General features: G+C 43.8%; 77 protein-coding genes and 1 pseudogene (2 of these 78 running past the window's edge). 13 read left to right on the forward strand and 65 right to left on the reverse strand.

The window, feature by feature from the left end:
* Together FC07_RS00860 and FC07_RS00865 are read right to left on the reverse strand one after the other, a co-directional pair.
* On the reverse strand, positions 1-832 hold the 5' portion of the coding sequence (locus FC07_RS00860) for a PBSX family phage terminase large subunit (RefSeq protein WP_057903244.1). 401 nt of this gene lie to the left of the window's left edge; only the first 832 of its 1,233 coding nucleotides appear in the window; it begins with the start codon at positions 830-832; its stop codon lies off the left edge, out of view.
* Positions 819-1,505, reverse strand: coding sequence for a helix-turn-helix domain-containing protein (locus tag FC07_RS00865; protein ID WP_057903245.1), 687 nt, complete (start codon positions 1,503-1,505; stop codon positions 819-821). Before FC07_RS00865 ends, FC07_RS00860 begins: the two co-directional genes overlap by 14 nt.
* A 93-nt stretch (positions 1,506-1,598) precedes the next feature.
* On the opposite strand from FC07_RS00865, the gene FC07_RS00870 reads away from it, so the two are divergent.
* Together FC07_RS00870 and FC07_RS00875 are read left to right on the forward strand one after the other, a co-directional pair.
* The gene (locus FC07_RS00870; RefSeq protein ID WP_057903246.1) at positions 1,599-1,781 is read left to right on the forward strand and encodes a type II toxin-antitoxin system HicA family toxin; all 183 of its coding nucleotides are present in this window, start codon (positions 1,599-1,601) and stop codon (positions 1,779-1,781) included.
* A 34-nt stretch (positions 1,782-1,815) separates the two neighbouring features.
* The gene (locus FC07_RS00875) at positions 1,816-2,211 is read left to right on the forward strand and encodes a type II toxin-antitoxin system HicB family antitoxin (RefSeq protein WP_057903247.1); all 396 of its coding nucleotides are present in this window, start codon (positions 1,816-1,818) and stop codon (positions 2,209-2,211) included.
* Positions 2,212-2,229: 18 nt separating this feature from the next.
* Here the strand turns inward: FC07_RS00875 and FC07_RS00880 are convergent, their stop codons facing one another.
* From FC07_RS00880 to FC07_RS01065, 35 genes and pseudogenes are all read right to left on the reverse strand, one after another.
* On the reverse strand, positions 2,230-2,430 hold the full coding sequence (locus tag FC07_RS00880; RefSeq protein ID WP_057903248.1) for a hypothetical protein: 201 nt from the start codon (positions 2,428-2,430) through the stop codon (positions 2,230-2,232).
* A gap of 381 nt (positions 2,431-2,811) precedes the next feature.
* Positions 2,812-3,249 carry an ArpU family phage packaging/lysis transcriptional regulator gene (locus FC07_RS00885; protein WP_057903249.1) on the reverse strand — a complete coding sequence of 146 codons (438 nt, stop codon included), beginning with the start codon at positions 3,247-3,249 and terminating at the stop codon, positions 2,812-2,814.
* A gap of 405 nt (positions 3,250-3,654) precedes the next feature.
* Positions 3,655-4,104 carry a DUF3310 domain-containing protein gene (locus tag FC07_RS15490; protein ID WP_083483148.1) on the reverse strand — a complete coding sequence of 150 codons (450 nt, stop codon included), beginning with the start codon at positions 4,102-4,104 and terminating at the stop codon, positions 3,655-3,657.
* Positions 4,101-4,433, reverse strand: a complete 333-nt coding sequence (locus tag FC07_RS00895; RefSeq protein WP_057903250.1) for a hypothetical protein — start codon at positions 4,431-4,433, stop codon at positions 4,101-4,103. The genes FC07_RS15490 and FC07_RS00895 overlap by 4 nt, the downstream gene beginning before the upstream one ends.
* A complete protein-coding gene (locus FC07_RS00900) occupies positions 4,430-4,627 on the reverse strand; it encodes a hypothetical protein (RefSeq protein ID WP_057903251.1) in 198 nt (65 codons plus the stop codon). Before FC07_RS00900 ends, FC07_RS00895 begins: the two co-directional genes overlap by 4 nt.
* On the reverse strand, positions 4,614-4,838 hold the full coding sequence (locus FC07_RS00905; protein ID WP_057903252.1) for a hypothetical protein: 225 nt from the start codon (positions 4,836-4,838) through the stop codon (positions 4,614-4,616). The genes FC07_RS00900 and FC07_RS00905 overlap by 14 nt, the downstream gene beginning before the upstream one ends.
* Positions 4,835-5,308, reverse strand: coding sequence for a hypothetical protein (locus FC07_RS00910; RefSeq protein ID WP_057903253.1), 474 nt, complete (start codon positions 5,306-5,308; stop codon positions 4,835-4,837). Before FC07_RS00910 ends, FC07_RS00905 begins: the two co-directional genes overlap by 4 nt.
* Before the next feature lie 2 nt (positions 5,309-5,310).
* A complete protein-coding gene (locus tag FC07_RS00915; RefSeq protein WP_057903254.1) occupies positions 5,311-6,012 on the reverse strand; it encodes a hypothetical protein in 702 nt (233 codons plus the stop codon).
* Between the two features lie 4 nt (positions 6,013-6,016).
* Positions 6,017-6,507: pseudogene (locus tag FC07_RS15495) on the reverse strand (SAM-dependent methyltransferase).
* On the reverse strand, positions 6,504-6,683 hold the full coding sequence (locus FC07_RS00930) for a hypothetical protein (protein ID WP_057903257.1): 180 nt from the start codon (positions 6,681-6,683) through the stop codon (positions 6,504-6,506). Before FC07_RS00930 ends, FC07_RS15495 begins: the two are co-directional and overlap by 4 nt.
* A gap of 371 nt (positions 6,684-7,054) precedes the next feature.
* Positions 7,055-7,522 carry a DUF2829 domain-containing protein gene (locus FC07_RS15500; protein WP_083483149.1) on the reverse strand — a complete coding sequence of 156 codons (468 nt, stop codon included), beginning with the start codon at positions 7,520-7,522 and terminating at the stop codon, positions 7,055-7,057.
* Positions 7,523-7,680: 158 nt separating this feature from the next.
* A complete protein-coding gene (locus tag FC07_RS00950) occupies positions 7,681-7,971 on the reverse strand; it encodes a hypothetical protein (protein ID WP_057903260.1) in 291 nt (96 codons plus the stop codon).
* Positions 7,964-8,452, reverse strand: coding sequence for a hypothetical protein (locus tag FC07_RS00955; RefSeq protein WP_057903261.1), 489 nt, complete (start codon positions 8,450-8,452; stop codon positions 7,964-7,966). Before FC07_RS00955 ends, FC07_RS00950 begins: the two co-directional genes overlap by 8 nt.
* An 11-nt stretch (positions 8,453-8,463) precedes the next feature.
* Positions 8,464-8,766 (reverse strand): hypothetical protein, encoded by a 303-nt coding sequence (locus FC07_RS00960; RefSeq protein WP_057903262.1) that lies wholly within the window; start codon positions 8,764-8,766, stop codon positions 8,464-8,466.
* Entirely contained in the window at positions 8,763-9,149 is a 387-nt protein-coding gene (locus FC07_RS00965) for a helix-turn-helix domain-containing protein (protein WP_057903263.1), read from the reverse strand. The genes FC07_RS00960 and FC07_RS00965 overlap by 4 nt, the downstream gene beginning before the upstream one ends.
* Positions 9,150-9,161: 12 nt before the next feature.
* Positions 9,162-9,602: a DUF1642 domain-containing protein gene (locus tag FC07_RS00970; protein WP_057903264.1), complete on the reverse strand. Its 441-nt coding sequence runs from the start codon at positions 9,600-9,602 to the stop codon at positions 9,162-9,164.
* Positions 9,603-9,883: 281 nt separating this feature from the next.
* Positions 9,884-10,345 carry a MazG-like family protein gene (locus FC07_RS00980; protein WP_057903266.1) on the reverse strand — a complete coding sequence of 154 codons (462 nt, stop codon included), beginning with the start codon at positions 10,343-10,345 and terminating at the stop codon, positions 9,884-9,886.
* Positions 10,342-10,944, reverse strand: coding sequence for a hypothetical protein (locus tag FC07_RS00985; protein WP_235807419.1), 603 nt, complete (start codon positions 10,942-10,944; stop codon positions 10,342-10,344). Before FC07_RS00985 ends, FC07_RS00980 begins: the two co-directional genes overlap by 4 nt.
* 61 nt (positions 10,945-11,005) lie before the next feature.
* Positions 11,006-11,749, reverse strand: coding sequence for a phage antirepressor KilAC domain-containing protein (locus FC07_RS00990; protein WP_057903267.1), 744 nt, complete (start codon positions 11,747-11,749; stop codon positions 11,006-11,008).
* Positions 11,750-11,764: 15 nt separating this feature from the next.
* Positions 11,765-12,508 (reverse strand): hypothetical protein, encoded by a 744-nt coding sequence (locus FC07_RS00995; RefSeq protein ID WP_057903268.1) that lies wholly within the window; start codon positions 12,506-12,508, stop codon positions 11,765-11,767.
* 12 nt (positions 12,509-12,520) lie between these two features.
* Positions 12,521-12,952, reverse strand: coding sequence for a hypothetical protein (locus FC07_RS01000; protein WP_057903269.1), 432 nt, complete (start codon positions 12,950-12,952; stop codon positions 12,521-12,523).
* Between the two features lie 300 nt (positions 12,953-13,252).
* Positions 13,253-13,927: a hypothetical protein gene (locus tag FC07_RS01005; RefSeq protein WP_057903270.1), complete on the reverse strand. Its 675-nt coding sequence runs from the start codon at positions 13,925-13,927 to the stop codon at positions 13,253-13,255.
* Positions 13,920-14,339 carry a RusA family crossover junction endodeoxyribonuclease gene (locus FC07_RS01010; protein ID WP_057903271.1) on the reverse strand — a complete coding sequence of 140 codons (420 nt, stop codon included), beginning with the start codon at positions 14,337-14,339 and terminating at the stop codon, positions 13,920-13,922. The genes FC07_RS01005 and FC07_RS01010 overlap by 8 nt, the downstream gene beginning before the upstream one ends.
* Complete coding sequence (locus FC07_RS16115; protein ID WP_057903272.1) at positions 14,329-15,222, reverse strand: helix-turn-helix domain-containing protein; 894 nt, start codon at positions 15,220-15,222, stop codon at positions 14,329-14,331. Before FC07_RS16115 ends, FC07_RS01010 begins: the two co-directional genes overlap by 11 nt.
* Before the next feature lie 49 nt (positions 15,223-15,271).
* On the reverse strand, positions 15,272-15,757 hold the full coding sequence (gene ssb, locus FC07_RS01020) for a single-stranded DNA-binding protein (RefSeq protein ID WP_057903273.1): 486 nt from the start codon (positions 15,755-15,757) through the stop codon (positions 15,272-15,274).
* Complete coding sequence (locus FC07_RS01025) at positions 15,711-16,418, reverse strand: putative HNHc nuclease (RefSeq protein ID WP_191981076.1); 708 nt, start codon at positions 16,416-16,418, stop codon at positions 15,711-15,713. Before FC07_RS01025 ends, ssb begins: the two co-directional genes overlap by 47 nt.
* Positions 16,418-17,119, reverse strand: a complete 702-nt coding sequence (locus FC07_RS01030) for a Sak single strand annealing protein (RefSeq protein WP_057903274.1) — start codon at positions 17,117-17,119, stop codon at positions 16,418-16,420. Before FC07_RS01030 ends, FC07_RS01025 begins: the two co-directional genes overlap by 1 nt.
* Positions 17,112-17,492 carry a hypothetical protein gene (locus FC07_RS01035; protein ID WP_057903275.1) on the reverse strand — a complete coding sequence of 127 codons (381 nt, stop codon included), beginning with the start codon at positions 17,490-17,492 and terminating at the stop codon, positions 17,112-17,114. Before FC07_RS01035 ends, FC07_RS01030 begins: the two co-directional genes overlap by 8 nt.
* A complete protein-coding gene (locus FC07_RS01040) occupies positions 17,479-17,700 on the reverse strand; it encodes a hypothetical protein (protein WP_057903276.1) in 222 nt (73 codons plus the stop codon). The genes FC07_RS01035 and FC07_RS01040 overlap by 14 nt, the downstream gene beginning before the upstream one ends.
* A gap of 92 nt (positions 17,701-17,792) precedes the next feature.
* Positions 17,793-17,987, reverse strand: a complete 195-nt coding sequence (locus tag FC07_RS01045; RefSeq protein ID WP_057903277.1) for a hypothetical protein — start codon at positions 17,985-17,987, stop codon at positions 17,793-17,795.
* Positions 17,988-18,038: 51 nt separating this feature from the next.
* Positions 18,039-18,392 carry a hypothetical protein gene (locus FC07_RS01050; RefSeq protein WP_057903278.1) on the reverse strand — a complete coding sequence of 118 codons (354 nt, stop codon included), beginning with the start codon at positions 18,390-18,392 and terminating at the stop codon, positions 18,039-18,041.
* Positions 18,393-18,404: 12 nt separating this feature from the next.
* A complete protein-coding gene (locus FC07_RS01055; RefSeq protein ID WP_057903279.1) occupies positions 18,405-18,914 on the reverse strand; it encodes a hypothetical protein in 510 nt (169 codons plus the stop codon).
* Between the two features lie 377 nt (positions 18,915-19,291).
* Positions 19,292-19,498, reverse strand: a complete 207-nt coding sequence (locus FC07_RS01060; RefSeq protein WP_057903280.1) for a helix-turn-helix domain-containing protein — start codon at positions 19,496-19,498, stop codon at positions 19,292-19,294.
* A 63-nt stretch (positions 19,499-19,561) separates the two neighbouring features.
* The gene (locus tag FC07_RS15760) at positions 19,562-19,726 is read right to left on the reverse strand and encodes a hypothetical protein (RefSeq protein WP_155797736.1); all 165 of its coding nucleotides are present in this window, start codon (positions 19,724-19,726) and stop codon (positions 19,562-19,564) included.
* The gene (locus FC07_RS01065) at positions 19,723-19,947 is read right to left on the reverse strand and encodes a hypothetical protein (RefSeq protein WP_057903281.1); all 225 of its coding nucleotides are present in this window, start codon (positions 19,945-19,947) and stop codon (positions 19,723-19,725) included. The genes FC07_RS15760 and FC07_RS01065 overlap by 4 nt, the downstream gene beginning before the upstream one ends.
* A 65-nt stretch (positions 19,948-20,012) precedes the next feature.
* Here FC07_RS01065 and FC07_RS01070 point away from each other — a divergent pair, with 65 nt between their 5' ends.
* Positions 20,013-20,192: a hypothetical protein gene (locus tag FC07_RS01070; RefSeq protein WP_057903282.1), complete on the forward strand. Its 180-nt coding sequence runs from the start codon at positions 20,013-20,015 to the stop codon at positions 20,190-20,192.
* 135 nt (positions 20,193-20,327) lie between these two features.
* On the opposite strand, the gene FC07_RS01075 is transcribed toward FC07_RS01070, so the two are convergent.
* Complete coding sequence (locus tag FC07_RS01075; protein WP_057903283.1) at positions 20,328-20,531, reverse strand: hypothetical protein; 204 nt, start codon at positions 20,529-20,531, stop codon at positions 20,328-20,330.
* Entirely contained in the window at positions 20,532-20,768 is a 237-nt protein-coding gene (locus FC07_RS01080) for a helix-turn-helix transcriptional regulator (RefSeq protein WP_057903284.1), read from the reverse strand.
* Positions 20,769-20,929: 161 nt separating this feature from the next.
* Between FC07_RS01080 and FC07_RS01085 the strand changes: the two genes are divergently transcribed.
* The 9 genes from FC07_RS01085 to FC07_RS01120 all read left to right on the forward strand — a co-directional run bounded on the left by FC07_RS01085 (position 20,930) and on the right by FC07_RS01120 (position 28,263).
* Positions 20,930-21,319 carry a helix-turn-helix domain-containing protein gene (locus FC07_RS01085; protein WP_057903285.1) on the forward strand — a complete coding sequence of 130 codons (390 nt, stop codon included), beginning with the start codon at positions 20,930-20,932 and terminating at the stop codon, positions 21,317-21,319.
* A gap of 5 nt (positions 21,320-21,324) precedes the next feature.
* Positions 21,325-21,759, forward strand: a complete 435-nt coding sequence (locus tag FC07_RS01090) for an ImmA/IrrE family metallo-endopeptidase (RefSeq protein ID WP_057903286.1) — start codon at positions 21,325-21,327, stop codon at positions 21,757-21,759.
* A gap of 100 nt (positions 21,760-21,859) precedes the next feature.
* Positions 21,860-22,678, forward strand: coding sequence for a hypothetical protein (locus tag FC07_RS01095; protein ID WP_057903287.1), 819 nt, complete (start codon positions 21,860-21,862; stop codon positions 22,676-22,678).
* Positions 22,679-22,701: 23 nt separating this feature from the next.
* Positions 22,702-23,091: a zinc-ribbon domain-containing protein gene (locus FC07_RS15505; protein WP_083483150.1), complete on the forward strand. Its 390-nt coding sequence runs from the start codon at positions 22,702-22,704 to the stop codon at positions 23,089-23,091.
* Positions 23,092-23,199: 108 nt separating this feature from the next.
* A complete protein-coding gene (locus FC07_RS01105; protein WP_057903288.1) occupies positions 23,200-23,469 on the forward strand; it encodes a hypothetical protein in 270 nt (89 codons plus the stop codon).
* Between the two features lie 52 nt (positions 23,470-23,521).
* Complete coding sequence (locus tag FC07_RS01110) at positions 23,522-23,833, forward strand: hypothetical protein (protein ID WP_057903289.1); 312 nt, start codon at positions 23,522-23,524, stop codon at positions 23,831-23,833.
* Between the two features lie 167 nt (positions 23,834-24,000).
* Positions 24,001-25,071, forward strand: coding sequence for a tyrosine-type recombinase/integrase (locus FC07_RS01115; RefSeq protein ID WP_162255856.1), 1,071 nt, complete (start codon positions 24,001-24,003; stop codon positions 25,069-25,071).
* Between the two features lie 451 nt (positions 25,072-25,522).
* On the forward strand, positions 25,523-25,681 hold the full coding sequence (locus FC07_RS15765) for a hypothetical protein (RefSeq protein WP_155797737.1): 159 nt from the start codon (positions 25,523-25,525) through the stop codon (positions 25,679-25,681).
* Positions 25,682-25,881: 200 nt separating this feature from the next.
* The gene (locus FC07_RS01120; RefSeq protein WP_057903291.1) at positions 25,882-28,263 is read left to right on the forward strand and encodes a Xaa-Pro dipeptidyl-peptidase; all 2,382 of its coding nucleotides are present in this window, start codon (positions 25,882-25,884) and stop codon (positions 28,261-28,263) included.
* 58 nt (positions 28,264-28,321) lie between these two features.
* Here FC07_RS01120 and FC07_RS01125 read toward each other — a convergent pair whose 3' ends face one another.
* The 20 genes from FC07_RS01125 to FC07_RS01215 all read right to left on the reverse strand — a co-directional run bounded on the left by FC07_RS01125 (position 28,322) and on the right by FC07_RS01215 (position 46,508).
* Entirely contained in the window at positions 28,322-28,531 is a 210-nt protein-coding gene (locus tag FC07_RS01125; protein ID WP_057903292.1) for a helix-turn-helix domain-containing protein, read from the reverse strand.
* A gap of 22 nt (positions 28,532-28,553) precedes the next feature.
* The gene (locus FC07_RS01130) at positions 28,554-28,883 is read right to left on the reverse strand and encodes a DUF2975 domain-containing protein (protein WP_057903293.1); all 330 of its coding nucleotides are present in this window, start codon (positions 28,881-28,883) and stop codon (positions 28,554-28,556) included.
* Position 28,884: 1 nt separating this feature from the next.
* Positions 28,885-29,097, reverse strand: a complete 213-nt coding sequence (locus FC07_RS01135) for a hypothetical protein (protein WP_057903294.1) — start codon at positions 29,095-29,097, stop codon at positions 28,885-28,887.
* Positions 29,098-29,233: 136 nt separating this feature from the next.
* Entirely contained in the window at positions 29,234-30,574 is a 1,341-nt protein-coding gene (gene glnA / locus FC07_RS01140; RefSeq protein WP_057903295.1) for a type I glutamate--ammonia ligase, read from the reverse strand.
* 78 nt (positions 30,575-30,652) lie between these two features.
* Complete coding sequence (locus FC07_RS01145; RefSeq protein WP_057903296.1) at positions 30,653-31,048, reverse strand: MerR family transcriptional regulator; 396 nt, start codon at positions 31,046-31,048, stop codon at positions 30,653-30,655.
* Between the two features lie 108 nt (positions 31,049-31,156).
* Complete coding sequence (locus FC07_RS01150; protein ID WP_057903297.1) at positions 31,157-32,413, reverse strand: methionine gamma-lyase family protein; 1,257 nt, start codon at positions 32,411-32,413, stop codon at positions 31,157-31,159.
* The gene (miaA, locus tag FC07_RS01155) at positions 32,397-33,344 is read right to left on the reverse strand and encodes a tRNA (adenosine(37)-N6)-dimethylallyltransferase MiaA (protein ID WP_057903298.1); all 948 of its coding nucleotides are present in this window, start codon (positions 33,342-33,344) and stop codon (positions 32,397-32,399) included. The genes FC07_RS01150 and miaA overlap by 17 nt, the downstream gene beginning before the upstream one ends.
* A gap of 4 nt (positions 33,345-33,348) precedes the next feature.
* Entirely contained in the window at positions 33,349-34,092 is a 744-nt protein-coding gene (locus tag FC07_RS01160; protein ID WP_057903347.1) for a glycerophosphodiester phosphodiesterase, read from the reverse strand.
* 78 nt (positions 34,093-34,170) lie between these two features.
* A complete protein-coding gene (locus tag FC07_RS01165; protein ID WP_057903299.1) occupies positions 34,171-34,590 on the reverse strand; it encodes a rhodanese-like domain-containing protein in 420 nt (139 codons plus the stop codon).
* An 84-nt stretch (positions 34,591-34,674) separates the two neighbouring features.
* Positions 34,675-35,637 (reverse strand): ROK family glucokinase, encoded by a 963-nt coding sequence (locus tag FC07_RS01170; RefSeq protein ID WP_057903300.1) that lies wholly within the window; start codon positions 35,635-35,637, stop codon positions 34,675-34,677.
* A gap of 19 nt (positions 35,638-35,656) precedes the next feature.
* Complete coding sequence (locus tag FC07_RS01175; RefSeq protein ID WP_057903301.1) at positions 35,657-35,878, reverse strand: YqgQ family protein; 222 nt, start codon at positions 35,876-35,878, stop codon at positions 35,657-35,659.
* A 12-nt stretch (positions 35,879-35,890) separates the two neighbouring features.
* The gene (locus tag FC07_RS01180) at positions 35,891-36,562 is read right to left on the reverse strand and encodes a rhomboid family intramembrane serine protease (protein WP_057903302.1); all 672 of its coding nucleotides are present in this window, start codon (positions 36,560-36,562) and stop codon (positions 35,891-35,893) included.
* Between the two features lie 4 nt (positions 36,563-36,566).
* Positions 36,567-37,121, reverse strand: a complete 555-nt coding sequence (locus FC07_RS01185; protein ID WP_057903303.1) for a 5-formyltetrahydrofolate cyclo-ligase — start codon at positions 37,119-37,121, stop codon at positions 36,567-36,569.
* Positions 37,122-37,179: 58 nt separating this feature from the next.
* The gene (gene rpmG / locus FC07_RS15510) at positions 37,180-37,329 is read right to left on the reverse strand and encodes a 50S ribosomal protein L33 (protein ID WP_083483151.1); all 150 of its coding nucleotides are present in this window, start codon (positions 37,327-37,329) and stop codon (positions 37,180-37,182) included.
* 118 nt (positions 37,330-37,447) lie between these two features.
* Positions 37,448-37,948, reverse strand: a complete 501-nt coding sequence (locus tag FC07_RS01190; protein WP_170206661.1) for a L,D-transpeptidase — start codon at positions 37,946-37,948, stop codon at positions 37,448-37,450.
* Between the two features lie 124 nt (positions 37,949-38,072).
* Positions 38,073-41,219, reverse strand: coding sequence for an AAA family ATPase (locus FC07_RS01195; protein WP_057903305.1), 3,147 nt, complete (start codon positions 41,217-41,219; stop codon positions 38,073-38,075).
* Positions 41,219-42,337 carry an exonuclease SbcCD subunit D gene (locus FC07_RS01200; RefSeq protein WP_057903306.1) on the reverse strand — a complete coding sequence of 373 codons (1,119 nt, stop codon included), beginning with the start codon at positions 42,335-42,337 and terminating at the stop codon, positions 41,219-41,221. Before FC07_RS01200 ends, FC07_RS01195 begins: the two co-directional genes overlap by 1 nt.
* Before the next feature lie 87 nt (positions 42,338-42,424).
* Positions 42,425-43,225: a bifunctional hydroxymethylpyrimidine kinase/phosphomethylpyrimidine kinase gene (gene thiD / locus FC07_RS01205; RefSeq protein WP_057903307.1), complete on the reverse strand. Its 801-nt coding sequence runs from the start codon at positions 43,223-43,225 to the stop codon at positions 42,425-42,427.
* Positions 43,226-43,293: 68 nt separating this feature from the next.
* Complete coding sequence (locus FC07_RS01210) at positions 43,294-44,280, reverse strand: nucleoid-associated protein (protein WP_057903308.1); 987 nt, start codon at positions 44,278-44,280, stop codon at positions 43,294-43,296.
* Positions 44,281-44,342: 62 nt separating this feature from the next.
* Positions 44,343-46,508, reverse strand: coding sequence for a peptidoglycan D,D-transpeptidase FtsI family protein (locus tag FC07_RS01215; RefSeq protein ID WP_057903309.1), 2,166 nt, complete (start codon positions 46,506-46,508; stop codon positions 44,343-44,345).
* A gap of 246 nt (positions 46,509-46,754) precedes the next feature.
* Between FC07_RS01215 and FC07_RS01220 the strand changes: the two genes are divergently transcribed.
* Positions 46,755-49,388, forward strand: coding sequence for a YfhO family protein (locus FC07_RS01220; protein WP_235807420.1), 2,634 nt, complete (start codon positions 46,755-46,757; stop codon positions 49,386-49,388).
* A gap of 48 nt (positions 49,389-49,436) precedes the next feature.
* Here FC07_RS01220 and FC07_RS01225 read toward each other — a convergent pair whose 3' ends face one another.
* From FC07_RS01225 to mltG, 6 genes are all read right to left on the reverse strand, one after another.
* Positions 49,437-50,111, reverse strand: coding sequence for an HAD family hydrolase (locus FC07_RS01225; protein WP_057903310.1), 675 nt, complete (start codon positions 50,109-50,111; stop codon positions 49,437-49,439).
* 41 nt (positions 50,112-50,152) lie between these two features.
* On the reverse strand, positions 50,153-50,785 hold the full coding sequence (locus FC07_RS01230) for a response regulator transcription factor (RefSeq protein ID WP_057903311.1): 633 nt from the start codon (positions 50,783-50,785) through the stop codon (positions 50,153-50,155).
* Positions 50,782-51,885, reverse strand: coding sequence for a sensor histidine kinase (locus tag FC07_RS01235; RefSeq protein WP_057903312.1), 1,104 nt, complete (start codon positions 51,883-51,885; stop codon positions 50,782-50,784). The genes FC07_RS01230 and FC07_RS01235 overlap by 4 nt, the downstream gene beginning before the upstream one ends.
* Positions 51,882-52,613 (reverse strand): cell wall-active antibiotics response protein LiaF, encoded by a 732-nt coding sequence (liaF, locus tag FC07_RS01240; RefSeq protein WP_057903313.1) that lies wholly within the window; start codon positions 52,611-52,613, stop codon positions 51,882-51,884. Before liaF ends, FC07_RS01235 begins: the two co-directional genes overlap by 4 nt.
* 167 nt (positions 52,614-52,780) lie before the next feature.
* On the reverse strand, positions 52,781-53,257 hold the full coding sequence (greA, locus tag FC07_RS01245) for a transcription elongation factor GreA (RefSeq protein ID WP_057903314.1): 477 nt from the start codon (positions 53,255-53,257) through the stop codon (positions 52,781-52,783).
* Positions 53,258-53,353: 96 nt separating this feature from the next.
* Positions 53,354-54,388, reverse strand: partial view of an endolytic transglycosylase MltG gene (gene mltG, locus FC07_RS01250; RefSeq protein ID WP_057903349.1) — the 3' portion only. It continues 54 nt past the right edge of the window; the window shows 1,035 of its 1,089 coding nt (coding positions 55-1,089); its start codon lies off the right edge, out of view — the gene reads right to left on this strand; its stop codon occupies positions 53,354-53,356.

The raw sequence follows: 54,388 nt of genomic DNA on the forward strand, positions 1-54,388 counted from the left end.
CTAGATAAACATTGCCGAAGTCGTCCTGGCCAAAAACAACGATTGACCCCTTATGCTCATAGCCCCAATCGACGCCTACATAGTAGCTGGACAACGACGGCACTTTCGAGCGTGGAATCACCATTGTACGCTGGTCGAAATCGCGATAGACAGCACCCTCACCGCTGACCCACAATCCCAAGATTGAGCGATCGTAAAACATCCCGCTAGGCGTTCCGACCTTTTGAGCAGCCATATAATCGGGGTCTAAGAACGTATTATCGTTCAGCGTAAAGTGAAACGACAAAATCCGAGCATTAGGCTTTTTGTTGTCAATGTAATTCTTCTTTAGATAATGTTGTGGATTGTCAGGGTTAGTATCACATATAATCCGTGCACCTGTTGCAGAACAGCGGTCCTTAATTTCTTCAAAAACCTCTTCGTTAGCAAGGCTTGCCTCGTTGATATAAGCACCATAAGACGTCATACCACGGATAGCGCCTAAGCCAGCAATCGAGCCATGGAAAGTCTGTACAATCTTGACGCCAAACAGCATAAATGAGTTGTGCTTATCAAAACGAAAGTCAAAGGCATATTTGTTACTCAGCTCTTGTAGAATGTTATTTTGAATTGTTTTGCTGGAAACGCCGGCCAGAATATACATTGGCGTAACAGTTCCATCACGATCAGCCAACTTTCGAACTCGCATCAATTCGGCTAGAAAAATATCGTTATCAACGACAGTTTTTCCAGAACGCTTAGCACCATGATTGATCAAGAAACGCCAGTCTTGCGTCAGAGCCGCGTGCCATACCTGAATTTGTTTAGCTGTATATAAATCAGTTATCGCCATCTTTTTCCGGCTCCTTAATGACTTCTGTCTTAATCGTATTCATCAACAGGGCAAGCTTGTCCTCGGTAGTTTCGGTGTTATCCAGCATTTCAGCCTTAGCTTTGGCAATCTTGGCCTCATAACCAGCCTTTTCAGCATCTTTCTTCGCCTTCTCGGCTTGTGCCTTATTAAGCTCAGCAAATGACTGATCACGATACTTGAGCGACTGCCGATTACGCAACCAGAATTGCATTGCGCCAACATCAGGCGGCAGTTGTTTGTGGTATTCAGCGGTCTGAACCTTTTCCATTGCCGGTACTGCCTCAACGGCGGCGTCCTGGACCTCTTGCAATGAGGATTCAGGGTGATCCAGTTTATACGTATTCATAAACTTGCGGCGACGTAGCTCTAACGCGTCATCCGGCACGCTGACGAGTGTAAAAGTCTTCTCAACAATCGTCATGCCAGTGGCTCGCTTAAAAAGAGCATTTTCGACCTGATAGTCAGCAACCTCTTTTTCTTTTATAAGGGCGTCCGATATGTCCGGAAAGCGGCTTTTCCAGTCACTTAACGTTGAGCGGCTGATTCCCATGTTGTGAGCAATTTGGTCGTCTGTAAGACCATCTCTAGCCCATCCGCCAAGCTTAATCAGTCCTTCTTTGGTCAACCACTTGGCATATTTACCTTTACCCATCACATACTCACCACACCTCCGAAATTGATATAAAATAGTTTGACACGTGTTATTATACGTGTTATTATAATAGTGTACCAAGGAGGTACGTATATGGACTCACGTGAAGTCTTAAAGATATTGAAAAAGGACGGTTGGTACAAGGTCAGAGTTAAGGGCGACCATTATCACTTCAAAAACGATAATAAGCCCGGAATCGTCACCGTACCGCACCCCCGGAAAGACATTCCAGTCGGAACGTTGAACAATATCTGGAAGCAAGCAGGGCTCAAATAAGAGCCTTGTTTCTGTATGGAAAAGGAGGTTCCACATGAAATACTTATATTTTGCCGTCTTCACACGTAACAAAGATAATCAATATGAAGTCGTCTTTCCCGATCTAGCACCCAACGCCGCAACTTTTGGTGAGGACCTATCTGACGCTTTACACATGGCCCATGACGCACTAGAAGGCTACCTTTTAACTGCCGAAGACTTTAAAGAGACGCTCCCAGACCCTTCTAGCCAAAACGCCATCACCATCAAAAAAAGTGAGCTACTAGTACCAATCGAAGTCGATACAAAAATCGCTCGAGAACGTGAAGAAAATAAAAGTATCAAAAAGACGCTCACTATCCCTAAATACCTGAATGATATGGGCAATGAGAGCGGTATTAACTTCTCGGCAACTTTGACTGAGGCTTTAAAGCAAAAGCTGGGCGTTTAACGCTTGGCTTTTTTCGTTTTAGTCAAGCGTCAACGACACCCTTAAACAGTCACTCGCTGCTATTCTGGCCATTTCTTGATTGTCTGTTTGTGCCAAAACATAATTGTAAACACGTAGATAGATTTCTGCGTTGTACTCAATAATTTGCTTGTTCTCGTCATTAAGTACTAATCCCTTTAGATCCATCTCAGTTTTTTTGAGAATTTCTTTTTCGTCCATCTTTCCGCATCTCCCGTTCTTTCAATCGCTTCTTCTTGGCCTTTTCTTTTGTAAGCCACTTTTCGAGATGGCCTAATGCGTCGCTCTCAGTCCGGCTCACGTAGCCAAATTTGTTATGTATCATCTATATCACCATTTAATTGATTGCAATAAAAAAACGCCCATCACTGGACGCCAAAACACTATGGAGGTAATGTCTTCGTTGCATGGTTAGTCGCAACAACGCAGCCCCCGGGAACTCGACCCCAGGTGTCAGGTCTTTAACCTGTAAACTGCACCGAAAAGAGAAAGGAAACCTATGTCATTTAGCACGATACCAATATACAACGTTATCTGTCTAACAATAATCCAGAAACGTTATGATAACGCTCCAAATTCACTCTATTTTACGACACAACCAAGATAATAAGCGATTGCTACCAGCGCTTCGTCACGGATAACAAAATACTTGGCTGGAGAAATCGAATAATTCATTGGATTTAGACCGTTGAGACGTTCAATTGCGTCCATATCAGGGTGCCTTGAGTCGCTCCCGTCACAATAGCGTGCTTTTAAAATCCACTGGTGTTCTTGCAATGGCAATGCCTCAATGGCCTGATCAATATAATCGGTGTATTCTTGCCCAGATTCTTTGCGCTGGACCCGTTCTAAGGCGTAAGGGTCACGTTCAACCGTTGATGCCGTTTCCGTACTCCATGAGGACGTGACTCTTGGATTAATCGGCATGTGTGCGTAACCACGCTCAGTACGATATTTTGACAATATTTCTTGCGCCTTTGCCTTCGTTTCTGTTTCGTTGATTGGAAATAACTCGCCCAATGCCGCCAACTCCTTATGTTATAATTAGGTGTCAATTAATTATGGAGTGGCTCTTTGGGCCGCTAGGGCCGGCGCTTACGTGCTGGCTCTTTTTGTTGCCTAAAATACCCACTTAAACAGCGTGATTATGATTTTTAGCCCGACAGCAATGATTGCCATGTCCAAAACTACGGCCGTCACAGCCCCAGCCACTTTAGCCGAATTTATGATAACTTCTAACGGATCCATAGCTCACCTCACTATCTGCCAAAATTTGTTGTAGTAATACCCAACGCGTATTATTTGTGTAAAACGGATTGCCCAAAATATCCCGACACGGTGCAAACAGTCTCGATTTGCCGTTTGCTGTGCGATTGAGAATATAGTCAAACATCTCGTCTAAATTCGGCACTCGATCAACCATAATCACACCTTTTTGGCAGCTTCGTCCGCCTTGTCGCCCATAGACTTGATCTCTTCTTTGGCTTCAATTTGCTTGATTGCCCGGTCTAAGTACCAGCGAGCCTTTTTCAAATCTTGAATGAGCTTGCCTTTAAACGGCGCCCTGGCCACATACTTGACCACGTTACCCAGGTTAAAACCGATAAACGGGTCTTTGTAACCGACTACTGTGGATTCGATTATGTCGATTACCTCAATTTTGCCGTGGTTGTAACGGTCAGGGTGATTCACTTGTTCAAGACTGCCAAATTCCACTTTCCTAAGATCACGTAAGCCAATCCACCTAATATATCCACAATCATCAGCCTCGAAATAATATGCTTTTGCTGTTTCATCAAAATCTGTGATTTTCCCGCTATTCCATCTATCATCAATCCAGGCCTCAACCTTGTCGCCTATCTTAAATACGCTCATTTCACCGGCTCCAATCTTTGTTTATTTCTTGGCACATCGGGATATAGCCGATAAACATGCTCAATATTTTCCCCATAATCCTCGTCCGAATAATCAACCTCAACACCGTATTCCTTGTTAAATCCAATCACCCGGTATTCGTCTCTAATATAAGTTTTAATAACAACTTCGTCATAGTCGGGGCATTCGTGCTCAATCGCCGCATTCCAGGCATTACGGAAGCGTTTGGCAAAAATAAGCGCCTTATTATGCTGATTAGTTACAGCAATCACTTCCTCTTGCATTTGTACACCAACATTAGAGGTATGTACGACAACATAGATTTTCATCTTCCCACGCCCTTTTCTTGATTGATTGCGGCACAAACGCCGATTATCTCGCGGTAAACCTCATATGCGTGAGCCTCACCACGGATGCCATTAGGCCCGTAGCGTGCTTCACCTGCCGCACGTTCTAATTCTGATAACAGCTGGTTCTTACGTCGCATTTTGGCGTTGATTTTGTCCCAATTAGGCTTTGTCATCAAACCAACCTCGCATTCGCACAAATCGCTGGTGACTGTCCCGCATGGCTTGGCGATCGGCCGCCATATCTTTATCAACCTGCTTAGCAAAACGGTGATACTTGATAGCAGCTACCGCAAAGATAATGATCATTACTACTATGATGATGCCGACCGGCAAGATAATGTACCAGCCTGGCATGTTCCAGATAAACTCAATAGCTGATTTCATCTCGTACCCCCATCTACGATTCGAAGAATCTTTTTACCGTCTGAACTCAGATAAATACGCCGCGTTGGGTGCGTTGGTGGTGTATACGGAAACTCAACCTTCGGAAATTTATTAGTCCCACCTCGACGAAACCACGTCTTACCATCATCATCTGTCCACGCTAGCGAGTTAACATCAACTACCATTCCATCAGATTGCTTAAATAGGGCCGTATAGCGTTTATTTTGATTCTCGCTAACTTCCGTTCCCCATTCATCCGGTTCGCCCGTTAACGGCTTAATTGGTCTGAATTTAAGCAGTCTAGTTAAAATACTGATCGTGTATTCAGCGCTCATGCCGCTGTGCCCTTGTTTGGCAAAAACTTCTACGAGTTGCAAAATGTCCTCATTAACCTTCTTCTGCATCTCATCATCTTTACCACCAAGTAACAGCTCTAATTCTCGTTTGGCGTGATCAACTAGATTACTCATAATCAGTCCTCCTTGCTCTTAGTGACATACGGTAATCCAATGCTGTCCTGTACCGTTTTGGCGTATGTCTTATCAGTTTTTTTATCATGGACCAGCAACGTCCAAACAGTCTTTAACGCTCCGCCTTGAGCGTATTCTCTTAAATCGCCTTCGCTAATACGATCAGTGTCACTGCTACCATAACCGTTAATCACATAAAACGAGGTTTCGTTTTCATTGATGCCCTCAACTTGAAATGGAACCGAAAAATTGTTGCTATTATCAATGGCAACACCACCGTCTGGTAATTCACTGTATTTTAGATCAGCACTATCTTGCCGAACGCCGTTATATCTTGCGTATTTTGAAATCATGGTGACATCTGAATAAATTTCAGTCACATGAACGTCTAAATTTGCCGGTAAATCGCTAGTTTTGCTACCAATACTGACCGACGTTGGTTGGGTAAAATACCAATTATCAAGCCGTGATTGGGGAATCCCATAGGTAGCGTCTAAATTAAATGACACGCCATTGACCGTAACTTTATGCTGAGAGGTCAATTTCTTTAAGCTTGGTGCCTCAGTCATCACTTTTGAGCTATCATTACTGATTTTAGCGGTAGTTTCGTGGCTCATATCAGTACCAGATTTTTCTTCCGAGCAACTACTTAATCCAATAGCCATGAAAAGCAGGGCTACCCCTGCGATAAGCTTCTTTTTCATTCAATTAATCCTCCGTTTTCATGTAAATCAGCCAATGCGTCTTGTTACGTTTACTGCCAAACAACGGCTTAAATGTCGAATCCACCTTTGCCAGCGCATCTTTCAATTTGACCTGATCGTCAGACCATTTAAAAACAAGTGTCCCAAACGGTCGCAGCACCCGCATTGCCTCTTCGAATCCCTTTTTGATGTCAGCTTGATAGCTGTTTTTATCTAAGACACCATATTTTTACGCAGCCAACTATTTGGCCCAGCGTCAATCAAGTGAGGTGGATCAAAGATAACCAAGTAAAACGAGTTATCGTCAAACGGCAATCTTACAGTCCAGTCAGCAACAATATCTGGCTTAATGGACACTGTCCGTACCCCGCCAGATGAGCTGGAGTCCTTCAATTCAAAAGTTTCTGACCGCTTGTCTACAAACGTTGCTAGCGGGTTGTCTTTATCCCACCACATCATTCGAGAGCCAGCTGTCATGTCTAGGATTGGCGTCATTTCTCCAGCTCCTCGGGCGCATATTCTTTTTGAAGTTGATGTAAAACCATTTCAACGCTGCCATGTTCAAGATGACCACGTGTTCGTGTAAACTTATCAAGCTGTGGCCCGTACCATGTATCTGCACCACGATCACTTTGCTCTTTTAAGAGCTTAAACACCTCTTCAAATTTCATTTTTATCCCCCTACACTTGTTGACCAGAACGCCTTGATCATTGCCAAAACAAAAATTATGGTCATTGCCAGTCTGATTTTTCCGACCATTTCCACGCCGTTTAGTGACACGTTACCAATCCACATGGCCCACGTTAGAATTGCAAAGAAACAAAACGCGGCGCCGTCGATAAAAACTAGCCATCTACTCATTCAACATGCACCTCATCTTCCAGTTCAATTAATTGCATGCCGTTCTTATGCGATCTTCTATGTGATGGCGTACCATACGATTGGAGACTGCTAATCTTGAGGCCCGTGTCCTTCGAAATCTGACGCAGTGTGCCAACACTTACGAAGGGTTCGCCCTTATACAGCGCGTATTCTTTAGGCTTAGTCAGCACGCGGTTTCACCTCAATTTTTTCGAAGCCTTCCAGACCATAGTCTTTGATTTGAGCATCAGTCCACTGCTGTCCTTTATCGGTATTGCCCATCTTTGACCATGTACCTAATTTACCGTGGTCAAGACGGAACCAAAATTGAGCTTCAACTCTTTCTGGAATTTCTTCGATAGCCACCACGTTGTACTTTTTTTCCGACTGATCCACCTCAAACCAATCCGTAGCTAGCATGTCAGACTGACTAGCCAACCAACCCGTTTGAATTTGATTTGCTGTGGTTTTGATGGCTAAAACGTCCGTAAACCGCGGTTCGCCTTCGTACTCACCGTAGCCGTATTTCAGCCCTTTTGATAGCTCCTTGCCTGTGATCATGTAGACGTACTGGTCTTTCCCGTTCCAGCCCATACGTGCTACTGGTTTTCCTGCTTTTAATTTTTCAATTGCTTGTCCAAAATTCATTAGTCTCACCTTTTCATATTTTGATGTGTCCATATTCACCAATTTCGCCGCCGTAAACGCCGTTCTAAGTCTCGTCACTGTACTCGACTAGACATTTGCCGTCGTCATAGAGGTAGACGTACTGTTTCAGCGTTGAGTGCCAGCGGCGTAGATACCACCTAGAGATAGACAATTTCATCTGCCGTGTAGTACCTCGTTTTCAAATCCGGCCCCGTCAGCGCGGTCAGGTGCCTTTCGCTGATGTAGTTAACCGCGAAATACCTTGGATCAGGCATTACAACGAGCCATGCCCAATTACTACTATCGTCATCACTCGATTCAACAATCTGTGGTTCTAACTCTGAGCCATGATCAAGTAGCCATTGCCTGTATTCTGGGTGCTCATCAAGGTATTTGACGACCAAGGCAATAGCGATTTTATTAAAATCTGCTTGGTTAATGTTACTCACCTTCCTTATAGCCATTTCGGTGACCATGAGCTAATACAATATTCCATAACATTTCAGACGCCGGCTTAGTCCGATTGCGAGTAGGGCCTGGGGTAAACTTTTGATATAACCTCGTCCAGTTTTTATCAGGGCACAATACCGCGTCGACATTTGGCAACATAATCTTTTGATGTAGTTCCCCAGCAAATTCTTGCGTCGTTACCAGATAGTTGCGATCACCATAAAAGCTCAACCCGTGGCCTGATTTAAAATCACCCATGCAAGATTTAACCTCATAGCAGCTAAACTCGCCTAACTCGACCGTGGCGGCCGTGGTATTTATGCTAGTTTGACCAGGTTTAAATCCCACAAAATCAATTCGCCGCTCGTCATCCGTCAGCTGGTCAAAAACTACTTCTCGGCTCCAGTATTCGCCTTGAGATACCAACCGCTTGACGACTAGGTCACTTAGTCGCTTAGTTATGTCTGGTCTATCACTCATTTGGCAGCCTCCTATAACCAAAAATGGCCTAACCACAGCGCCAGTAGCAATACCAGCGGTTTGCCGATCATATTGAAAAATCTAGTTGTCATGTCCGGCTCTTCCTCGTAGTAACCGTTAGGCAATAGCATTCTTAGTGTGATCGTTATCCCGAATGCCTGCGCCCAATTCATGCTAGGCGCTGCACTCCAAATTGTCGGTAAATAAGTGTTCCAGCCATATGCTAGCGTCAGGCTACTAATAACGACCATTACTGGCATCAGCAGGAACAATAGCGTTGTTTGCAAAACTGTATTTTTTTCTTCCGTTGTCATTTCGTTTCCTCCGTTCCTAATTTTCTGCCGCACATTGGGCAGAATTTAAATCGTGGGTACTCTGGATCAATATCAAATGTGCCATCATTTCCAAAGGCAATCATTCCCTTTACGTCAAAACCTAGAAAAGAAGTCCGATTTTGGACTATTGGCATAGCATTGCGGCCGCCATGACAATATGGACATTCCTTACCGTTTTTGTTTCCCTGTAAATAGCTCACCGACACTCCAAAAAAGTTGGCCAGTACTTTCCAATTTTCGATTTTTGGATTACGTATTTGGCGTTCATAGTGGCCCAGTGTGGATTGTGCTATACCCGTTCTTTCCGACAATTCAACTAGTGTTAGGCCTCTATTCACTCTCAGCTGTTGTAATCTCGTCATTCTTAACCCTCCCTACGCAAAACACTCGTCATCATTGTCAGCTACGCTGTACCCGATCAGCCAGGCAATCGCAAACTTATCTAGTCCTTGCTGATAAAACCATTTAAACGTTTGACGGTCCATATCTGGCATATTCATGTCCTCGGCGTCAGTTAATGCGTCTTCCAGTGTCCAGTTTTGAGCCTTATGGTCTCTGATATACCGATCAACACAACTTGGCACAACTGGCAACTCGTTATCACGCAATCTGAGCGGAATGGCGCTAACAGCTACGCTGTTTTTCTCAAGATAATCACCGATTGCTGGTTGCCAACCATCACACGCATAAACGATTCGGGTGTAATGGTTGCTGATTTTTGACTCTAATCGCATAATCCCGTACTTCTCACACATTTCTGGTGAGCCATCGAACATCTCGGCTTCTCGCGTGATAATGTCGTAGAATTTAGCCATTTAGCTCGTCCTCCTTGAATTTTTGCGTAAGTCTTGGCCTAAATACTCGGACAACTAAATCGTCTGAATCGCTGTATTTAATCACCTCATATTGCTGAGTACCAAGTGGGCCATGCGTCACAAGGGCATAGTTGCAGTCCGGAAACGTTAAGCACAAGACTACGCTTGACACTGCCTCGCCTCTAAACAAGCCTCTAAAACACTCGTCGCGTGGTCGGCTAGCACAGTACTTGTCAACGGCTTTTTGCGCTTTTTCAGCAAATTCAATCTTGCCTAGTGGCCTAGCCATTTAAATCACTGTCCTTTACGTATGTCCCGTCTACAATCTTGCCGTGGCGGTCTTTGATTTGATTCCAGGCCTCTTGTAAAACTTCCGCCAGCTCCAAATCTTCCTGCTGGCAAAAGATTGTGATGACCACCAGCAAATCGCCTAAACTGTCGATTACCTGAGCAGGTTTTTCTTTGAGATATCCTTGCGCTAACTCGCCTAGTTCCTCTTGCATTTTGATTAGTTGTTTCGTCGGATCTTGCTTATCCAGCCTTCTGGCTTCTGACCACATCTGGATATTTTCGGTTAAATTGTAAAGTTGCACCTGTGGCCCTAATCGACCACTTAATTTATCAAAAATTCGTCGCAAACTAACTGATCGGTCAACACTCCTACTTGCCACAAGCATAAGAATTTCGTCGATATCATCAACGAGACCAGTTGTCACATAAACATGTTTCGTGTTTTCAATCATTCCGTTACCCCCATGTAAAGCACATCTACTTTTTTGACCATTCGCTTGTCTAGCACGATTGCTTCGTACTCGTTTCGCCGTAAAAACAAGGCTGAAATATTAGGTTTTTTAGTTCTAAACACCGATATTTCGCTAATATTTTTCATAACCGCAAACCGTGCGGCAACTGCTGGATTCGTTGAGTACGCAATCCAGTCGGTCTCACCTGGCTGTTGTGCTCGAAATAGATTAATTTTGTTGGGTAACTTTTTGAGAGCTTTAAGCTCACTCGGTTTCATGAGACTGATGGCTCGATTTGGACGGTTACTGCTGAATAATCGCTTCCAGGTCTCTAAATCAGCACAATTAGCACTACCTACCCACAGCGTCGAAAGTCCAAACCAATAAGCACTGTCGGTCAATTCATGACTATGTTGATCAAAGTACTCAACCGATTTCGAATCACCATCTAGCTTTATCAATTCACTCATGATTTCCGAATCCTTGCGATTCGGCTTGAATGCTGTTGAAATATCTTTTTCACTATCAACCAGCAATTCTTCCTTGGCTAGTAATTCCCCAATCAGGGACACCCCCGGTAGTAAGATTCGATTGTCCATTTATCTACGCTTCCTTTTGATTTATTTTTGATTATTGATATAAACGTCGATATAACGGCATTTATGCTTTTGATTTATCTACGGATTGTGGCAAACGCTCTAAAAACAGATTGATAAAGTAACCCTGCCCTTTGCCAGTTACCTTTGGCGTCTTGTTGATCGTCACATGACCATCAGAATGAGTAATTGCCGTTTCCTTAATTTCGAACAGTCCCAAGTCCATAGCGCTCTGTGTTGGCATGTTGTAACTGACACCTTTTCGACTGATCAGGTAGTGTTTGTCACGTAACAATTGGAAAAGCCGATTTTGACCGATACTGACACCATTACCTCGCAAGATTTTAGCAAGGTCACCAATCAAGATGGTTGTCGAACTAGCTGCTACCGCATCAGCGAATAGCGCTTTTGGTTTCATCTTGCTATTTTCGATTTTTAGTTGAGCATTTTCGTCCTGCAAAATGGCATAACCGCGTTTAACGATTTCAGCTGGATCATTCCATTTCCGTTCCAACTCGATAAAATAGCGGCGATAAGTCTTACCTAACTCGGTGTGGCTCATGAGACACAATTCTTTTGCCATGCCGATTGTTAACGCATAATCTTGAATTGCCTTGGTACCACCGTGCTGGTTCTGCTGCGTAACCGCAGTTACAGGGCTAAAATCCTCATTTTGAACAAACTCATCAAAGTTTTGAGACACCCATTTGCTAAAACGAGTCGTCAGTTCTAAAGCTCTGTGCAATTCACGTGCTGATACTACTTGCTGATGATTTGAGTTTTCGGTTACTGTTAGTAATTCTTGCATGGCGCACCTCCTCGCCTAGGCAATAATACGGATATAACGGGTAGCGATTTCTTGGGTTAATTTGTCAGCCAAGTAGTCAGAAATGCGAGCAATTGCTTCATTGCGCCACATGCCTCCGTCGCTTTCAAACAATCCGGCCATACCGCCTTTTTGCATGCGAAAAATGAATTGGCTTTCCGGCTGCTCAATCTCAACAAACGTCCGATATGGTTCTAATGTGACTGGATTTGGAACGGCTGCATCAGCGGCACTTGCAATCCCAGATTTAACTTCAACTGCCTGGCTAACGCCGTCATCTGTATAATTGCGAACATCTTCATCTCTCAAATTACCGATTACTCGTAAAATCACCGAGCGGTCTTCACTGTCGATAAATCCGGCCTGTAATTTGATATTTAGTTCTTCCGAACCATAGAATTTCCCGTAAGTGAATGCAGGCAAAATTGGCTTGGCATCAACTAACACTTCACGTGTTCCGTAGTCGTCTAATGGGCTAAGTAACAACACTTGTGTTTCTGATTTGACGTGAATCGTTAACTTTTTATCTCGCCGATCAGCATTCGTTTTGATGTAATCAACCAGGCCAGTGAGCGTATGTACTGCCAACGCTTCTTCGGCTGGGCTAATTGCCCGAATACGTTTCCACTCACCGTAGTGATCACGACCAAATGTCATGCCATCAACAACTTGAATTGATTTGCCTGCCGCCTGTACCGCTGTTTCTTGTAATGTTTCTAAAGCTTCTTTTGTCATATCCATGATTAATTCCCCCTAATTTTGTTTTTGCTTCCGAAAATCAATGACGCCGCTATTTTTCTTGATTTCGCCATTCTCGTCGATCAGTTCGCCTTTATCGGTTCGCAGTTCGGCATTCTCGTCAATGTACGTCTGATTCTTGGCGCCCGATCGTAACTCGCTACCCTCGATTGAGCCTTTTTGATTGCGGCCCAACATCAGCGACGTAGTAACGCCCTTTTGTGGTGCCAACGTTGACTTAACTGCCACTTCGACCGATACGACCTCACGATTATCGGTTGGCGTGTATTTCAGCTCTAACTGCACCTTGCGGACCTTTTTAGCTTCGGTATTAGGATCTAAAATGTTATCTGCCAGCTTTTTCATTTCCTGGTCAAACTTTTCTTGTAACCCATCGTTAGCGATTTGAGTCAAATTAAATTCGATACCTTTTTGTTTTTTTGCCATGTTTGTTACCTCCCGTTTTCTTCTGCAATTTTCGCAGTGATCAAAAATATTACACATGCGATTAGCGATATAGCCGCACCGAAATGATTTGTCAGCACCATATTGCATAGTGCCAAGGCAAACGCAAAGCTAGCGCCGCCCATATACACGTAATGTGACATCATTTGTCACCTCTGATTCTGTCAGCCTCACGATTCGTGTGGATCACTGCTGCTAGTAACAAATTCACTTGCTGATCAGCTTTCCACTGCTCGGTATTGGCCTTTATCTGCTTATAACTCAACTTCTGTTGCACGTTTTTCATCGACTAGCTCGCATAAAATCAGCCCTACGCACCATTCTTGCGGCTTCTTGCTTTTGCCGGATTTCTTTGGTTTCATTTAGTATTTCTTGTAGGTCTGGGTGGGATTGGGCATATCCAGAAAGCGCGCTTGAGCTAAGGCCAATTGCTCGGCTAACTTGTCTAGCCGAATTGCCGTTTAGTAGCAACTGGCGAATTCTGTCCATGTTGGGCAAAATGTTGGTATCATAAGCCGAACTCGTTCGATTTACTTTGATTTTCTGTGTGTTGAGCACGTTATAGACATACCCAAGACGTTCACCAACGTCATAAGCAATCTGCCGAGGTGTTGCGTTTGGATTGTCGCGGCAGTAATTGACGATTTCCTTTTTCCGCGGTGATAGTTTGCCAAGTTTCTTTTTCCGAACCGTTCGTGGCTTTGGATCTGATTTGGTTGCCAATTTCATTTTTTTGAAGCTGACAATAATATTGCCGTTGCCGCCAAACAGCTGGAACTTGGTCAATTTTTCGACTAGTAAAATTCCAATTGGGTCAACCATGGCGCTATGGTCATACATCTTTTCAACGACGGCCTTAAAATTTTTAAAAGTGTCATCCCCAAAGCGGTATTCGCTGACAATTACTGTGTCGCCAGCGGCAAACTTTGGATGCTCTACGTATCTTGGATCACTCATTTATCTCACTCACTTCGATTTCGATTCGAGGCCTAGCCCCGTAGTATTTTTTAGCGTGTATTTCGCAAATTTGGTTGTCATCAACCCAGTAAACGCCGTGTAATGCGTCCAAAAACGATTTGATGTAATTGTCTAAGTCCGGTTTGACCGCTGGCAGTATCTGGCCTGCTTCACGTAGCCTTTTTTGCCTGTTTGAGAGGCTGTTTTGGATTGGTCGGTAAAATACCAGGTCAATCCGTAATGGCCCCTCTAGCGGCTTATCCCGGTATGTCAGCTTAGCCTCCATGGCAACCGCCTTTTTAAACTGGCTGACATTTTTAGGGTCATGCAAGCTGACACCAAGGCGAGTACGTGCCGCTCTCGGTCTGATTTGAGGTACAGGTGCCAGATTAAAAGTGTGACTAAACTCCATGTTCTTGCCTCAGCTTTCTCAGCCCCGCCAATGAGTCTTCTAATCCGCTGGCAGCTTCGTTTGTAGGCTCTTGCTCTGGTGTATAGCCAGGCTGTGCCCAATCTGGCAGCGTCTCTTTTTGAGCCGGTTGATCTTTAGTGTCAGGCCGTTTTTGCGGTGCTGCCAGATCGTATTCGTCCATCCAGCCATGGCCCTCAAACCAGCTTCTAGCACCTTTGACAAAGCCCGATTGGATTTGATTTAGCGCGATAAACTGCTTGTATTCGTCAATCTTGGCTAATACTTTTTCCGTAGTGGTCTCACCGGAGGTGACAGCCTCAACAAATGCGGTTTGCGCAAACTGGAAGCCGCCTTTTTTCGGATAAGCTGGCCAGACCTTGGTCACAAAATCACCAGTTGGGTCAGTCTTGGGCACACTCACGCTTTCAACGTTAGTGTTTAGAGTATTAGTCAAGTTAAGGTCACTAGTACTAGTAAGTACTTTGGAGCTACCAGTTGAGCTACGGGTTGGGTTACCAGTTGAGCTACTAGTTACCGTACTAGTTGAGCTACTTTTATCATCCCTAGTAGCCCAACTGGTATCCCAACTTTTGTTGTAAATTTGAATTATCTGATACCTTGGCTTCTGTTTGTTTCGTTTACCGGGAATGTATTTTATTAATTCAAGTTGGACTAATTCGTTTCTGGCCTTTTTCAAGCCAGCTTCTGATAATCCAGTCAGGTCGGCCAATGCAGAATTCTTTAAGGTAAATAGTTCGTCTAGCTTGCCTTCATCGTTCGCGTAGTCTAGTAACTCGCGATACAGATTGTTTTGGCCAGTTGAGACATCTATTTGATCCCGTTTCAGCTTTCTCCAAGCGCGACGCTGTTTGAAATAGTCCATGAATACACCTCCTTGTTGCTTAATGCCTCCCACCCGCCACAATCAGCGATCAGAAAGGTAAATCATTGTCGTTGATATCAATGTTCATGCCATCAGCTTGATATGGGTCTTTGTTTTGTGGGTTAGCTGGCGGCTTTTGCTTTGAGTAACCAGTAGCATTGCTATTTTGCTGTGTGGCATTACCATGGCCACCCTGATTATTGCTTTGGTCTTGATTACGTGATTCGAGTAATGAGAAGTTATCAACGACCACCTCGGTCACATAAACCCGTTGACCGTCCTTGTTGTCGTAGTTTCGTGTTTGAATCCGTCCATCAATGCCGATCAGCGAACCCTTATGTGTGAAATTAGCTAAGTTTTCAGCTGATTTACGCCAGATTACGCAATTGATAAAGTCCGCTTCTCGTTCGCCTTGCTTATTCGTAAATTGGCGATTAACGGCCAATATGAACTGTCCAACAGCTGTACCGTTACCTGTGTAGCGGATTTCAACATCTCTCGTTAACCGTCCGATCAGGACTGTTTTGTTGATCATCTATATTCCAGCTTTCTAGATGGAGTTTGACGCGCTCCTCTTTGTCTAATTTGATTGGTCGGATATGATACTTTCCTAAAAACGTATCAATCCCGATTCTGTGCTGTTCTTGATGATGTTCCCGGCACAAAGCCATGAGGTACATACCATCATGGCTAATCTTGCGTCTGTTGCGTCCCATACCGACCGTGTACTGATGCGCTATATCGGCGTGCTTGCCACAAATGGCACACTTGCGATACCGTAAGCACCACCAGTTTCGTGGGAAATCATCCGGTAATGAATCCCAAGTCTTAGTTCGAAATGGAACTTCGTACTTAAAACAAAATTCTAAAATCGTATAGATCATGTTATTAGCTTGCTCAACTGAACAATTGCTCAGTGAGTACGGCTCATAGCTGAATATCTCGCGTGTATAGCCCTTATAACGGTCTTCCCAGTATTCCTCGGTGTCTCCGGTGTACTCAGCTGTATCGCGAATTAAAGCCCAAATTTTGCCACGCTGTTCAGGCGATATTGTTCGACCATCTTCAACGTCCAATTGAACTGACAACTGCTTGCCGCTGACAAATTTCATAAGCTTGTAAAACAACGAAGCGTCGTCTAATTCAATTGTCACTTGATTGCCTGAAATCCTAATCAATTTGCCAATCAGTTTCATTATTTAGCCGCGGCTTTCTCAAGTTTTCGTTCTTTCTTTTTACTCTCAGCTTTAGCCTTTAACTCGCTAGCACATTTTAGAAGCGTTCCATACTCAGAACCGTAAAGGTCTTCAAGTGGTACTTCTTTAATACTGCTGTGTTCAAAAGACCAGGAAATCATTTCTTGCTTGGATTTCCCAGACAATTCAGCGATTACTTCGAAAACGCCATCCAGTACTTTTGCTTGTGTAGCACTTACTTTTTTAGGTGTTGGGTCTTCTGCTGGCGTTGGTACGTCCTCACCAGCGTAAATGTACAGGCCCAATCCTTGTAAAGCACAGGCCTTAACGAAGCACCGTTGCTTAGTAGTGTTGATTTGCCCCATATCAGGATTGCCAACTGATTTATTGCGGTGATCCATGACATACAGCGTGTCAGTTTCAGAATGGCCTTCAATCGTCACCGTGCACTCGATCATGCAACCGTTGCTAGGCGTTAGCAGGTATGGCACTTTACGACCAGTAGATTGACCATCTTGGCCGATTTCATCCCATTCACGAAATTCACGCTTGGCGTCGGGGTCAATTGATTTAATTGTTTGCCAAGCCCAAACCCACGACAGATATGATAATTTGAATCCTTTGTTGTCGATTGTGTCGATATGATTTGAGCAGTCAATGGAGCTCAATCGACGGAACAAGCTATCCTTTTTCTCACTCATCTTCGCTCACCTCATGTGCTCCAATCTCTTGGAGGAATTCAACAACTTCGTCGCTTTGAAATGCCAGGGAATCATGACGGTCTTGCTTGAGGACGTAAGTGTCATCATCAACGCTTAACTGGTCGCTTTTGTAATCAGTCACCCGCAACCCGTCTGCGATTTCCGGTAAGTGATCTGCACCAAGATGAATGACAAAGTCTAATGCGTCTTCAATGTCGAAATACTCAGTACCGAATTTCCAAATCTTGTTAAAACCAGGAACTAGCTCCTGGCCTTGAAAACTCTCAATGTACTGCTTATCAGCAAAAGTAGCGTCAGCTGCTAAATTTGCTTGCGTCACGTCAACGTTGGTAAAAATATTATTTTGTAGCATTTTCATTTACCTCCTCATAAGGTAGATTGGAAAGCCCATGTCGTTCTGCTTCTTCGGCAGTAAATTCAAGCCGATAACGTTTCATGGTGTTGGGACTTGCTTGAATACCAATCATGCAAAGTTCATCTTTTTTGGTTAATGCGTAATACATTTCCCCAAAACGTTCATCTTGTGCGAGATCACCAGGAACTGGAATTCTTCTACGCATGTTCATAACCTCCTTGATGTGGTAAAATCAGGATATAAGTTAATTTGAACTGTGTCTGAGCCTCTGGTGTTGCCGCACCGGTGGCTCTTTTTTTATGCCGCGTGATCACGACGTTCCAAACTTCGTGCAATTTCATCACCTCGTTTAAAGACTTCGTCGCGTTTGCGATAGTCAATTTCAGGCTGTTCAACGGCCCGTTTGGGTTCTTTCGGTTCGTCTTCGTCTAGCCAAAAATGATTCCAGCAGGCGAACATCAAAAGCACAAGTGAAATTTCTAGTAATGTCATACTAATTCCTCCTAAAAAAATCTAAACAACTAATCACCTAGCCCGGCTAATTTAATGTTGTTCTTGAATCCATTTTGTGACTGCTTTCAGCGAAAACATTGGATTTTTATATTTGCCAACTTGGCACTTTGGAAAACCCGGTGTTTTAACCATTCGCGCAATTTTTTCATGGCCTATGTGTAAGCCGCGCTTTTTCAATTCCTCTTCTAATCGAGTTCTGTTCATAATGTCGCCTTTCTCAGCTTCATCACTTTCAGAGGATGTTTTTAGTTTCTTATAAAGAGCTTCATTTTCTTCACGAACAACATTTCGCCATTCCGCCAAGAAGTTACGCTCATGTGTAGTTAATTCCATTTGGTTTTCAGACTCACGTTCTGAGCCACCGTTAAGCACTGTCAATCCCATATTTCTCACCTCCTAGCCGCCTAGAGCGTCGTTAAAAGCGTCAATCAACGGTTGCGGGTCGCGGCCTTCATATTTGGCCAGACGTATCAGCTTCGTGATTTCAGCCGCAACTTCCTCAATGGCGTTTTTCCAGTACGAATCCATAAACTCTTGATCAGCCCGTGTAATATACCCAGGCCTCTCAATGACCAGTTCCTGATAGTGTTGCTCTTGTTCCAAACGCTCACGTTCTTCTTTTTTGGCTGATACGATTGCCGCAAAAACGTCCGCTCTGAGCTTCGGGTCGTCCATGAAACTGATAATATGGAAATCCGCTCTACCCGATGACCAGCGAAGCGCCAAGCCCCCTAGCATACTTGCTAAGGCCTTTTTACTATCGTGGCTGACGGCATACTCACCGTTGATATAGTCGCTCATGGTTGATGCCGCTACGTGAATTTGCTGAGCAGCCTTGCTTTTGCGAATGTGCGTTTCTTCAAATCTCAATTGCAATTGTTTAGCAAACTTGTAATCTTTGCCCAAATCCTTCACCTCCCTTCAATGTTTCTTTTTTAAGGAAATATAGATATAATTAATCTGTTCAAAATTCCTTGCAAAGAGGAGTGGTTCTTTTGACACAGTTTTTGAACAACACTGTGTTCATGTAGCTATTGCTGATCATGTTTCACTTGGCATTCGACTGTTGATGCCCATAGTTGGCCGCAACGTTAAAAGGGGAAGGTTTCGCTTGCAATTTACTGGGTTTGCGCAAATCATCTTGTAAATTGCTTAAATACTTCGTGTATGCTGACCCAGACTGGCGATCAGAATAGCTCTTCCACATGCAGTGCTGGACGACGATACCAGCGATACTGTGGTAACAAGCCGGTAATTGTTTGAACTTTTAAAAATTTCGCAGCCTATTCCAATGCCGGTTGGAGTAGGCTTTTTTTGAAAAATCCGTTCATATCACAATTTGTTTCGTTATAAACCTTTAGCAAAAAATCATAGCTAGGTTTTACGAAACCACCTTCAACTTTGCTGTAATGCGATTTTGAATAGCCAAGTCGCTTTGCAAATTCCTTCTGTGTCAAGTTCAGATCGGTTCTAACTTTTTTCAAGTACATCTCGTATCCTCACTTTTTAATTCCGAAATAAGATACTAACTTTTCGGGTATCAAATTGATAATCTAGAGTTGTGCAATAAAAGCTTCTTCGGCGAGTTCTTCCTCGTCTCGGTGAGTTTCAACGATCAAGATGTTTTCTAACGCTTTAATCGAGAAATTCTTGATGTACTCAAGTGGCATGTCAGGGCGACGTTTCGCGACCGCTTTGATCAATTGCTCTTTAGTCATGCCATCACCTCCGCCCTTTGACAATTGAATAACTCGTCAGGTACGAACCTGACAGCGTCGCCAATGATTACTGGGTCAGTTGTTGGTGCCGCATGATACATATAGATGTAATTGCAAAGATTGGTTAAACTAGCCACGTCGATTGGCGCTAATGCGTCGCCAAACTGGTTTAGCGGCTGTCCAACGAGCGTTCTAGCATGCTGCAATGTCATTGTGATCATTCGATTACCTCCTAATGTTTTTTCACCTCTTAGATGCGATAATGATTCCGAGGAGGTGAATGAATTTGGACAATCAACCCGGAATCAAAGAAGTAAAGAAAGCTTTAAAGGATTGGCAACAAGACAAAGTTGATGCTGCAAGTGATGATTTAAAAGCGTTAACCGGTGCAGCAACTACCTTGGCCGCCGAAGCCGCTCTTACAGCTTTGGAAACTGCTTTTCCAGATTGTTTCCCAAAAGATTAAGCTGATTCTTAACTTCACGCTTAACCTCTCGGCTAATATCTTCACTTCGATTTCGCTCAAGACTACGTGCAATAGTTTTGAGCGATTCGTTTATCTCGGTGATTTGCTTCACCAAGTGAAGTTCATCTGTAATGCTCATTCGATTACCTCCTCAAACGGCAGCCCTTGAAGCCCATGCCGTTTAATTTCCGAGTTGGTCAATTCCAACCGGTATTGCTTCAAAATGCGATTAGTCACGTTGCTATTGACTACTGTCAACTTGCCGCGATTGTTAAACGCGTAGTACATTTGCCCTGTGTAGCCGTCTAGCTTGCCAGGGACTGGAATTCGCTTAGCCATTTAGCTCACCTCTTGTTTCGATTTTCGAAACGATTTGACAAAAATTTTTTCAAGATCTACCCCAAACAATTCAGCTAATACAGGCAATTCGGCAGGTTTAAAATTGGTATCCCCTGTTTCACGTTTAAAGTAGTCTGACTTGCTTTTAACACCTAATTTATCAGCCATCTGTTGTAAGGTTAATTCCCTTTTCAGCCGTTCTTCTTTGATAAATTTCAAGTTGACTTGGTATTGCATAAAATCACCTCGTTTCTATTATCGCAACTTTCATAATTCATTATACGTTGTGATTTTAGAAACGTCAATGCTTTTTGTTTCTTTTTTAACAACAAATAGTATCTTTTTTAGAAACCCTGCTACAATTAAGTTGTGAATAAAGCAACGAACGGAGGTTCGGTATGGCCGATAAAGAATTAGGCGCAAAAATTGTCGATTTACGGGAAAGCGTAGACATGTCACAGGTCGAATTAGGTCGGCGAATCGGCCTAGAGAAATCTGCCATGAGTAAAATCGAAAGTGGTAGCAGAAAGGTTTCTAGTGACGAATTAAAGAAGATAAGCGACGTTTTCGACGTTTCAACGGATTATCTTTTAGGAAAAAATCAAGCTCCTGCTTGGGCCACTAAGAAAGATATTATTGATTTGGAGCAAATGATTGAGGACAATGTCGGAATGGCTTATAAAGGCGAAGAATTGAGTGAAAAGGATAAACAACGCCTTGATGGTATTTTGACTAGCATCTATTGGGAAAAGCTACAAAACAAGAGGAAACGGGAACATCAGGAGTGATTTAGATGAATAGAGCTGTTGCAGAAAACTTAGCAAAGCTTAAACTCACCTATCGGACTTCTGACCCGTTTAGGTTGTGTGATTTTTTGAATGTTGATGTGCGCTGGGTTGATATGGAAAGACACCCACTTGGGAAAACGGCGTGGGTATTAGGCGAATCGCTTGTTCTATTGGATCAATCAATTCGTGATGATTCGCGGCGCTACTTTGTTTGCGCACACGAATTGGGACATTTGCTGTCAGATAAAGGTTTTGCTGGTTACTACATTGCTAATCAACGAGCGAAAAGTTCGTCAGAAAGAAATGCTGACGCATTTGCGGCCAGTCTCATCTACTCTCTTTATGTAGAAGAACACGACGGCGAGCAGCCGGATCTAATACAGGAATTGTCGGCAGATTACGGTTTACCCATTGAGGGACAGGATTATTTGCTTTCGTAAAACAAAAAAATCCACATACCATTGGAGTGATATGTGGACTAAATCCAATATGAAGCTATATTATACAAATATATTTTAACATCATTGGAGGAGTTTTTAAATGAGAAAAAAATTAGGTGTGGTAGGTCTTGTATTCGGTGGTTTCGTTATCGGGGGATTAGGAATCACCAGCGACGTTTCAGCAAAAATTAGCATTCCACAGAACAATTTAACAATCAACAGTGCAGATTCAACCAACAAAGTAACTTCTAAGCGTGACCGGTACAAAGGCGACGATTGGTACACTATCAAAGGAACCGCTAAAAAGAGTTCTAAAATTTATGTGCTAGCCGATCAGACTGGTAATGACCCAACTCATTACAGCAAGCTAGGCACAGTCAAGGTCAACAAAAAAGGTCATTGGAAAACCAGCGTACAGGCAGTTGATAAAGACAGTGCAGTTTACTACTTCACACCTGATAAGAGCGCAAATAAAAAATCAAGCAAGATTCAAAACGTGAACAACGTTAAAAACAAGCTAAAACTCGTTGTGCCAGCTAATAAAGGTACTGAGGTTAAGCCTTTTAACGCCGCTGATTATCAAAGCAACGTATCGTTTGACCAAATCGCGCGCAATCCTAATCAGTACAAAGGGCAAAAGCTTGCTTTAACTGGTCAAATCATGCAAGTTGATGAATCTTCTGATTTACTAATGGTTTATATCAACGGTGACAGCGACGACATTGCAATGGTTAAATATGATCCTTCAATTTTGAAAGGCAGCCGCGTTTTAGAAGACGATTTAATCACCTTCTACGCCAACTTTAAAGGCACAACAACATACGAAACCACAAACGGTGATTCTAACACCGTGCCTTCATTTAACAAAACTGCAAAAATCGAAGATAAGGGTACCGCACCAGATGATTACGGTTATTAATTCGAATAAAAGGGAGATTCATCATGGATAAAGAAACTAAATTTTGTACTAAATGTGGCGAAAAAATTAATATAGATGCTGAGTTTTGTCCAAAATGTGGAGCTAGTCAACTAAAAACTGACGCAAAGGCACACGGTGCATCTACATACGAAGAACCAGCAAATACTCAACCAGTTAGCGCGTCTTCAGCGCCTGCCAAACCACAAAAAACTGGAACATTTTTGCTGTGGGGCTGGATAACTGCTGTCATCTCACTATTTATTCCAATCCTTGCAATCATTTCAGTAGTATTAGGTGCTATGACTATCAAAAATAAGAAAATAGTTGCAGGTGTTGTCTTAATTGTATTCGCGGTTATTTTCTTCTATCTTGGTATGACCGGATTTTCAAAAGGATTTTTCAGTTCAATTTAGCACAATAATGGCCCCTAACCGGGCTATTATTTAACACACGAAAAGAACGTATATTCGTAAAATTAGAGTAGCAGACGAACTAAAGTTTTAAATATAGGAGTGATTTACATGGTAATTCTTGACATAACAGCTAGCTCACACTTCGGATTAATGAAATCCATGAATCCTAATCTCGTTAAAGAAAAAATATATCGCATTCCAGATTTAGCTGACATCATCCTGACAACCGAGCGATACAAGGGCAAGCTCTACTGGCACGCATCTCTAACTGATCATACCGGTGAAGGACCGGTACCGGAAAATTTCGGCATAAAGTTGATGGAAACGCGTATTTTCGAAGACTGGATGAAAGAAAATGTTTATACATCATGCTTCTGATGGTCGTTTACACCTATCGTCATATAAAATTCATTAGCTTGGAGGTAATATCATGCACTATCAAGAATTTGTAGATTACTTAGAGGACCATATCCATAATAAGGACGCCTTTTACGATCGCGCCCTCGACTATCAAAATGATAAAAACAAGGCTCGCCAGAAATCTAAACGCTGGGACCAGATAAAACTCGACCGCGAAGTTGATCGTATGTGGAAGGACGTCACACAGAACCTCTATAACACGCTGCAAGCCCAAGTACCTAAAAACAGAATGGACCCGCGGCAAGAGTGGCTCACCTTCTTTGATAAAAACGACTTATTTGAAAGCGTGGACGAATCGCTGATCAGCATCGAATTTGAATAGCCCCTATTACCTTGAAAGGAGGTGTTGCCCACTTTCTCCTAAAAAATCCTAGCCCGGTTAAAAGAGAAAGGATCATACCAAAAATGAAATACATCAACGATACAAAACTAAAGTCGGATTCTCGCATACATTCATACGAGACCGCAACTAAAAAGCGAGTTTACCGAGTGGCATTTAAACGCACTATTATGGGCGTGGTAAACCGTTTCGAACGACAAGGATTTGAGACCAAAGAAGATGCTGCCATCTGGGCAGATGAGGCTTTTCGCGAGGCTACACTATTGAACGGCAAAGCTAAGAATGTGACGGTACAAGAATACTACGAAGCGTGGTTCAACAAGCGTGTCAAAATCGGTCAGTGGGCAAAAGATTCAGAAGCTAGCTACAAAGCTATCTTTAATAACTATATTCTGCCGAGATATGCGAATGTTTTTTTGACAGACATCAATCATCAAGAGTTTCAGCAGTACCTAAACGAACTTGCCACAGTCGAACGTTCAAACGGCAAAATCGGGTATTCGACATCTACGCTACGCCTGGTTCACAATATGTTTTCGGCAATGATCAATGATGCAATTCAAAACGAAGTTGTGGTTGTAAACAAAATCAAACGCATGCAAATCCCGACAGGCCAACACATGCGCAACATTGCAATATCAAAGGACACTTATGATAGAGCAATCGAAATCGCCGAAATAATGCTTTCTCCGTTGGAATTGGGAGCTTTTTATTTGAGTCTGTACGGACTACGTCACGCCGAAATATTGGGAATGCAGTTTAAAAGCGTTTATCAAGATCACGTTTTTGTCAAAACCACGCGAACAAAAGAAGTCCCAAAGGGACAGGAAAAGACAAAAACTGATTTATCACGACGAACTGTCCCGATATCGCTCAAATGTGCGAACATATTGGCCGCCGCAATGCGGGAATCTAAAGAAATTCGCTATAAGAACCGCCATGAATGTGGCCCCGATAGTTTTATCGTCGTTAATCGTGACGGAGTCCCTGCTGATTACCATTGGATGAATCGGTGCTTCAAAAAAATATCAAAAAAATTGGGATTTTACATTTACCCGCATTTAATGCGACACGCTTTCGCTACCTTCGCCATACCAATGGCGGAAGACAGAAAAGACGTGGCGAACATTCTAGGCCATAAGAATCTAGAAATGACCATGGCGTACGACACCGGCACTGAAGAAGGACAGCGGAACGTGATCAAGTTCATGGACATTTGACGGAAGTCCGCCATTTGCTGCCCTAGAATCCGGCAAAATATGACAAAATCCGCCATTTTTCCGCCATTAATTAAGAAGTAACAAGAATTTCTAAGAAACAATTGCCAGCAAGACGTCGTTAATTAGTCGAATTAACGGCGTTTTTATTCTTGATATTTCTTGTATATTCTCCAAAAATATACAAGGGTTTTAAATTTACCTTAAAAATCATTATTATCGGCTTTATCCATTGTAAAATCAGCCAGCTTAAAGTCTGATTATTTCACAATATCAAAAAAATGGCGTTCGATCATGCGTTAATTTTGACGTGTTTTCTATTTCATTCGTATAATTAAGGTAAGCAAAGCAGGTACGCCAAAAAGGCGGCGCTACTAGTGTGTTGGGTTACGGCTACCAAAATTAACGTCCGCTCAAATGGACTTAATATTCAAAACTTTAAGAGGTGATGATGATGCTACACTGGATTATTTTAGGGATTATTATTTTTATCATTTGGGGTCTGGCCAGCTTGTTGTATCACTTGATCGATGCCAGCTGGGCAAAATATATTATTTGGCTCATTGCAATTGTCTTACCCTTTGTCCTGTACTTTAGCGGTTTTCACCATTAGTTGTACTTTTTATTAAAATCATGAATAATGAAGGTATCGTTTGCTTCAGTAATCGCAAACAAAACGAGACAATCAGCGAACACCACCGCTTTGTGTCACAAAACTGGTTGTCTTCTGAAAATAACCAGCACTGTGTTTAGAGGAAATAAGCTTTTTGCGAAGCAAAATAGACACTAGCGTATTTAGGAGGATATGTTTAAATGCACATTCAACAATTTGCACAAGTGACGACATCCTTTGCCGCACAACAACAGGAACTACAAGCATTGCATTTGATTCCCAGTCATTATCAGTCACTTTCCTTAGCTGAGCTAAGCCAAGCTGTTTTTGCAAAACTTTTCCCAGAAACCAGCAGCACCGTTACGATGCAAGCCGCATTAGGGCGCTACTTGGTCACAAACACGCAAAACTTAGCAGCTTTCTTACCAACAGCCAACTGGGACTTAGCGCGCTTTAATACCGTTGCCTTACAGTTATTACAATTTGAAGTGGGCACTGATTTTCAGCTCGATCAGTCAGCTCAATTCATCACCCAAGTGGGGCTCAACTTATTAATGACCCCTTTGAAAACACCCCAGGACTTTTTACAACATTTTTATACCTTATTAACGGTGCACACAAAATTTGGGATCACTTATTTAGATGACCTGACCAATCGCGGCTATTTTAAAGCGACGCAAAACTTTGCCCACCCGCTATTTTTCAACGGCAAAGCAGTGGCCGTTTTTGATCCTCACCAGGCCATTCATGAAGTCGTTTACGTGGAATCTGACCTGGATACCGATCACGATGGCAAACGTGATTTATTAGCCGCCACGATTATACGGCCGCGAGAAACAGCAAACGGCTTAACGTTACCGGTGCTGTATACAGCCAGTCCCTATTACCGCGGCACCAATGATGTGGACGCAGACCTGCACAATGTAAACCGTCCTTTTGCCACCACGGTCCCGGCCGCTATTCCCGCTGAACCACTTGCGCCAACACCTGCACCACGCGCGATTCACGGCACCAGCCAAAAAACAGAAGTATCCTGTGATGAACCTAATTTTTACAGTTTAAATGAGTACCTACTACCACGCGGCTTTATTAATGTCTTTGCAGGTGGCATCGGCACGCGCGATTCAGAAGGCGTGCGCACTTGTGGTTCCCCTGCTGAAACAGCTTCTACCACAGCCATTATCGAATGGTTACACGGTGACCGCGTGGCCTTTACCAACAAAACGGATGGCATTGCCATTAAGGCTTGGTGGTGCAACGGCAAGATTGGGATGACTGGTAAATCTTATTTAGGAACATTGGCCTTAGCCGCTGCGACCACAGGTGTGCCGGGGTTAAAAACAGTGGTGGCGGAAGCCGCGATCTCCAGTTGGTATGATTATTATCGGGACCAAGGTGCTGTGATTGCCCCCGTCGATTGTCAAGGTGAAGACGCTGATGTGTTGGCGAAGCTGTGCTTTACCCGCCAAAAAGATGCTGCCGATTATCAGCAAGTCAAACCCACCTTTGACCAAGTCTTGCAACACCTATCAGCAGGTCAAGATCGCAACACAGGTGACTATAATGCTTTTTGGGATGCACGTAACTATCGTAAGCACCTCGATCAGGTCAAGGCCTCTGTGATTTTGGTGCATGGTCTGAATGATTGGAATGTTAAGTTACGCAATCCCGCTACTTTCTGGCAGGGACTGCATCACACCCATGTGACGCATAAATTAATGTTGCATCAAGGCAAACATATTTATATGAATAACATGCCTTCAATTGATTTCACCGATATGATGAACTTATGGCTCACACAAGAATTATTCGGCGTTACCAATCAAGCGACGAACACCCTCCCGCAAGTGCTCATTCAAGATAACGTCCAGCCGGAAACTTGGTTGACGCCTACCGATTGGAATCATCTGGATAACCCGCAACAGCATTACGGGTTATCCGCACATCAATTGATCCACCCCACCCAACGACCGAATGAGATCGCACAATTTCAAGATGATGGCGGCCAGCATTTCCTAGAGACACAGCAAAATGTAACGGATTGGGAACAGCAATTATTTGCTCAAACCGGCATTGTGGCCCAGCAAAGCTTGGCCTTTAAAACACCACCTATTGCAAAAGAGCTGATCATTGATGGCGCTGCTCACCTTCAATTAAACGTTGCAGTCGATCAGCCCCACGCTTTATTAAGTGCCATGTTAGTGGATTATGGTGTTGCCCGTCGTTTAACACCTGACCCAACCGTTATCGAACGACAAGGCTATCAGTTAGGTTATCATTGGTTACGGACCGATTTGGTTGAATTCACGCAAGCGGCACCAACACCGTTTAAAATGATCACCAAAGGCCATTTAGATTTAGAAAACACCATTGACAGTGCCACCATCACCCCTATTGTGCCAAATCAGGACTTTACCGTTCATTTGGACTTACAACCCATGCGTTACAGATTACCTGCCGGCCATCAATTAGGTTTGATCATTTACGCAACCGACCCTGGCATGACCCTACGAACCTGCCAACAAACACAATACCAAATTAATTTAGCAGCTAGTCAATTAAATATTCCTTTCCAAAAATAGCAGCACCTAAAAAAGCGGCGCCTCTCACAGAATTTACTGTGTGTTAGGCACCGCTTTTCTATTTTTCTGGAACATGTTCTAAAATATCACCTGGTTGGCAATCGAGGGCCTGGCAAAGTGCATCCAATGTTGAAAACCGAACAGCACTGACCTTGCCGGTTTTCAATTTAGAGAGATTCACATTCGTGATCCCCACTTTTTTAGAAAGTGCCAGTAAGCTGATGTCACGATCAGCCATTATCTTTGCTAAATTAACTTTGATTGCCATTTTATTTTCCTTTCACGATCGACTAAACCGTTTCGTCATAACTTTTTTGTAGGTCAGCCCCATATTGAAAAACACCTACCATCACCGTTAAGATCAAACCGATGACAAATAAAAAGCCTAAATTATAATACACAAATAACTGACCTGATAAGCTTGATACTAAAATGGCGTAAAGCAGTGGTTTGATCAGTGCCCCTAACAAAACAACCCATGCGATTACCTTTAATTTTCTAATTTGAGCTGGATCAAATGGACTAACATCCCTTGAAATCTGATTGAAAAAAGAGGCAGCCATTAAAAGGACACCGACCAAACAAATCGCCATTAAAATCGTCATGATGAGATTGGTCAAATTAACGCTTGCACGCGGTAACTGATTGGGTTGTATCTTGCCCAAATCCAATCAGTGCAATGGCACTCCTTTGTGAATAGCCTGCATTCACAACACCTTTTTGCAGCAACCCTGTACCAATCATTTTCCCAGTTGCTAGAATCAGTCCCAATGACAACAGTTTCAGTAAAATGCTTAACCCCCAAGCGCGATCCTGATAATTTTTTGTATTCATGATGTCCACTCCTTTTAGTTTTATTGTACCACATATTATCGTAAAACGATAATTAATAATCGTTTTACGATAATAAAAAATGATCAACACAAAAAAACAAGGCCCTTCCTCAAGAAAGACCTTGTTTCATGTTTAATTAGTATTGTTCTAAATATTGATCACGTTCCCATTGTGATACAACCTGACGGTACGATGCCCATTCAAGCCGCTTGCTTTCCATGAAGCTTGGGTATAAATGATTCCCTAAGGAAGTGCGCAAAACTTCATCTGCTTCCAACGCCTTCAATGCATTGTGTAACGTTGATGGCAAGTCTGTGATTTGGTTTGCTTCACGTTCATCATCATCCATCCGGTAAATATTACGATCAACGGCTGGGGCTGGCGTCGCTTGGTTACGAATGCCATCCAAGCCAGCCTCTAACATTGCCGCAACAATTAAGTAAGGATTAGCTGTTGGGTCAACGCTCCGTAATTCCAAACGGGTGGACAAACCACGAGAAGCCGGAACCCGGACTAATGGTGACCGATTTTTACCTGACCAAGCCACATAAACTGGGGCTTCAAAACCAGGAACTAACCGTTTGAAAGAGTTAACGGTTGGGTTCGCAATTGCCGTTAAGCCGCGCGCATGGTTCAATAAACCTGCCATGAAATGATAAGCCGTATCTGATAATTGCATCTCACCATTTTCATCGTAGAAAGCATTGCCATCTTCATGGAACAAGGACATGTTCATGTGCATCCCTGAGCCATTAATGCCATCTAATGGTTTTGGCATAAAGGTAGCGTGCAACCCATGCTTACGGGCAACTGTTTTGACTACCAGTTTAAAGGTCTGAATATTATCAGCCGCTTCCAACGCATCCGCATACTTAAAGTCAATTTCATGCTGGCCAGGTGCAACTTCGTGGTGGCTGGCTTCAACTTCAAAGCCCATATTTTCCAATTCAAGCACAATATCGCGACGGCAGTTTTCACCTAAGTCCACTGGGGCAAAGTCGAAGTAACTCCCTTTATCGTTTAAGTGTAAAGTTGGTTGGCCTTTTTCATCTAATTTGAATAAGAAGAATTCTGGTTCAGGGCCGATGTTAAATTGTGTAAACCCAGCGGCCTTCATTTCATCCATCACCCGGATCAAGTTGTTCCGAGGATCACCCATGAATGGCGTGCCATCTGTGTTGTAGATCCGGCAAATCAAACGGGCAACCTTGCCATGTTCAGAGCCCCATGGGAAAATCATCCAAGTGTCTAATTCAGGCTGCAAGTACATGTCACTTTCTTCAATGCGTACAAAGCCCTCAATCGAAGAACCATCGAACATCATTTTATTGCTGAGTACCTTTTCAAGCTGATCGATCGGCACTTCAACATTTTTAATAATCCCACCAATATCTGTAAACATGAGCCGTAAAAATTTAACGTTCTCTTCTTTAACAATCTGGCGAATCTCATCTTTCGTGTAGTTCTTCATTGACATAAGCTAATCGCTCTCCCTTTGTGTTTAACAATAGACCAATCAAAATTGTGTAACCATCAACATCCTCATCGACGATCATTACAGTGGTTTGTGAGTATGAAAAAGTGGTGTCGGTCCAGATTCATCTCGTAAACCACCTGCTTGTAATAACTCATCATGAAAAATCCGCCGGACATCATCGTCCGTTACCGGTTTTTTCAATTCCGCTGCCTTCTTTTCCTTTTCTTCACGCTTCATATCATAGATATGCTTGATGCCTGCCATATTGATGCCTTCTGAAAGGTAATCTTTAATTTCCAGCAACACATCAATATCATTCAAGGAATACATCCGGCGATTACCGTCATTACGTTTTGGGTGAATCAAACTCTGCTCTTCATAATATCGGATCTGGCGTGCTGTTAAATCCGTTAACTTCATCACCGTACCGATGGGAAAAACAGACAATGAGCGTCGTAACTCTTTCTCTTTCATAGCACCGCTCCTTTGTATGACATGCTTAGCATAGCAATCACCTTTTTGTTTGTCAAGGGTCTATGTTAGTTTTTGTAACATCAACAAAAAGTTAGGGAAAAGCCTTAATTAAGCTGTTGTTAACGCCGCATTGGCAGCTAAGGTAACTGCTAATTTAACGTGTTCAAAGGTCAACCCACCTTGTAAATAAAGCGTATAGGGTGGGCGCATTGGCCCGTCAGCGGATAGTTCAATACTAGCGCCTTGCACGAACGTTCCAGCTGCCATGATCACGGGATCTTCGTATCCTGCCATTGGCTCTGCAATAGGCGTCACAAAAGAATCGATTGGTGAAAACTGTTGGATCGCACCTGCAAATTTTTCCATGGCTTTGGCATTGCCAAAATCAATGGTTTGGATCAAATCTGTTCGTGGTGCTTGCCATTTAGGTGACACCGTTAAACCTAATTCTTCTAATAAAGCCGCGGCATAAATCGCCCCTTTAATGGCCTCACCCACCACATGCGGTGCTAAAAAGAAGCCTTGGATCATGGCCCGCATATTTTGTTGGGTGGCCGCTTCTTCTTGCCCGATTCCCGGTACAGTCAGTGCGTAACCAACCCGTTCAACGAGGTCAGCGTCACCGGCCACATAGCCCCCTGTTTGAACCAGTCCAGCCCCAGGGTTCTTAATTAAGGAACCGGCCATTAAGTTCGCCCCAACCATTAATGGCTCTTGGGTTTCAGAAAATTCACCATAGCAATTATCGACAAAGATTTTAGTGTCTGGGGCATACTTCCGAATAAACTGAATCATTTCAGCCAGTTCTGCCACTGTAAAACTTTCCCGACTGGCATAGCCACGTGAACGTTGTAACGCTACAACATTAGGGTGTTGTTGTAAGGCGTTTTTGGCAGCCGCCCAATCGACTTTACCCGCAGTGGTTAAATCAACTTTTTCAAATTGAATGCCAAATTCCTTTAAGGAACCGACCCCATTGCCAGCAATGCCAATCACTTCTTGTAAGGTATCGTAAGGCATCCCGGTTAAGTAAAGCAAGGTGTCTCCCGGCCGTAATAAGCCGAAAAAGGCGGTTCCAATGGCGTGGGTGCCTGAAACAAACTGTGGCCGTACCATGGCTGCCTCACCACCAAAAACTTGTGCGTAGATCGCATCTAATTGGTCACGGCCTTCATCATTGTACCCGTAACCGGTGGTCCCGCTTAAACTACTTTCAGCCACTTGGTGCTCCCGAAAAGCTTGCAAAACACGCGCCTGGTTCGTTAACACTTGATCGCCAATCGCCTGAAGTTTGGGTTGAATTTTGGTTTCTGCGGCCGTCATTGCGGCTTTTACCGTTGGATCTAAATTAGTTTGCCAACTCATCATTGTCATCTTCCTTTAAAAAAGCTGTGATTGTTGTTTCAATTGCTGTTAATTGTTCTGGATGTTGCACCAGGTCAAACCAGTGGGTCTCAAACTGATTGCGGAAAAAGGTTAACTGGCGCTTGGCATAATGGCGCGAATTTTGCTTGATTTTTGCCACAGCTGTGGCCAGATCCTGTTCGCCAGCAAAATATGGAAATAATTCCTTATAGCCAATGCCCCGACTGGCTTGTGGTGCTTGTGCTTGGCGCTGATACAGCCATTTTGCTTCTGCTAGTAAGCCCTGGTCCAACATTGTATCAACACGTTGGTTAATCCGTTGATACAATAATTGGCGCTCTGTGGTCAAACCAATGATCAGCGGCCGTAATTGCTGGTTTGTCTGATCGGCTTGCTGGGAAAACAACTGCCCGGTGGTTTGTAGGACTTCCAGCGCTCGAATCACCCGCCGACTGTCACCCACTGGAATTTGCTGGGCGGCCTGCGGGTCCTGTTGGGCTAATTGCTGCCACAAGGCTTCAGGTCCGTGAACCGTTAAATAGGCCTGCCATTGCGCCCGCAATTTAAAATCACCAGCTGCTGCCTGCCCACCTAACTGATAATCCCTTAATAGCGCTTGTAAATAAAAACCAGTGCCGCCTACGATAAATGGCAAATGCCGGTGTTGGGCAATCGTCTCAATGGCTTGCTGGGCTTGCTGTTTAAAATCAGCAACGGTGAAACGTTGCGTTACATTTTGATGATCAACCAAATAATGTGGAGTGCCTTGCATTTCAGCGGGTTGTACCTTAGCTGTCCCAATATCCAAGTGTTGATAGATCTGCATGGAGTCCCCTGAAATAATTTCACCATTAAAACGTTGCGCCAGCTGAATGCTTAAACTGGTTTTTCCAACCGCTGTAGGCCCAACAATTAAAATAATCGGTTGCATGTTGTCACCTTCCTTGAATTTTTCGACGCCAGGTCAAAGCCAATTGCGGATCATCCGTAAAAAGGCCTGCCACATGATGCTGCAAACAGTAACGCAATTGTTTTTCATTAGCAACTGTCCAAGGACGTAAAATCACCTTTTTCGGTAGTAAAAATTGATACCAAGGTAACCAACGAATGTCTGGGTGCCACCCTGCTGCCCAATGATGACGTAATAACTGAATGGTCGTCCACCAAGGTACCTCGAATAAGCTTGCCAATTTTAATTGTGGTGCCAACGCATGTACCTTTTTCAACGTTGCTTGGTTAAAACTTGATAACACAATGGTGTAAGCCCGCGGTGTGGCTGTTAACAGGGCCACCACTTGCGCCTCGATGCCTGGATAGTCGACCTTGTCGGTTTTAAGCTCTAAATTAAACAAACCCGTAAACTGTAAGTCGTCCAATAATGTCAGCACTTCTTGCAAGGTGGGAATTTGTTGCCCCTTAAAAGTTGGCGCAAACCAGCTGCCAGCATCTAACGCCCGTAATTGGGCCAAGGTCTGCTGTCCGACCAAGCCTGAACCATTTGTGGTGCGCGCCACTGTTTCGTCATGAATGATCACCATGGCACCGTCTAAAGTTAAATGCACATCGGTTTCAAGCCCATCTGCACCTGCCAAAATGGCTTGTCGAAATGCCAATAACGTATTTTCAGGATAATGGGCCTTATCCCCACGATGCGCAATGATCTGCGTGACTGTTTCCAAAAAAATCGCCAAACTTTCGTTTAAATTTAATCAAGGCCAAAATAAAAAGTGGGACCTGAATGGCTGTCCCACTTTAAGTTAAGCATACTTTTTACGTTTCGTTTTACCATTCCAGTTCGCATATCCGCGTTTGAGCCAGAATAATTGTTGGTAACCTTTGCGTGAAAGTTTAATGGCAGCCCGTGTGCTTAATCCACGGCCTTGATCATAAAGATAAACCGGTAGATCCTCGCGAATTTCACCATAACGTTGTTTTAATTGTGAATATGGTAAATTGCGTGCCCCTAAAATATGGCCTGCCGCAAAATCTTTCGGTTCCCGTAAATCGATGACTTGTGCCTTACGCATACCAGCGTTAAAAGCTGCTTCATCTAATTCTTTCCCAACTCGTTTACGCTCGATTCGTAAATAAATTTGATAGCCAAACCAGCCTAACAAGAAGAGAATGATAATAATATTGATCAAACCAGTAACAGTAATTGCAAAAACCCCCTTCATTGATTACCCCACGGATAATCCTTCAAGTCTATTTTAGCGAACGACACAGCCTTTGCCTAGTCTATTCTGCAAATGTTTTCACAATTAAGCAAATTGCTTGGCTAGGGATGCGGCACCGATCACACCAGCATCATTCCCTAAAACAGCCAACCGTAATTTGGTTGAGTTGCGTACTTGTGGGAAAGTATATTCGTTAAAGTATTTTTGAACCCGCGTCAATAAGAAATCACCAGCTGCCGAAACACCGCCACCGATCACGATATAGGCTGGATTTAAGGTATTGCCTAAGTTACCCAGTGCTAACCCTAAGAAATAGCTGACCCGCTCAACCACATTTAAAGCCAACGGATCGTTGGCTTTAGCCAAATCAAATACAATCTTTGAACTGATTTCTTCACCGTCATCTAATTGCCGCTTCAAAGCAGAATCGCCAGCGTATTCTTCCGCCATATCCCGCGCAACCCGAACAACCCCTGTAGCAGAGGCAATGGTTTCCAAACAGCCTTTTTTACCACAAGTACATTGGTAACCGTTCGGGTCAACTGTGACGTGGCCGATTTCACCAGCAGCGCCAGCGAGACCATGCAACAGCTGACCGTTGGCAATAATGCCACCACCAATGCCAGTGCCAAGTGGGACTAAAATGACATCGTCATCATTTTCACCTGCGCCTTGCCAGCGTTCGCCTAAAGCAGCCACATTGGCATCATTGTCAATGGCAAATTGAATGCCAGTACCTGCTTCAATTTGTGCTTTAACCGGTTGTAAGGTTTTCCAGTTTAAATTATAAGCGCCGATCACAGTTCCTTTTTGGATATCCACAGTACCCGGTGTCCCCATGCCAATGCCGATAAATTGATCAGGTGTCATTTCAAACAAATCCAAATGATGGTTAATTGACGTAATAATGTCAGGGACAATGTGTGACCCTTCATCTAAAATATTGGTATCAACGCTCCAACGTTGTTGAATTTCACCTGCTGGTGTCAAAATTGCAAACTTAATTGTAGTACCGCCTAAATCGACACCGATTAACTTTTTGTCCATCTGTTATGAACCTCCATCATCAATTTTCTTTCTTCTGCTTTGCTGCCTTTTCAACCTCAAGTCGATGTTCATGTTCTAAAACCATTTTTGCTTTGATATAAAGTTTTTGTTCAATAACCTTGGCCGCATAGAGATGGTCTAACTCAATTGCCATGAGTTCAATATCCCAGATTCGTTTGCCAACGTAAACATAAACATTAAACTTCTTCAGTAATTGCTGTACATCATACAATGTTGTCACTTTGCTCACGACCTATCTCGGGTTCAAACCTAACCATAAAAAAGCACCTGCCGCAATCATAAAAATCAGCGCTGCTGCAATACGTTTGACCACGGATAACCGCATATTGGGAATGCCCACAACCGTTGCGCCTAAAAAACCACCTAGTAAGCCGCCAACATGCCCCGCTAGATCTACCCCTGGCATCATGACATCAAACACCAAGTTCAACAAAATAAATAGCCCAAACTGTTGCCCAACTGCTCGTAACGCCGTGTTCTCACGAAACTCTGTCACAAGCATGAAAAAGGCGCCAAACAGGCCAAAAATTGCCGTACTGGAACCGGCCGATAAATTGGTATTAAACACAAAACTTGCGAGATTACCTGAAAAGCCACTTAACAAGTATAGCAAAATAAAACGCCAGTGACCAAACAGCATTTCAATTTGATTGCCAATAAAATAAATCGTCACTGAATTAATGACCAAATGGGTCAAGCCAATATGTAAAAACATCGGGGTCAATAGCCGCCACCATTGTCCCGCTGCAATCAAATCATTGACCTTTGCGCCAAAATCAACCAATACAATGCTATTTTCGCTACCACCGGCTAAAGTCATTAACAGATAGACTAATCCTTGGATCAATAAAAACAAATAAGTCGCCCAAGGTTGTGCTTGAAATTGACGCCATGTTCGCTGCATCAAATCACTTCCCAATTGTTAAAAATATCTGTACCTTTTGATCAAAAGGCTCGACTGGCCACGTTACCGTTTCAAATTGTTGCACTGGCAGGACCAGACTTAACGTGCGTTGCGGATACTTGGCCAAAAAACGATCATAGTAGCCGCCACCAAAGCCTAAGCGCAGATGGTGACTGGGCACGAAAGCTAGTCCTGGCACTAACATGAGATCAAATTCAGTTGCGGCGGTTGCTTCATTAAAGGCTGGCTCTTGCAAACCAAATTTACTTTTAACCAACCTAGTAGTGGCTTCGTATGGCATAAATGCCATTTGCCGCTGCGGCATCACACGCGGTAAATAGACCTGTTTTCCAGCTGCTAATGCCTGCTGGATCACTGGCCGTGTGTCAAGCTCAATGCCTTGGCTATACGTTAACGCCACCCGTTGTGCCTGCTGCCACAAGGGACTTGCAACCAACTGCTGATAAAGCTGTTCTGACTGTGCTTGTTTAAGCACTGGTATTTGCGCCAATGCCGTTAACTGCTGAATTTGTTGTTGTCGAACTTGTTTTTTATCCATTTCATCAACGCCTTTCAAGATCTTGACGTATAAAAAAACAGCAGGTACAAACCCGCTGTTACTTAGTTTCGCGATGTAACGTAACTTTCTTTTCGTTTGGGCAATATTTGTTTAATTCCAAACGATCAGGATTGTTACGGCGATTTTTGTTGGTTAAGTAGTTGCGATGGTGGCACTCTGTGCATTCCATAGTAATGTTAACACGCATAGGATAAACCCTCCCTGATCTATATTTTTCTGAACCTCTCGTTTCAAACGAGTTCTATCTTATCATTTTTTAGCGGACTTGGCTAGTCCTTTTACCGAGATTGTTAAGCTTTTTTACTTTACACCCTAATGACGACTTTCGTCCCCTTGGGCACTTGGTCATAAAGCCATTTCGCATCTGCCACTGATAAACGAATACAGCCGTGCGACGCCGCTTTATGGCCTAACTGTTGTGCTTGCTGCACGACATACCGGCCATGTTGATCTGTCGGAACTGTATGAAATAAATAAACGCCATGGTCCTTCCACGAAATCCAATAACGCGCGCCTTCACCAGACTTTTTATTGTAAAAAAACGGTCCCCGTTCAGCCTGAATGTGATAAGTTCCTAAAGGTGTGCTGTTATCGCTGCCAGTTGAAGCGGCCATTGTGTATAACACTTGGTTCTTATTTTTAACATAGACCCGTTGTCGTCCAATTGAGACATCCAACCACACTTGATGGTACTGTTTAAGCACCGGATAAGGCTTTGGCTCAGATGGCTGTCGCCAATTAACCGTCGTTTGTGCGGCAGCAGGTAGCTGCAAGCTAGAAATCCCGACACCTGCCAAACTCCCCATCACCAATAGACCACACAACCATCGCCAAAATGGTTGCCCATTTAATCGCATACTGGCGTTTCCCCCTTTGATAAACGGTTGTTAACGGTGTTCCATTGTAACGAAAACATTTCAAAAACACAAGTTAGTCCGCCCCTAGTAACTGATACCGCACATGACTTTGCCCCCCACCATCCATAACAACCTGTAATTGATTGGGAATGCGATCACGTAATGCTGCCACATGACTAATGATGCCAATCATTTGGTGCGTGGCATGCAGTGATTCCAAGGCATTCAGGGCCACATCCAAGGATTCGGCATCTAAGGAACCAAAGCCTTCATCAATAAACAGTGTTTCGATCCGCGTTTGACCATTTTGAGCTTGAATGACTTCACCAAAGGCCAATGCTAAGGCCAGTGATGCAATAAAGCTTTCCCCACCTGACAAGGTTTGAACGCTACGGACGGCCCCAACACTGTCATCAAAAATATTCAGCTCTAAGCCTGTTTGATTGCGATAACTCCCCGTCGCATCATTTAATTGTAATTGATAACGGCCATTGGTAAGCGGCAGCAAACGTTGATTCGCCACTTGCAGCACTTGCAATAAATATTGTTGTAACACATAGCGCTCTAAGCTTAACTTTTTCGCATTATTACCTGTCACCACGTTAACCAGTCGTGCCTGTTCAGATAGTGTTTTCAACGTTGTGGCCTGTTCCTTAAGGCCAGTGGTCAATTGCTGCTGATACTGTTGATTGGCTGCTAAGGACTGCTGTTGTTGGTAATAATCCGCAGTAACCGTTTCTAAAGCCGCCTGGGCCGATGCCAATGCTGCTTTTAAATCGGCTAAAATCGGTGGCTGTTGCTGGCCTAATTCTTGTTGCAATTGCTGGATCTCAGTGGTTAACGTCAACTGTTGGGTTTGATACGCCGCTACCTGCTTTTCTAACGTCGGTAAGGCCGTCACTTCAGTTAATGCCGTCACATAGTCCGTAAATGGGGCCCGAATGTGAGGCCAAATCGTCTGTAAACCAGTCTGTAGCGCATCACCTTGTTGCTGCAACTGCGCTTGTTGTTGTTTGAGTTGTGCTTGCTGTGTCACTTGCTGAGCTTGTAAGCCCGCCAATTGCTGTTGGCCTTGTTGCTGGGCTTGTTGAACCTGCCGCTGTTGCTGATCAAAAGTCGCTAGATCAGCCGTTAATTGCGCTAAGGCTTGTTGAAAAGCGGTGGCACTTTGATATTGCGCTGGCAGTTGCTGTTGCAGATCTTGCCGTTGCGTCTGTAACCGCGTTAAAGCAAGCTGTTGCGCCTGGATGGTTTGTTGTAATTCAGTGACCTTTGCCGCCTGGGTTTGCTGCTGCTTTTGCAACATTACCACTTGTTGCTGGGCCTGTTGGCTCCGCTGATAAGCTTGTTGAACGTCAGCCAATTTTGCTTGTAAGACTTGTTGCTGCTGCGTTAACGTGGCCTGTACTGCCGCCAACGTCACCGTCACATCAGGTGTCAGTTGACCGGCCTGTTGTAACGCAGCGATTAACGCTTGTTGCGCCTGCACCTGATCGTGTTGCTGCTGCGTCAGTTGCTGCTGCTGATTTTCAAGTTGCGTCGTCCGCTGGGTGACCAGCTGCTGCGCCTGGGCCAGGTCGGCTTCACTGGCCGTCACTTGTGCTTCTGTAACAGTCGTTGCTTGCACGGTTTGTGGTTCGATCGTATGGGTCGTTGCACCACAAACTGGACATGGTTGGCCTGGTTGCAGCAGTTGTTGTAACCGACTAATTTGCTCAGCTGCCCACTGACTTTTCAAACGCTGAGTCTGCGTGAGTTGCTGCTGACAAGCCTGATGCGCGGCCTGTTGTTGCTGCGTCGCCGTTGCCACCGCCGTCACTTGTTCCGCGACTGCAACTGCCATCGCTTGTAACGCTGCGCCTTGCGCTTGCCAGGTCGTGAGTTGTTGCTGTTGTTGTTCAAGTGCCGTTCGCTGCTGAAGCTGATCTGACAACTGAGCGGCCTGCTGCTGGCACTGGGTTAATTTTTCCTGTAATTGTGTTGCTTGGCTTTGGGCTTGTTTAAACGCTGTTTGGTGTTGTTGCAATTCTTGTTGCGCTGCAGCCAAGTCTGCAGTGGTTTGTGCTAACTGTTCAACGGCCGGTTGTAACGCCTGCCAAACATGTAATTGTTGCCGTTGTTGCGCCATTGCAGGTTCTTGTTTTACGAGTGCTTGCGCTTGCTGTTGCAATTGTGTTAATTGTGCTTGTTGCTGTTGGATGGCCTGCTCTGTAGTGGCAATCACTTTTGTTTGTTGCGTCAGCTGCTGTTGCTGTTGCTGCCAATTTTCGAAAGTCGTCTGGTACTGCTGCAATTGCGTAAAGCGCTTGATCTGGGCTTTCCAAGTATCAACTTGTGCTTGCTGTGCGGCTAAAGTGGCGAGGGCTTGCTGTTTCTCAGTCAATGCGGTTTGCCACTTCACCAATTGTTCACCATGGTTTAAAGCGGTCTGGGCTTGTTGGACCACCGTTTGTTGCTGATCAACCGCTTGTTTCACTTGAACCAACGCCTGCCGTTGTGCTGTTAGCTCCTGTTTTAACAGTGGTGCCAAGCTCGTTGGATCTGTCACATCAGGTGTCCCGTTAGCCCAATGGATCTGTTGCACCAACTGGGTTAATTGGGCGAGCTTTGCTTTGGCCTGATTTTGGTGTTGATTGAAGACTTGCTGCATTTGTTGGGTCCATTTGGCATAACGTTCCGTTCCAAATAAACGGCGGAGCACTTGTTCCTTTTCGTCACTATTGGCAATTAAAAAACGCCGAAATTCGCCTTGTGGTAATAAAATGATCTGAGCAAACTGATCCGCATCTAACTGCAACACGGCTTCTAAGGCCGCTTTCACGGTACCGGCCTTGGTGTGTTCCGCAATTTGTGTTTGATCTTGATAAATTTTTAGTGTGACCTTGGCAGGCTGCTTACGAAAACCAGTCCCGCGCTTTTTAGCCACCAGCTGTTCGGGTAGGCGGTGGAGCTCGTATTGTTTAGCCCCCGCTTGGAACCAAAACGTCACTTGCGTTAGCGCAGTGGGTTCTGCAAACTTAGACCGCATTTGTTGACCTTGCCGCTCATTACCAGATGTTCGGTTAAACAGCGCAAAACACATGGCATCAAAAATCGTGGTTTTACCACTACCTGTTTTACCACTGATCAAAAACACCGTATCACTGGCTAATTTCTGAAAATCAATGTCCGTATGACGGTAAGGCCCAAAGTTTTCTAAACGTAACCGTAAAGGCCGCATTATTTTTCCCCCTTTTCAACCGTGCGCAACTGTTCTTGCGCCCATTTTTGTTGGGCCGCCGTTAAGGCCGTTCCATTCAATGCTTGATAATAGTCAGCCAACAAGTCCAGCGGGGCAAGTTGTGCGACAGCTTGCGTTGCCTGGGTTAACTGGACGGCACCGGTTGCCCGCCGCACCTGCAACAAATGCGGGTAAATAGTTTGGAGCCGACCACGTAAATTTGGAATAATATCGTCATCCGTCAACGTAATCGCTAAATAATCATCGGTCGCTTGTTGCTCATAAAAAGTCGGTGTTAGTAACGTTTCAAAACTCGCATTTAACTGACGCAAATCTCGCAGCGGGTGTAAGGGCACAAACTGAGCCTGAAATGGCGCCGTATCCACGATCCAAACCCCTTTCGTCTGACTCGCTTCACCAACCGCAAATTTCAAAGGGGCACCGCTATACCGAATCCGGTCCTGGTGCAGTGCATCTTTGGAATGCAAATGCCCTAAGGCCACGTAATCAAAATCGGCCAATAAGGCTAATGGTACAATATCTAAACCACCAATCGTCAAGCTCGTCTCAGAACTCCCAATATCCCCACCAGCTGCAAAAAAATGGGCCACTAAAACATGCTTTTTGTCCGGCAAAAATAACGTTTTTAATTTGGTGATCACAGCCTGCATAGCCTTGGCAATCGTGGTTAAGTCAGGATCATCAAAATATTGTCGGGCTGCAAAAGGTTCAAAATAAGGCAATAAGAAAAATTGCGTATCGCCTAGCACCACTGGTTCAAAGGCTTGCGCTAATTGCGTATGCAGGTAAAACGCCGTATTTTCAAACCAAGGGCTCCCAGTTGCTAACCGTGGTGCGCTATCATGATTCCCACTAATGGCCAATAACGGTAACTTTTGGTCTAAATTAATCGTTTGTAAGGTTTGATTGAGCAAATGCACGGTGGTTTCACTTGGCAAATGATGATCATACAAATCACCTGCAATGACCATGGCATCTACCTGTTCTCGTGCCGCAATCGTTTGAATTTGCGTTAAAATAGCTTGCTGATCGGCTAGCAAATCAAAGCCGTTTAATTTTTTGCCTAAATGCCAATCGGCTGTGTGTAAAAACCGCATATCAGCACCCCTTTCAATTTAAAATACGCTAAAAAACGGTTTTCCTGTTAGCATAACAGAAAAACCGTTTTAAAGTGGCTTTCAAAACTACAATTCAACCCAATGATTGATTGGACCGAACTTATGGCCCACTGCAATTTCATTGGCAATCGCACGATGTGTAAATTGCTTAGCTGTCCGAATTGCTTGTTCGACTGACTCGCCTTTTGCAATTTCAGCTGCAATACAAGCGGACAATGTATCACCAGTCCCGTTCACCCGGTCGGTTGGCACATAGTCTTCTTCTAGCCAGAAGTTTTTGCCATCTTCCAACAATACAAAATCACGTACAGTCGCTTGATCACCAGTATGCTTACCTTTGACGATCACATTCTTCGCGCCTAAAGCTTGTAACTTTGCAGCGGCTTCTTCAATATCGGCCTCTGTTGTTAAGGTTAAACCCGCTAGCTTTTGTGCTTCATAAAAGTTAGGCGTCAACACAGTTGCTAATGGAATCAACTGGTCACATAACGTTTGATAAGCACTTTCTTCCAATAACATCGCGCCATGTTTGGTAATGATCACCGGATCAACCACTAATGGTCCAAAATCATACTTTTGATAATTTTGAGCAACAGCCTCAATGGTCGGTGTATCAGCCATCATGCCTGTTTTGCTAGCACGAACTTGAAAGTCATCTGCAATTGCTGCAAATTGTTGGCCAATAAATGCTGGCGAAAATGATTCGCTAGCGTGGATGCCATAAGAATTTCCTGCTACAGCAGCAGTCATCACAGAGATGCCATATGCCTTACGCGCCAAAAAAGTATTCATATCTGCCTGCATGCCTGCGCTCCCGTCGCAGTCTGAGCCAGCAATTGTCATTACTTGTGGATATTCATTTGCCACACGATCACCCTTTTTCATCAGTAAATTAATTCCATTATAGGCTTAAACTGTTTAAATAACTAGCGCTTTTAAAATTTGTTTTCGATGGACTCAATTTGTTTAAGGACCACCGAAATCGTACCATCTGGCTGATTGATAAATTCAATTTGTTCTGGATCTTGGTAAACGGACTGTGGCACGATCAATTCGATGCCGTTATCTAATTTTAACCGTTGTTTGCTTAAATGACGTTTCACTTTCGGACTTGCTGCTAAAGGTTGTGGGGCAGTAACTTGTTCCGTTAAGCGTTCTGTTAAGGCCTCTTGTGCGGCCTCCGTTGGAAAAACAGCCTCAGCTAATGCTGAAAGATCGACGGTTTCATCCTGATCAAGCTGCTGATAAAGTGTGGTTTGGGCCTGTGACGTTGCGGTAAACGTATCTTGACTAAAATCCTCGGCCACTGCAGTCACCGCCGCCTTGACCTCTTTCATCTGTTCGGTAGCCGTTAACGGTGCTGGCAACTTTAAGAATCGTTCTGAAAAATAAGCGATTTTTTCGCCATCGACTGGAAAAACTTGATCTGCCAGCACATACTGTCCTGTGCTTAAGTTCAGACTAAACCCTTCACTGATCTTCCGTTGCGGTGCCGGTAAAACGGCCTGATTTAAAATAATCTCATTGGTGATGCCTTCCTCTGTATAATTGAGAAAATGGGTGTATTCTTGCCCCTGATTTAACTTCAATAAGGCAAAATAAGCCACATCCGCTTCGGTATACCGCACACATAATAAATCGCCTCTTGGAATTTCGGCTTGCGGTGCCGTCAACTGATATAATTGTTCTGACAGAGCTTGACTAGTCGCCATAAAATCATCAGCTGTAAATGAAACTGTCTTTAACCAGTGGTCCGTGGGTAGCGTATCTGACCGCAAATCTTGTTTTAAAAAATGTTGCAATAATTTTTCCAAATAACGGGCAACACCCGCTTCCTCTAAGTCAAGTGGTGCTGCCGCATAGAAGATATTGCCGCTAGCGCCGTCCACAATATGTAAAACAGCTTGTTCGATATAAATCATAAAGGCCTACTTTCCATAAAACAAGGCTGAAACATCACTGTTTCAGCCTTGTTTTATTGCGCTTAATTCGTCGTTGTCGTCGTACTGCTACTGCTGCTTGAAGTTGTCGACGAGCTTGAACTGGTACTGCTAGATGAGGTTTTCACACCGATTGTTTGGAAATACGCTTTGAAAATATTTTGTGCCACATTGGTATTGTAATGGGCTTCGTCCGCACTGGTTGAAATATTCGGGAAGACAACCACCACGGCCACTTTAGGATTGTTTGCTGGCGCATACCCAACAAAGCTCGATGTCAAGGTTTCTGGCGGATCCGTATCATTCGGATTATCCGGATCGTAGTAGAAGGTTTGGGCGGTTCCTGTTTTCCCGGCAATCGCTGGTGTGAAGCTCTTTAATTCATGAGCCGTCCCCCATGACATAGAACCATGGGTCACATTGTACATCCCTTGTTTCACCACGTTGATTTCAGATTGTGTGGCCCCGACCCGATTTAACACAGTGGGTTTGGTTTCAGAAACCACGGTTCCTAATGAACCGTCCGCATTTGTCTTACGAATCGACTGGACTAAGTACGGCTTCATCCGTAAGCCATTATTGGCAATGGTTGAGATATATTGGCCAAGTTGTAAGGTGGTATACGCGTCATAGTTTCCATAAGATAAATCTAACGCCTTTACCACATCACTGGTGGTCCCTTCATAACCGGCCGATTCACCTGGCAGATCAATCCCGGTTTTAATGCCTAAACCAAATTGATTGAAGTAACCCCGTTCCTTAGCAAAAATCGACTTCTTCATGTTAAAGTAAGAATTTGCCTGGTACTTGGCGTTACCTTCCTTCATCGCTAACCGCATCATATAAATGTTTGAAGAAACTTCAAGGGCCTGGGCTGCATCTAAAGAACTATAGGTTCCTGCAGAGTAAACGGCCTTTTTGACTAACCCACCTGAGAAGTAGATTGGGGTATCTGTAATGGTATTACTAGACGGAGTGATCACACCATCCATCATGCCACCAAGCACCGTTGCCCCTTTGACAACAGATCCCATGACGAAGTCACGGTTGATAATTCCTAACGCATCAGACGTAGTTTTCCCCGTCTTTGGGTTATACTTCAACCCAGACATCGCTAAAATTGCCCCCGTCTTCGGATTCAAGGCCATGGCATAGGCGCCACTTGAATACTGCGTGGCACCGGCACTTTTAGCAGAACTAAAACCACTTTGTAGCGCCGAATCGACCTTCTTTTGAAAGGCAGAATTAATGGTTAAAACTAAGTTATCCCCTTTTTGACCGGAATAAGTCTTCTTTGAACCAACAATCTTATTGTCTGCGTTTAAGGTTACTTGCGTTTGGGCTTTGGTCCCACGTAGCACGGATTCATATTGTTGCTCTAAGTAACTGGTTCCCACCCGATCATTCCGTGAATAACCTTGTGCCAAATATTCATTGATCTTATCACTGGGTAGTCCAGTCTTTTCACTGGAAACATCCCCAATAATACTGGCAACCGAAGAACCATTTGGATAAGACCGTGACCAATCATCCGTCACGTTGATACCTGGTAATTCTGTTAAATGCTCACTGACTTCTGCGACTTCTTTTTCAGACATGCCCGAATTTTTAACATAAACGGTCGACAACTGATACGCCCCACTCATGATTTTAAACATCGCTGCTGCTGATTTTTGCTGACTGGTTAAGTGCAACGCACTTGACTTCACAGCCGCTAACTCCAGTTTGTATAACGCGTCTGAATCGATCGCATCGCCATTGGCTTTATGCGTTTTGCTTTTGGGAAGGCTCGCTTCAACTTTTTTCAAGTTCTTTGCGTTGGCTAAATAATAATCAGCCTTATCCCGCCGGGTCAAACTACCAGTATCGACGCTGACCCACTGACTCAAACGATTGGCTGTTTTATAAATGTCGGATGACAGTGTATCAACACTTTTGGTATAACTAATGGCATTGTTCGCCTTATTACCAACCAATACCCGGCCTTTTTCATCATAAATCATCCCCCGGGGCACACTACTGGTGATGGTTGTTTTATCAGTTTTTTCGACTTCACCTTCAAACTTTGAGCCGTATAAGATCTGTAAATAACCAAGCTGTGCAATTAATGCCACAAACAAAATGAAAACAATGAATAATAAGAAATTTAGCCGAAACGGAATACGTGATTGCCGCTGGGCACGCTTCGTTCTACTTCGTAAAATTTTCAATTTGAACGTACTCCTTAAACATAATAGAAGTTAATGATATCGACTTGCGTCAACTGCCCTTAAAGCACTCACAACGCAGTATACTTCATGTTAGCATATCGATCTAGCATTGAAAAGGCGGCAAGGGTAAAGATTCGTTTAAGCCAACTGTCTGACATTAGCCTTTTTTTAAGTTTCTTAAAATGACTTGCGACCGATTTCGGTTTCCATTATGCTTTTTTTAAAGACATTTCCCGAGGTGACACTGTGAAACGAATCAAATTCAATCAAAATTGGCTGCCCCTAGCCTTAAGTTTTTTACTACCGTTAGTGCTAATGGGCGGCTACTTTGCCACGCGCCAAATGTTTCCGTTTGGCAAAAGTAGTATTTTAACCGTTGACCTCGGCCAACAATATATCGACTTTTTTGCTTATTTCCGCGATATCCTACTGCATCACCCTCAACAGTTCTTATACTCCTTTTCAAAAACCATTGGCGGCGATATGTTGAGCGTTTGGGCTTACTACTTAATGAGTCCCTTTAATTTATTGCTCCTGCTTACCCCTGGTAAGTGGCTAACAGCCGGTGTGTTAGGCATTACATTGCTTAAATATGCCTGCAGCGGTTTAAGCATGGGCTGGTTGCTTCATAAAACCAACGTGCAACAAGGCTTATGGATTCCGACTTTCGCGACGGCCTATGCCTTAATGGGGTGGATGATCGCCAATCAGCTCAATGTGATCTGGCTGGACGCACCCATTTTTCTACCGCTGATCTGTCTCGGGTTAGAAAAACTGTTTCAAGAAAAACGGCCACTGTATTACACATTAAGCCTCGGGAGCATGCTGATCATTAACTATTATATGGGTTACATGATCTGTTTGTTTTTGCTGTGTTACTTTATTTGGGCTAGTGTCCGCTATTGGTCCACTTTTAAAACTTGGTTACACCAATTAGGCTTATTCATCTGGGGCTCTTTAAGTGCCGGACTATTAGCGGCAGTGATTCTCTTACCCACCTTTTATGCCTTGACTCAAAGTAAGGCGACCTATACCGTCACTAAATTCAAATGGGATTGGGAATATTCCCCTTTGAAAATGCTCAGTAAATTTGTGGTCGGTGCCTTTAATTTTGATCAAATGCCCACTGGCTTTCCCAATTTATTCGTTGGCTCATTGGTTGGATTAGGGTTTATCCTCTACTTTTTACAGCGCCGGATTCATTGGCAAGTCCGCCTAACTGCCGGTGTGATCACCCTTTTTTTGCTAGCTTCCATGCTACTGCAACCATTAGACCTATTGTGGCACGCCGGGCAATTTCCCATTTGGTACCCTTACCGCTTTTCATTTGTGGTTTGTTTCTGGTTTGTTTGGCTTGCCGCGATTAGTTTCCAAAAAGGCTGGCAATTAAGGCCTTGGCAGATTTGCGTGTTAGCCGCTATTTTAATTGGCTTTATCGGCTATATTTATTTTCACCTTGCCAATTTCAACTTTTTAAAACCGAACCAGCTTATTTTAACCATTGTCTTCAGTTTCTTAACCTTGATTTTATTAATTCTTTGGCAAGCCCGTCCGCTGCGCTGGTTTGGGTTGATTTTCTTATTTTTAGTCTGCGTCGAAGCCAGTGCCAACGCCTATCTCAGCTTGAATCAAATCAGCTATGTGTCACAACATGATTATGCCGTTTACACGGCTAAGCTGAAACAAGCTGTGAACAGCATTAAACGCAATGAAACCAGCACTGATTTTTACCGGCTTGAAAAAACCTTCATGCGGACTAAAAACGACGCCATGGAAGCCAATTACAATAGCGCATCCCACTTTAGTTCGACGTTTGAAGCTGATTTACCGACCTTTATGGGTCACTTGGGTCAACCAGCTGGTGATGGCTTTGTCACGTATGCCAATGGGACCTTGCTATCAGATGCCTTTTTAAACATGAAGTATTATTTAGCCGCCAAAGACCAAGTCAAACATGGCCATCAAACAGCCGCCGCTGTTTTGCCTGCGTTAACGACTAAACCCGACCTCGCTTTCTACAGTGAGATCGGCACGACTAAAGTTGCAAAGATCTATCAAAATCCATTTGTACTGCCGTTAGGTTTTGCGGCCTCTCATGCAATTTTAAAACCAGATGAGGCCACCTACGGCCCACTGCAATATCAAAGTCAATTGTTTAATCAATTGTTAGGCAATCAACAAAAAATCGGTTATTTCCAGCCAATTTTATTCGACCGTGCCGTTTATCACAATTTAAAGCGTGAAAAATCACCGGCCAATGAAACGTATGTCAAAATCAACAAGAAAAAAGCAGCGACCTTGACCTACTACTTCACGCCGCAAACCAGTGATCCTTATTACTTAACCTTAGGCGCCAACTTAAACAGCAAGGCCATTTCACTGCAATTAAATGGTCACGCCATCACGCAGTATGATACTTTCCGCGATACCGTCGTGGTTGATTTAGCAGCCGCAGCTGAAAATCAGCCGTTAAAACTGACCATTACGTTTAAACAAAATAAGGTATGGCTACAAAATTTCCAACTTTATCACTTTAACCTAACTGCCTTTAATCAAGGGACCCAAACCTTACAAAATCAAGCCTGGCACGTAAAACAAACAGCGGCCAATCGCTTAACCGGCAAGGTGACGGTGAAAAAGCAACAAGTCTTAATGACCACGATTCCTTATGCCAAGGGCTGGCATGTGACGGTGGATGGTAAAGCCACTCGGCCAAAAAAGGTGCTGGATGCCCTAATGGCGATTCCACTAAAGGCCGGTACCCATCAAGTCACCTTGCACTACTGGCCACCATACTTGACTTTAGGCCTCTGGCTGAGCATCGGGAGCTTACTGACCACGATTGGTCTTGACTGGTTGTTTTTCCGCCGACACCGTTAAGCTACGAAAATAGCGCCAACACACTTCAACTGTGTGCTGACGCTATTTTTAGGCTCCGAATAGTTGCGCAGCCGTTAAAGCCCGAAAATCAGGTATCACTTGTGTCACGCCTGGTAAGGTTGCTAACTGTGCGCCATTTTGATTTGTTTCCAGTGCAATGATTTGGCCAACTTTGGCTCGATAGGCGGCTTCAATGCCAGATGCTGAGTCTTCAAACACCACACAATTCGCTGGTGCCTGTTGTAACTGCTTTGCCGCTTGTAAATAAGGGTCTGGGTGCGGCTTACTGCGAAATTGACCAGTGTCATAAACCACGTGTTGCCAATCAAACCAGCGGTCCAACTCAAATGTTGTCCGATAAAAGGCCAAGTTGGCCTGCGGCGCTGCTGTCGCAATGGTCCGCATCATGTGACGTTGTTTTAACGTCTCCAACAACGCCACAGCTCCTGGTGCTAAGGTTAAATGAGCTGGATCGGCCAAACACAGTGTTCGATAAATCGCCTCTTTACGGGCTGCCATTTTCACCACTGTGGCATCAGCCAGTGATTGCCCCGCAAAATAGGTCAAAATCTCACGATTATTCCGACCATGAACTTGAATTTGATATTCCTGAGGCGTCACAGTGCGGTGAAACTGTTCCTGTGCAAACTGTTGCCAAGCAGCTTCATGTTTGTCAGAATCCTTAAACAGCGTGCCATTAAAATCAAAAATAAAGGCGTGCATGATGATCCCCCTTTTGCTTTGATGTCAGTGTTTACCACAAGTTATGCTGTTAAATGATGCTTCAGCGCGTAGATTGCTGCTTGTGTACGGTCTTCTACTTGTAATTTCGATAAAATATTAGAGACATGTGTTTTAACTGTTTTCAAGGTGATAAATAGCTGATCGGCAATTTCTTGATTGCTTTTTCCTTCCGCAATCAAATGGAGCACTTCCAATTCGCGCTTGGTTAAATCTTCATATAGTTTTGGTTCTGGCTTTTGTGACAAGCGATGAAGCATTTTCGTTGTGACTTCTGGTTCAAGGACGGATTCACCTTGGCTGGTGGCACGAATCGCATCCGCAATTTCATTTGCCGTCGAGGTTTTCAACAGATAGCTCTTCGCCCCTGCTTCAATAGCTGGATAAACCTTTTCATCATCAATAAAACTGGTCACAATAATAATCTTAGCATCTGGCCAAGTTGTTAAAATTTCCTTAGTCGCCTCAATGCCGTCCATCACGTCCATCACAAGATCCATCATGATCACATCAGGTCGTAGATCCAAGGCCTTTTCCACACCAATCTTGCCATTTTCAGCTTCACCAACCACTTCAATATCGTCTTGAACGGATAAATAACTGGCCACACCGATGCGAACCATTTCATGATCGTCTACAATCAATACCTTGATCAACAGACTCCCCCCTTTAATTGCGTTTCAGTTTGCTTTGTTTCCGATTTAACCAAGGGCACCCGAATCTCAACACTGGTCCCTTGCTTGGGAAAACTAATGACCTTTGCATGCCCACCAATACCAGTTGCACGCTCTTGAATATTTTTCAGGCCATAGCTTCCCGCTTTGGAGGCCTGACGCATGTCAAAGCCCACCCCATCATCGACTACCTTTAAGATAACGGTTTGCTCCACTTGTTTCAAATAAACTTCTAGTGTTTTTGCTTTGGAATGACGCAACGTATTTGAGAGCAGCTCTTGGACGATTCGGAATAAATTGTCCTCGATACCGCTTTCCAACTGGACATCTGAAATTTGCCAGGTCATTTCCAAATGAATCTTGGTTTGGAGTTCCCGTAATAATTGAATAATACCATCTTTTAAAGAACGGCCCTCTAAACTGATTGGCCGCAAATGAAGCAATAAGGCGCGCATTTCAGATTGCGCTTCATTGATAATCTTTTCGACTAACTGAAGCTGCTTCACCATTTGCGGCGCTTTATCCGGTTTCGTGGCAATTTCATTTAACGCAGACAGCATCATCATCGCCGCAAAAAGCTGCTGGCTCACAGAGTCATGCAGCTCCCGGGCTAATCGGTGCCGTTCTTGGGTCAAAATCTCTTCCTTTGTCTCGCCGGCAACCGTTTGAGGATGATTACTATAAGCTTGTAACTCTTGCTGTAACTGAATCATACGTTGCCGCAACTGTTCAATCGTTTGCCCAAAATCCAATGAAAAGGTTTGATCAAATACGGTTGCCTGTTGTTTAAAACGATCTGCTTCATACTGCCCATTCGCCAGTAACGTTAATTTTTGCTCGGCCTGTCCCAGCTGTTGCCGAACCGTTAAATAGATCAATAATGTGACTAAAAAGCCGACCAATAGCGAACCAATCACCAAATAAATATAGATTGGGACGTACATGATCCGTACCATAAAGAGTTTAACCAGCCAATCTTGACGGTGACTGGCGTAAAAATACATAAAAAACAAGGCGTTAAGCAGTAAAAACGTGATCAAACTGACGCCTGCAAATAAAAAGCTGCGTGCTGATTTTGTCATACGAATAACACCTCGAGATCCCCTGCTAAAACGTTGGTAAGTACCTTGACCCGCCGTTCGTTATCATCATAATCATCGCTATACAACGTGAGTTCATCATTGCTAAGGTGAAACGTTTGGTTGTTAAAAGTCACGGCACCAATCAATGCCGTGTGCCGTAATTGGACTGCGGTTCCCACCGGTACCAAAATCCGCGTTCGACCAAACCCTTTGCGGATCATGATCACATTGTCGCGTTTCGGCAATAACGTATTGCCGAGATCAATAATCGTATCACCGGCTGCGATGGTCAGATCGACATCATCCCAAGCAAACACGTCCTGACCAATGGTTTGGTTGCCAAACCAAGGACGTTTGGTAATCTGCCCGTTTTTAGGGGTTGGATCGGTTACATGTAAACTAAAGAAATATTTGCGTGTCCATGGCAACCACTCCATTCCTAAAAACTCAGCCTTGTCATGACGGTGATTTGACAACATAAAGTAAAGAAAGGCACCGAACAACATGAGCCAAATAAAAGGACTGGTCAAGAAAATCGTCACTAATGCCAAAATACCAAATAACAAACAAAACGTTTTCGGTAAACGCCGCTTAGCCTTGGTATGTAAATACAGGCTAAATAGGCCTAATATTAAAAAAATCAAATATGGGGGATTTGAAAAGATCTGCCAACCGAGACAGAACAATAAGGACACTTCGACGATCAAGAATAAGCGCCAATGCCGCATGCTGGCCCCTCCTTTAATATTGAAAATAAGTTTTCTTTAGTATACCAAGCGTACGCACGCTTGGCGGCTTGCTTAAGTCGCAACTTTCATCGGTCTTAAGACTGATAACCACAAAAAAACGCCGCCCTTGCATCTGAAAACAGACTCAAAAGCAGCGTTCATTTGTTTTAGCCAGCCACCTTCGTGATGGTAACGTCCATGCTACCAGCAGGTGTTGCAATCGAAACTTTTTCACCAGTATGCTTGCCTAACAACGCTTTGGCAATGGGCGATTCATTTGAGATCTTACCAGACATTGGATCTGATTCAGCTGCACCAACAATCGTGTAGCTTTCTTCGTCTGTTTCACCATCTTCAACAAACGTGACCGTTTTACCAACTGATACTTCGTCGTTTGCAACCGCATTACTGTCAACGACTTTGGCATAATGTAACATGTTTTCAATCGTTGCGATTCGGCTTTCGACAAAGCTTTGTTCGTCTTTAGCTGATTCGTATTCTGAGTTTTCAGATAAATCACCAAAACTCCGCGCAATTTTAATGCGTTCAACGACTTCTTTACGGGTGACTGTTTTTAATTTTTCTAATTCTGCTTCAAGCTTTTGTTTACCTTCCGCAGTCATTGGGTATTCTTGTTCTGCCACTTTGTTCCACCTCAATTAAGCTTTTCTATAACGTTCACAAGCGTACCACGCGAACAGCAAGTTGTAAATTCTAAAAAAGCATTTTTTATAGTTGCCTTAGTTGACACTATTATTTTTCGTTTGAATACCAGTGTTTGTGCTGGTGTGTTCTTCAAAGTTTTGTGAGTAATAGACTTTCCCCGTTTTCAGATCGGCCACGAAATACAAGTAACCCATTGCGCGTGACTTCGGATTTAACACGGCATGAACGGAGGCAATACTAGGACTGTTAAATGGTCCTGGGCCATAACCTTTATTCTTGTACAAGTTATAAGGTGATTTCACAGCTGTATCTTTATTATACAAATGCGTTTTATGGGTATTTAAGGCATACATCACCGAAATATCAGACTGTAATGGCATCCCTGCCGCGATTCGGTTAAAGAAGACCCCAGCAATTTTGGCGCGATCACTGGCATTATTCCCTTCACGTTCACACAATGACGCTAAAGTCAGCACTTGTTGTACCGTTAACCCTTCAGATTTGATTTTCTTGTAATAAGACTTCATGTACGTATTTTCTTGTGCAACCATTTGCCGAACCAGACCCTTCAAACTGAGACCGTCATAATAGTTATAAGTTGCGGGATAAAGATAGCCTTCCAAATGATAACGAACATTTTTCTTAGCCATACTAGATGCTAATAAATCTGGATACTTTTTCGCCAATTGTTTGGCAAAAGTTTGATCCTTCATTAATTTCAAAAATGCTTTTTTACTGTATGGCGTCTTTTTGGCGATCTGATCACCAATTTGATCAATCGTGATACCTTCCTTAACCAACACCCGATGCTTGCTGATCTGACTGCCACCATTACTCAGTTGATTGGCCACTTCTTTAACGGACATCGATGGTTTTAGTTCATAAAATCCTGCCTGAAATGCTGAAAAATTGTGCGACTTCACATAATACGTAAAGATTTTAGCATTTTTAATGACCTTTTGCTTAACCAGCGTTTCACCAATTTGCTCATTAGATGCCCCTAATGGCACGCTAATATCAACCTTTTTAGTACTATGCCGATCGATAGGTTGCAAGGCAGTATGCACATAAAGTGCCCCAATTAAAACACCGCCTAAAATAAGGACCAC

It is taken from the genome of Loigolactobacillus bifermentans DSM 20003 (assembly GCF_001434575.1).
GTDB classification, from domain to species: domain Bacteria; phylum Bacillota; class Bacilli; order Lactobacillales; family Lactobacillaceae; genus Loigolactobacillus; species Loigolactobacillus bifermentans.

Coding starts and splice junctions, on each gene's coding strand:
- FC07_RS00865 (WP_057903245.1), bottom strand. CDS start 1,505: ATGGGTAAAGGTAAATATGCCAAGTGGTTGACCAAAGAAGGACTGATT.
- FC07_RS00870 (WP_057903246.1), top strand. CDS start 1,599: ATGGACTCACGTGAAGTCTTAAAGATATTGAAAAAGGACGGTTGGTAC.
- FC07_RS00875 (WP_057903247.1), top strand. CDS start 1,816: ATGAAATACTTATATTTTGCCGTCTTCACACGTAACAAAGATAATCAA.
- FC07_RS00880 (WP_057903248.1), bottom strand. CDS start 2,430: ATGGACGAAAAAGAAATTCTCAAAAAAACTGAGATGGATCTAAAGGGA.
- FC07_RS15490 (WP_083483148.1), bottom strand. CDS start 4,104: ATGAGCGTATTTAAGATAGGCGACAAGGTTGAGGCCTGGATTGATGAT.
- FC07_RS00895 (WP_057903250.1), bottom strand. CDS start 4,433: ATGAAAATCTATGTTGTCGTACATACCTCTAATGTTGGTGTACAAATG.
- FC07_RS00900 (WP_057903251.1), bottom strand. CDS start 4,627: ATGACAAAGCCTAATTGGGACAAAATCAACGCCAAAATGCGACGTAAG.
- FC07_RS00905 (WP_057903252.1), bottom strand. CDS start 4,838: ATGAAATCAGCTATTGAGTTTATCTGGAACATGCCAGGCTGGTACATT.
- FC07_RS00910 (WP_057903253.1), bottom strand. CDS start 5,308: ATGAGTAATCTAGTTGATCACGCCAAACGAGAATTAGAGCTGTTACTT.
- FC07_RS00915 (WP_057903254.1), bottom strand. CDS start 6,012: ATGAAAAAGAAGCTTATCGCAGGGGTAGCCCTGCTTTTCATGGCTATT.
- FC07_RS00930 (WP_057903257.1), bottom strand. CDS start 6,683: ATGAAATTTGAAGAGGTGTTTAAGCTCTTAAAAGAGCAAAGTGATCGT.
- FC07_RS15500 (WP_083483149.1), bottom strand. CDS start 7,522: ATGAATTTTGGACAAGCAATTGAAAAATTAAAAGCAGGAAAACCAGTA.
- FC07_RS00955 (WP_057903261.1), bottom strand. CDS start 8,452: ATGAGTGATAGACCAGACATAACTAAGCGACTAAGTGACCTAGTCGTC.
- FC07_RS00960 (WP_057903262.1), bottom strand. CDS start 8,766: ATGACAACGGAAGAAAAAAATACAGTTTTGCAAACAACGCTATTGTTC.
- FC07_RS00965 (WP_057903263.1), bottom strand. CDS start 9,149: ATGACGAGATTACAACAGCTGAGAGTGAATAGAGGCCTAACACTAGTT.
- FC07_RS00970 (WP_057903264.1), bottom strand. CDS start 9,602: ATGGCTAAATTCTACGACATTATCACGCGAGAAGCCGAGATGTTCGAT.
- FC07_RS00980 (WP_057903266.1), bottom strand. CDS start 10,345: ATGATTGAAAACACGAAACATGTTTATGTGACAACTGGTCTCGTTGAT.
- FC07_RS00985 (WP_235807419.1), bottom strand. CDS start 10,944: ATGGACAATCGAATCTTACTACCGGGGGTGTCCCTGATTGGGGAATTA.
- FC07_RS00990 (WP_057903267.1), bottom strand. CDS start 11,749: ATGCAAGAATTACTAACAGTAACCGAAAACTCAAATCATCAGCAAGTA.
- FC07_RS00995 (WP_057903268.1), bottom strand. CDS start 12,508: ATGGATATGACAAAAGAAGCTTTAGAAACATTACAAGAAACAGCGGTA.
- FC07_RS01000 (WP_057903269.1), bottom strand. CDS start 12,952: ATGGCAAAAAAACAAAAAGGTATCGAATTTAATTTGACTCAAATCGCT.
- FC07_RS01005 (WP_057903270.1), bottom strand. CDS start 13,927: ATGAGTGATCCAAGATACGTAGAGCATCCAAAGTTTGCCGCTGGCGAC.
- FC07_RS01010 (WP_057903271.1), bottom strand. CDS start 14,339: ATGGAGTTTAGTCACACTTTTAATCTGGCACCTGTACCTCAAATCAGA.
- FC07_RS16115 (WP_057903272.1), bottom strand. CDS start 15,222: ATGGACTATTTCAAACAGCGTCGCGCTTGGAGAAAGCTGAAACGGGAT.
- ssb (WP_057903273.1), bottom strand. CDS start 15,757: ATGATCAACAAAACAGTCCTGATCGGACGGTTAACGAGAGATGTTGAA.
- FC07_RS01025 (WP_191981076.1), bottom strand. CDS start 16,418: ATGAAACTGATTGGCAAATTGATTAGGATTTCAGGCAATCAAGTGACA.
- FC07_RS01030 (WP_057903274.1), bottom strand. CDS start 17,119: ATGAGTGAGAAAAAGGATAGCTTGTTCCGTCGATTGAGCTCCATTGAC.
- FC07_RS01035 (WP_057903275.1), bottom strand. CDS start 17,492: ATGCTACAAAATAATATTTTTACCAACGTTGACGTGACGCAAGCAAAT.
- FC07_RS01040 (WP_057903276.1), bottom strand. CDS start 17,700: ATGCGTAGAAGAATTCCAGTTCCTGGTGATCTCGCACAAGATGAACGT.
- FC07_RS01045 (WP_057903277.1), bottom strand. CDS start 17,987: ATGACATTACTAGAAATTTCACTTGTGCTTTTGATGTTCGCCTGCTGG.
- FC07_RS01050 (WP_057903278.1), bottom strand. CDS start 18,392: ATGGGATTGACAGTGCTTAACGGTGGCTCAGAACGTGAGTCTGAAAAC.
- FC07_RS01060 (WP_057903280.1), bottom strand. CDS start 19,498: ATGTACTTGAAAAAAGTTAGAACCGATCTGAACTTGACACAGAAGGAA.
- FC07_RS15760 (WP_155797736.1), bottom strand. CDS start 19,726: ATGACTAAAGAGCAATTGATCAAAGCGGTCGCGAAACGTCGCCCTGAC.
- FC07_RS01065 (WP_057903281.1), bottom strand. CDS start 19,947: ATGATCACAATGACATTGCAGCATGCTAGAACGCTCGTTGGACAGCCG.
- FC07_RS01075 (WP_057903283.1), bottom strand. CDS start 20,531: ATGGCTAAGCGAATTCCAGTCCCTGGCAAGCTAGACGGCTACACAGGG.
- FC07_RS01080 (WP_057903284.1), bottom strand. CDS start 20,768: ATGCAATACCAAGTCAACTTGAAATTTATCAAAGAAGAACGGCTGAAA.
- FC07_RS01085 (WP_057903285.1), top strand. CDS start 20,930: ATGGCCGATAAAGAATTAGGCGCAAAAATTGTCGATTTACGGGAAAGC.
- FC07_RS01090 (WP_057903286.1), top strand. CDS start 21,325: ATGAATAGAGCTGTTGCAGAAAACTTAGCAAAGCTTAAACTCACCTAT.
- FC07_RS01095 (WP_057903287.1), top strand. CDS start 21,860: ATGAGAAAAAAATTAGGTGTGGTAGGTCTTGTATTCGGTGGTTTCGTT.
- FC07_RS15505 (WP_083483150.1), top strand. CDS start 22,702: ATGGATAAAGAAACTAAATTTTGTACTAAATGTGGCGAAAAAATTAAT.
- FC07_RS01105 (WP_057903288.1), top strand. CDS start 23,200: ATGGTAATTCTTGACATAACAGCTAGCTCACACTTCGGATTAATGAAA.
- FC07_RS01110 (WP_057903289.1), top strand. CDS start 23,522: ATGCACTATCAAGAATTTGTAGATTACTTAGAGGACCATATCCATAAT.
- FC07_RS15765 (WP_155797737.1), top strand. CDS start 25,523: ATGCTACACTGGATTATTTTAGGGATTATTATTTTTATCATTTGGGGT.
- FC07_RS01120 (WP_057903291.1), top strand. CDS start 25,882: ATGCACATTCAACAATTTGCACAAGTGACGACATCCTTTGCCGCACAA.
- FC07_RS01125 (WP_057903292.1), bottom strand. CDS start 28,531: ATGGCAATCAAAGTTAATTTAGCAAAGATAATGGCTGATCGTGACATC.
- FC07_RS01135 (WP_057903294.1), bottom strand. CDS start 29,097: ATGAATACAAAAAATTATCAGGATCGCGCTTGGGGGTTAAGCATTTTA.
- glnA (WP_057903295.1), bottom strand. CDS start 30,574: ATGTCAATGAAGAACTACACGAAAGATGAGATTCGCCAGATTGTTAAA.
- FC07_RS01145 (WP_057903296.1), bottom strand. CDS start 31,048: ATGAAAGAGAAAGAGTTACGACGCTCATTGTCTGTTTTTCCCATCGGT.
- FC07_RS01150 (WP_057903297.1), bottom strand. CDS start 32,413: ATGAGTTGGCAAACTAATTTAGATCCAACGGTAAAAGCCGCAATGACG.
- miaA (WP_057903298.1), bottom strand. CDS start 33,344: ATGCAACCGATTATTTTAATTGTTGGGCCTACAGCGGTTGGAAAAACC.
- FC07_RS01165 (WP_057903299.1), bottom strand. CDS start 34,590: ATGAAGGGGGTTTTTGCAATTACTGTTACTGGTTTGATCAATATTATT.
- FC07_RS01170 (WP_057903300.1), bottom strand. CDS start 35,637: ATGGACAAAAAGTTAATCGGTGTCGATTTAGGCGGTACTACAATTAAG.
- FC07_RS01180 (WP_057903302.1), bottom strand. CDS start 36,562: ATGCAGCGAACATGGCGTCAATTTCAAGCACAACCTTGGGCGACTTAT.
- FC07_RS01185 (WP_057903303.1), bottom strand. CDS start 37,121: ATGGATAAAAAACAAGTTCGACAACAACAAATTCAGCAGTTAACGGCA.
- rpmG (WP_083483151.1), bottom strand. CDS start 37,329: ATGCGTGTTAACATTACTATGGAATGCACAGAGTGCCACCATCGCAAC.
- FC07_RS01190 (WP_170206661.1), bottom strand. CDS start 37,948: ATGGGGAGTTTGGCAGGTGTCGGGATTTCTAGCTTGCAGCTACCTGCT.
- FC07_RS01195 (WP_057903305.1), bottom strand. CDS start 41,219: ATGCGGCCTTTACGGTTACGTTTAGAAAACTTTGGGCCTTACCGTCAT.
- FC07_RS01200 (WP_057903306.1), bottom strand. CDS start 42,337: ATGCGGTTTTTACACACAGCCGATTGGCATTTAGGCAAAAAATTAAAC.
- FC07_RS01210 (WP_057903308.1), bottom strand. CDS start 44,280: ATGATTTATATCGAACAAGCTGTTTTACATATTGTGGACGGCGCTAGC.
- FC07_RS01225 (WP_057903310.1), bottom strand. CDS start 50,111: ATGCACGCCTTTATTTTTGATTTTAATGGCACGCTGTTTAAGGATTCT.
- FC07_RS01235 (WP_057903312.1), bottom strand. CDS start 51,885: ATGACAAAATCAGCACGCAGCTTTTTATTTGCAGGCGTCAGTTTGATC.
- liaF (WP_057903313.1), bottom strand. CDS start 52,613: ATGCGGCATTGGCGCTTATTCTTGATCGTCGAAGTGTCCTTATTGTTC.